Origin of the sequence: Mixta mediterraneensis (genome assembly GCF_014946725.1) — a bacterium.
GTDB lineage: Bacteria > Pseudomonadota > Gammaproteobacteria > Enterobacterales > Enterobacteriaceae > Pantoea > Pantoea mediterraneensis.
On record NZ_JACFXY010000016.1, the window covers coordinates 1 to 57,671 of the forward strand.

52 protein-coding genes and 2 pseudogenes (1 of these 54 running past the window's edge) are annotated in these 57,671 nt (G+C 50.5%); 27 read left to right on the top strand and 27 right to left on the bottom strand.

Annotated elements, in window-relative coordinates:
• From H2P46_RS23125 to H2P46_RS20185, 3 genes and pseudogenes are all read right to left on the bottom strand, one after another.
• A partial coding sequence (locus H2P46_RS23125) for a hypothetical protein (RefSeq protein ID WP_238939003.1) occupies positions 1-95 on the bottom strand: 95 nt, incomplete at its 3' end.
• A gap of 25 nt (positions 96-120) precedes the next feature.
• Positions 121-525: pseudogene (locus H2P46_RS20180) on the bottom strand (aldo/keto reductase); the annotation flags it as partial.
• 71 nt (positions 526-596) lie between these two features.
• Complete coding sequence (locus H2P46_RS20185; protein ID WP_193406610.1) at positions 597-1,346, bottom strand: MipA/OmpV family protein; 750 nt, start codon at positions 1,344-1,346, stop codon at positions 597-599.
• Between the two features lie 416 nt (positions 1,347-1,762).
• Here H2P46_RS20185 and yeaG point away from each other — a divergent pair, with 416 nt between their 5' ends.
• The 6 genes from yeaG (at position 1,763) to H2P46_RS20215 (ending at position 10,518) form a co-directional block, all read left to right on the top strand.
• Positions 1,763-3,697, top strand: a complete 1,935-nt coding sequence (gene yeaG / locus H2P46_RS20190; RefSeq protein ID WP_193406611.1) for a protein kinase YeaG — start codon at positions 1,763-1,765, stop codon at positions 3,695-3,697.
• A gap of 86 nt (positions 3,698-3,783) precedes the next feature.
• A complete protein-coding gene (locus tag H2P46_RS20195) occupies positions 3,784-5,061 on the top strand; it encodes a YeaH/YhbH family protein (protein WP_193406612.1) in 1,278 nt (425 codons plus the stop codon).
• A gap of 250 nt (positions 5,062-5,311) precedes the next feature.
• Positions 5,312-7,039: a potassium/proton antiporter gene (locus tag H2P46_RS20200; RefSeq protein WP_193406613.1), complete on the top strand. Its 1,728-nt coding sequence runs from the start codon at positions 5,312-5,314 to the stop codon at positions 7,037-7,039.
• Positions 7,040-7,116: 77 nt separating this feature from the next.
• Positions 7,117-7,350, top strand: a complete 234-nt coding sequence (locus H2P46_RS20205) for a DUF1480 family protein (protein ID WP_193406614.1) — start codon at positions 7,117-7,119, stop codon at positions 7,348-7,350.
• Between the two features lie 380 nt (positions 7,351-7,730).
• Complete coding sequence (gene wbaP, locus H2P46_RS20210; protein WP_193406615.1) at positions 7,731-9,197, top strand: undecaprenyl-phosphate galactose phosphotransferase WbaP; 1,467 nt, start codon at positions 7,731-7,733, stop codon at positions 9,195-9,197.
• Between the two features lie 127 nt (positions 9,198-9,324).
• The gene (locus H2P46_RS20215) at positions 9,325-10,518 is read left to right on the top strand and encodes a multidrug effflux MFS transporter (protein ID WP_193406616.1); all 1,194 of its coding nucleotides are present in this window, start codon (positions 9,325-9,327) and stop codon (positions 10,516-10,518) included.
• Here H2P46_RS20215 and dadX read toward each other — a convergent pair.
• Together dadX and H2P46_RS20225 are read right to left on the bottom strand one after the other, a co-directional pair.
• Complete coding sequence (dadX, locus tag H2P46_RS20220) at positions 10,511-11,581, bottom strand: catabolic alanine racemase DadX (RefSeq protein ID WP_193406617.1); 1,071 nt, start codon at positions 11,579-11,581, stop codon at positions 10,511-10,513. The genes H2P46_RS20215 and dadX overlap by 8 nt on opposite strands.
• A gap of 19 nt (positions 11,582-11,600) precedes the next feature.
• Complete coding sequence (locus tag H2P46_RS20225; RefSeq protein WP_193406654.1) at positions 11,601-12,902, bottom strand: D-amino acid dehydrogenase; 1,302 nt, start codon at positions 12,900-12,902, stop codon at positions 11,601-11,603.
• A gap of 508 nt (positions 12,903-13,410) precedes the next feature.
• Here H2P46_RS20225 and H2P46_RS20230 point away from each other — a divergent pair.
• Positions 13,411-14,946 (top strand): SpoVR family protein, encoded by a 1,536-nt coding sequence (locus tag H2P46_RS20230; protein ID WP_193406618.1) that lies wholly within the window; start codon positions 13,411-13,413, stop codon positions 14,944-14,946.
• A gap of 48 nt (positions 14,947-14,994) precedes the next feature.
• Here H2P46_RS20230 and fadR read toward each other — a convergent pair whose 3' ends face one another.
• Complete coding sequence (gene fadR / locus H2P46_RS20235) at positions 14,995-15,714, bottom strand: fatty acid metabolism transcriptional regulator FadR (RefSeq protein ID WP_193406619.1); 720 nt, start codon at positions 15,712-15,714, stop codon at positions 14,995-14,997.
• A 212-nt stretch (positions 15,715-15,926) separates the two neighbouring features.
• On the opposite strand from fadR, the gene nhaB reads away from it, so the two are divergent.
• Positions 15,927-17,456, top strand: a complete 1,530-nt coding sequence (gene nhaB / locus H2P46_RS20240) for a sodium/proton antiporter NhaB (RefSeq protein ID WP_193406620.1) — start codon at positions 15,927-15,929, stop codon at positions 17,454-17,456.
• A gap of 120 nt (positions 17,457-17,576) precedes the next feature.
• Positions 17,577-18,107, top strand: a complete 531-nt coding sequence (dsbB, locus tag H2P46_RS20245) for a disulfide bond formation protein DsbB (protein ID WP_193406621.1) — start codon at positions 17,577-17,579, stop codon at positions 18,105-18,107.
• A 48-nt stretch (positions 18,108-18,155) separates the two neighbouring features.
• Here the strand turns inward: dsbB and H2P46_RS20250 are convergent, their stop codons facing one another.
• The 3 genes from H2P46_RS20250 to H2P46_RS20260 form a co-directional block, all read right to left on the bottom strand.
• Entirely contained in the window at positions 18,156-18,602 is a 447-nt protein-coding gene (locus H2P46_RS20250; RefSeq protein ID WP_193406622.1) for a YcgN family cysteine cluster protein, read from the bottom strand.
• A 63-nt stretch (positions 18,603-18,665) separates the two neighbouring features.
• Positions 18,666-19,325: a fumarylacetoacetate hydrolase family protein gene (locus H2P46_RS20255; RefSeq protein WP_193406623.1), complete on the bottom strand. Its 660-nt coding sequence runs from the start codon at positions 19,323-19,325 to the stop codon at positions 18,666-18,668.
• A gap of 312 nt (positions 19,326-19,637) precedes the next feature.
• Positions 19,638-19,913 carry a YcgL domain-containing protein gene (locus H2P46_RS20260; protein ID WP_193406624.1) on the bottom strand — a complete coding sequence of 92 codons (276 nt, stop codon included), beginning with the start codon at positions 19,911-19,913 and terminating at the stop codon, positions 19,638-19,640.
• A gap of 154 nt (positions 19,914-20,067) precedes the next feature.
• Between H2P46_RS20260 and minC the strand changes: the two genes are divergently transcribed.
• From minC to minE, 3 genes are read left to right on the top strand one after another with little or no spacing between them, the layout of a single operon-like run.
• The gene (minC, locus tag H2P46_RS20265) at positions 20,068-20,769 is read left to right on the top strand and encodes a septum site-determining protein MinC (protein WP_193406625.1); all 702 of its coding nucleotides are present in this window, start codon (positions 20,068-20,070) and stop codon (positions 20,767-20,769) included.
• Between the two features lie 33 nt (positions 20,770-20,802).
• Positions 20,803-21,615 (top strand): septum site-determining protein MinD, encoded by an 813-nt coding sequence (gene minD, locus H2P46_RS20270; RefSeq protein ID WP_193406626.1) that lies wholly within the window; start codon positions 20,803-20,805, stop codon positions 21,613-21,615.
• Positions 21,616-21,618: 3 nt separating this feature from the next.
• Positions 21,619-21,888: a cell division topological specificity factor MinE gene (gene minE, locus H2P46_RS20275; RefSeq protein ID WP_193406627.1), complete on the top strand. Its 270-nt coding sequence runs from the start codon at positions 21,619-21,621 to the stop codon at positions 21,886-21,888.
• 53 nt (positions 21,889-21,941) lie between these two features.
• Here the strand turns inward: minE and rnd are convergent, their stop codons facing one another.
• From rnd to H2P46_RS20300, 5 genes are all read right to left on the bottom strand, one after another.
• Positions 21,942-23,063 (bottom strand): ribonuclease D, encoded by a 1,122-nt coding sequence (rnd, locus tag H2P46_RS20280; protein WP_193406655.1) that lies wholly within the window; start codon positions 23,061-23,063, stop codon positions 21,942-21,944.
• Positions 23,064-23,166: 103 nt separating this feature from the next.
• Positions 23,167-24,843 carry a long-chain-fatty-acid--CoA ligase FadD gene (gene fadD / locus H2P46_RS20285; RefSeq protein WP_193406628.1) on the bottom strand — a complete coding sequence of 559 codons (1,677 nt, stop codon included), beginning with the start codon at positions 24,841-24,843 and terminating at the stop codon, positions 23,167-23,169.
• A 203-nt stretch (positions 24,844-25,046) separates the two neighbouring features.
• On the bottom strand, positions 25,047-25,640 hold the full coding sequence (locus H2P46_RS20290) for a Slp/YeaY family lipoprotein (RefSeq protein ID WP_193406629.1): 594 nt from the start codon (positions 25,638-25,640) through the stop codon (positions 25,047-25,049).
• Between the two features lie 59 nt (positions 25,641-25,699).
• Positions 25,700-26,398 (bottom strand): tRNA (adenosine(37)-N6)-threonylcarbamoyltransferase complex dimerization subunit type 1 TsaB, encoded by a 699-nt coding sequence (gene tsaB, locus H2P46_RS20295; protein ID WP_193406630.1) that lies wholly within the window; start codon positions 26,396-26,398, stop codon positions 25,700-25,702.
• Positions 26,399-26,443: 45 nt separating this feature from the next.
• Positions 26,444-28,354, bottom strand: coding sequence for a DNA repair helicase YoaA (locus tag H2P46_RS20300; RefSeq protein ID WP_193406631.1), 1,911 nt, complete (start codon positions 28,352-28,354; stop codon positions 26,444-26,446).
• A 648-nt stretch (positions 28,355-29,002) separates the two neighbouring features.
• Here H2P46_RS20300 and H2P46_RS20305 point away from each other — a divergent pair.
• Positions 29,003-29,356, top strand: a complete 354-nt coding sequence (locus H2P46_RS20305; RefSeq protein ID WP_193406632.1) for a RidA family protein — start codon at positions 29,003-29,005, stop codon at positions 29,354-29,356.
• A 15-nt stretch (positions 29,357-29,371) separates the two neighbouring features.
• On the opposite strand, the gene H2P46_RS20310 is transcribed toward H2P46_RS20305, so the two are convergent.
• Complete coding sequence (locus tag H2P46_RS20310; RefSeq protein WP_193406633.1) at positions 29,372-29,560, bottom strand: YoaH family protein; 189 nt, start codon at positions 29,558-29,560, stop codon at positions 29,372-29,374.
• A gap of 109 nt (positions 29,561-29,669) precedes the next feature.
• Here H2P46_RS20310 and pabB point away from each other — a divergent pair, with 109 nt between their 5' ends.
• The 4 genes from pabB to H2P46_RS20330 all read left to right on the top strand — a co-directional run bounded on the left by pabB (position 29,670) and on the right by H2P46_RS20330 (position 34,939).
• Entirely contained in the window at positions 29,670-31,028 is a 1,359-nt protein-coding gene (pabB, locus tag H2P46_RS20315; protein WP_193406634.1) for an aminodeoxychorismate synthase component 1, read from the top strand.
• Positions 31,029-31,598, top strand: coding sequence for a CoA pyrophosphatase (locus H2P46_RS20320; protein WP_193406635.1), 570 nt, complete (start codon positions 31,029-31,031; stop codon positions 31,596-31,598).
• A 185-nt stretch (positions 31,599-31,783) separates the two neighbouring features.
• Positions 31,784-33,148 (top strand): L-serine ammonia-lyase, encoded by a 1,365-nt coding sequence (locus H2P46_RS20325; protein WP_193406636.1) that lies wholly within the window; start codon positions 31,784-31,786, stop codon positions 33,146-33,148.
• A 228-nt stretch (positions 33,149-33,376) separates the two neighbouring features.
• On the top strand, positions 33,377-34,939 hold the full coding sequence (locus H2P46_RS20330; RefSeq protein WP_193406637.1) for an EAL domain-containing protein: 1,563 nt from the start codon (positions 33,377-33,379) through the stop codon (positions 34,937-34,939).
• Positions 34,940-35,003: 64 nt separating this feature from the next.
• Here H2P46_RS20330 and H2P46_RS20335 read toward each other — a convergent pair whose 3' ends face one another.
• Positions 35,004-36,569, bottom strand: coding sequence for a TerC family protein (locus H2P46_RS20335; protein WP_193406638.1), 1,566 nt, complete (start codon positions 36,567-36,569; stop codon positions 35,004-35,006).
• Positions 36,570-37,077: 508 nt separating this feature from the next.
• On the opposite strand from H2P46_RS20335, the gene manX reads away from it, so the two are divergent.
• The 4 genes from manX (at position 37,078) to H2P46_RS20355 (ending at position 40,310) form a co-directional block, all read left to right on the top strand.
• Positions 37,078-38,043 (top strand): PTS mannose transporter subunit IIAB, encoded by a 966-nt coding sequence (manX, locus tag H2P46_RS20340; protein ID WP_193406639.1) that lies wholly within the window; start codon positions 37,078-37,080, stop codon positions 38,041-38,043.
• Positions 38,044-38,109: 66 nt separating this feature from the next.
• Positions 38,110-38,910 carry a PTS mannose/fructose/sorbose transporter subunit IIC gene (locus H2P46_RS20345; RefSeq protein ID WP_193406656.1) on the top strand — a complete coding sequence of 267 codons (801 nt, stop codon included), beginning with the start codon at positions 38,110-38,112 and terminating at the stop codon, positions 38,908-38,910.
• A gap of 14 nt (positions 38,911-38,924) precedes the next feature.
• A complete protein-coding gene (locus H2P46_RS20350; RefSeq protein WP_193406640.1) occupies positions 38,925-39,770 on the top strand; it encodes a PTS mannose transporter subunit IID in 846 nt (281 codons plus the stop codon).
• 81 nt (positions 39,771-39,851) lie between these two features.
• Positions 39,852-40,310, top strand: a complete 459-nt coding sequence (locus H2P46_RS20355) for a DUF986 family protein (RefSeq protein ID WP_193406641.1) — start codon at positions 39,852-39,854, stop codon at positions 40,308-40,310.
• Here H2P46_RS20355 and rlmA read toward each other — a convergent pair.
• From rlmA to H2P46_RS20380, 5 genes are all read right to left on the bottom strand, one after another.
• Positions 40,307-41,113 (bottom strand): 23S rRNA (guanine(745)-N(1))-methyltransferase, encoded by an 807-nt coding sequence (gene rlmA / locus H2P46_RS20360; RefSeq protein ID WP_193406642.1) that lies wholly within the window; start codon positions 41,111-41,113, stop codon positions 40,307-40,309. The genes H2P46_RS20355 and rlmA overlap by 4 nt on opposite strands.
• Before the next feature lie 138 nt (positions 41,114-41,251).
• Positions 41,252-41,461: a transcription antiterminator/RNA stability regulator CspE gene (gene cspE, locus H2P46_RS20365; protein ID WP_003852684.1), complete on the bottom strand. Its 210-nt coding sequence runs from the start codon at positions 41,459-41,461 to the stop codon at positions 41,252-41,254.
• 82 nt (positions 41,462-41,543) lie between these two features.
• The gene (locus tag H2P46_RS20370) at positions 41,544-41,618 is read right to left on the bottom strand and encodes a DUF2627 domain-containing protein (protein WP_110866451.1); all 75 of its coding nucleotides are present in this window, start codon (positions 41,616-41,618) and stop codon (positions 41,544-41,546) included.
• A gap of 516 nt (positions 41,619-42,134) precedes the next feature.
• Entirely contained in the window at positions 42,135-43,145 is a 1,011-nt protein-coding gene (locus H2P46_RS20375) for an MBL fold metallo-hydrolase (protein ID WP_193406643.1), read from the bottom strand.
• Between the two features lie 17 nt (positions 43,146-43,162).
• Positions 43,163-43,435, bottom strand: coding sequence for a YebO family protein (locus tag H2P46_RS20380; protein ID WP_193406644.1), 273 nt, complete (start codon positions 43,433-43,435; stop codon positions 43,163-43,165).
• Between the two features lie 213 nt (positions 43,436-43,648).
• Between H2P46_RS20380 and H2P46_RS20385 the strand changes: the two genes are divergently transcribed.
• On the top strand, positions 43,649-43,885 hold the full coding sequence (locus H2P46_RS20385) for a YobH family protein (protein ID WP_193406645.1): 237 nt from the start codon (positions 43,649-43,651) through the stop codon (positions 43,883-43,885).
• A 32-nt stretch (positions 43,886-43,917) separates the two neighbouring features.
• Here the strand turns inward: H2P46_RS20385 and kdgR are convergent, their stop codons facing one another.
• A complete protein-coding gene (gene kdgR, locus H2P46_RS20390) occupies positions 43,918-44,709 on the bottom strand; it encodes a DNA-binding transcriptional regulator KdgR (RefSeq protein ID WP_193406646.1) in 792 nt (263 codons plus the stop codon).
• Between the two features lie 197 nt (positions 44,710-44,906).
• Here kdgR and H2P46_RS20395 point away from each other — a divergent pair, with 197 nt between their 5' ends.
• Complete coding sequence (locus H2P46_RS20395; RefSeq protein WP_193406647.1) at positions 44,907-46,280, top strand: MFS transporter; 1,374 nt, start codon at positions 44,907-44,909, stop codon at positions 46,278-46,280.
• Between the two features lie 54 nt (positions 46,281-46,334).
• Here the strand turns inward: H2P46_RS20395 and htpX are convergent, their stop codons facing one another.
• The 4 genes from htpX to H2P46_RS20415 all read right to left on the bottom strand — a co-directional run bounded on the left by htpX (position 46,335) and on the right by H2P46_RS20415 (position 50,815).
• Complete coding sequence (gene htpX / locus H2P46_RS20400) at positions 46,335-47,216, bottom strand: protease HtpX (RefSeq protein WP_193406648.1); 882 nt, start codon at positions 47,214-47,216, stop codon at positions 46,335-46,337.
• A 244-nt stretch (positions 47,217-47,460) separates the two neighbouring features.
• Positions 47,461-49,506 carry a carboxy terminal-processing peptidase gene (gene prc, locus H2P46_RS20405; RefSeq protein ID WP_193406649.1) on the bottom strand — a complete coding sequence of 682 codons (2,046 nt, stop codon included), beginning with the start codon at positions 49,504-49,506 and terminating at the stop codon, positions 47,461-47,463.
• Between the two features lie 19 nt (positions 49,507-49,525).
• A complete protein-coding gene (gene proQ / locus H2P46_RS20410; RefSeq protein ID WP_193406650.1) occupies positions 49,526-50,218 on the bottom strand; it encodes an RNA chaperone ProQ in 693 nt (230 codons plus the stop codon).
• A gap of 96 nt (positions 50,219-50,314) precedes the next feature.
• Positions 50,315-50,815 carry a GAF domain-containing protein gene (locus H2P46_RS20415; protein ID WP_193406651.1) on the bottom strand — a complete coding sequence of 167 codons (501 nt, stop codon included), beginning with the start codon at positions 50,813-50,815 and terminating at the stop codon, positions 50,315-50,317.
• A gap of 211 nt (positions 50,816-51,026) precedes the next feature.
• Here H2P46_RS20415 and yebS point away from each other — a divergent pair, with 211 nt between their 5' ends.
• The 3 genes and pseudogenes from yebS (at position 51,027) to rsmF (ending at position 56,381) form a co-directional block, all read left to right on the top strand.
• Positions 51,027-52,271 carry a membrane integrity lipid transport subunit YebS gene (yebS, locus tag H2P46_RS20420; protein WP_193406657.1) on the top strand — a complete coding sequence of 415 codons (1,245 nt, stop codon included), beginning with the start codon at positions 51,027-51,029 and terminating at the stop codon, positions 52,269-52,271.
• Positions 52,240-54,879 (top strand): PqiB family protein, encoded by a 2,640-nt coding sequence (locus H2P46_RS20425; protein WP_193406652.1) that lies wholly within the window; start codon positions 52,240-52,242, stop codon positions 54,877-54,879. The genes yebS and H2P46_RS20425 overlap by 32 nt, the downstream gene beginning before the upstream one ends.
• Positions 54,880-54,956: 77 nt before the next feature.
• Positions 54,957-56,381: pseudogene (rsmF, locus tag H2P46_RS20430) on the top strand (16S rRNA (cytosine(1407)-C(5))-methyltransferase RsmF).
• A 3-nt stretch (positions 56,382-56,384) separates the two neighbouring features.
• Here rsmF and H2P46_RS20435 read toward each other — a convergent pair.
• A complete protein-coding gene (locus H2P46_RS20435; protein WP_193406658.1) occupies positions 56,385-57,032 on the bottom strand; it encodes a metallophosphoesterase in 648 nt (215 codons plus the stop codon).
• 240 nt (positions 57,033-57,272) lie between these two features.
• On the opposite strand from H2P46_RS20435, the gene budC reads away from it, so the two are divergent.
• Positions 57,273-57,671: the 5' portion of a meso-2,3-butanediol dehydrogenase gene (budC, locus tag H2P46_RS20440; RefSeq protein ID WP_193406653.1), read on the top strand. It continues 366 nt past the right edge of the window; only the first 399 of its 765 coding nucleotides appear in the window; the start codon lies at positions 57,273-57,275; the stop codon falls past the right edge of the window.

Consider the following 57,671-nt stretch of genomic DNA (forward strand, 5'->3'; position numbering starts at 1 on the left):
GCTTTGTTGTAGGTGGGCCAGTTGGTGATTTTGAACTTTTGCTTTGCCACGGAACGGTCTGTGTTGTCGGGAGGATGCGTGATCTGATCCTTCAACTCAGCAAAAGTTCGATTTATTCAACAAAGCCCCCTGCTGCTGTAGTGACTCCATCGCGCGGATCGTTTCTTCCAGCGGAATATTGCCGCGCCAGTGCAAGAGATAAAGATCAATGCGATCGGTTTGCAGACGGCTCAGGCTAAGCTCACAGGCTTCTGTCGCATCGTATTCACCTGCATTCCATGGATAAACTTTAGAGACCACCCAGGCGCTGTCGCGCCGCCCTTTCAGTGCCTGGCCAACGACTTCTTCCGCGCCGCCATCTGCATACATCTCGGCAGTGTCAATCAGCGTTAGCCCGCACTCCAGCCCCGCCTGAAGTGCGGCGACTTCCTGCTGCCGGTTGGCTGCATTTTCGCCCATATACCATGTGCCCTGCCCAATAGCCGGCAGGGTTTGTCCATTGGCGAACGTAACGGTTTTTTGCATTTTGCTCTCCCGCATCATCTCAGGGCACCACAACAGCGCAGAGAACATTAAATGCTCTCAATGGGTGCATATCAGAAGGTGTAACTGACTCCAGCCCAGAGTGTAGACTGGCCGCTTTTATCAATCATCGGGCTGTTTTTGATCTCGCTATCGAAACGCGTGTAACGCCCTACTACGCTGGCATTCCATTGCGGCGAAATTTGGTAACTGGCGCTGAGTTCTACATAAGGTGACCAGCTATCGTCCGGGTGATAACGATCAATACCCGTGCGTGCACTTTCATGCCCGGAGACGCCATAATAGTAGCGGTTTTGATTGGCGCTATTCCACATCGCCCCAATACCAGGCGTAAGCGAGAAATCGCCCATTTCAATGCGGTAAAGGTAGGTTAAATCCCAAATAATGCCATCGCTGTTATTTAGCAGATCGCCTAACAGCGCGGTACGAACAATGCCCCAGTCAGCGGTATGGCGATAGGTTGCCCCACCCATTAATGTCATATGCCGCTTATCCAGCCTTTTCATATCACCGGCGTCGTTGTCGTCCGGATCATACTGTTGCGGTGACCCTAACAGCGTTAATGAAAGCTGGTTTTGTGGGTCTTTCCATAAATAGTATCCTCCTTGCAAGCTACGGAACCAGAAGTTCTCCCCTTCGTAATTGATGACCGGAACCGGAAAATAGCGATCCTGACCACCACGATAAGGCGATTCAGCATAAATGACTGATGCGCCAAGGGATAAGGGCGCAGCATGCGCTATATTAACGAGTAAACAGCAAGGGAAAAGTGCAGTAAGGGCTTTAAGTTTGAATTGGTTCACAATTTATTCATTCCATAAATATAACAATCACCCGGTAGTCTAACGGCTTTTTTCCACGGGTTTAACCCTTACCTGAAGCAGCGTAGCAAGCGTCGGAGGCGAGATGAAATGTTAATTCTTCATTCTGCCCGCTACGTTTCAAATCAAAATAGCTTTGCAGATAAATAACTTTGTTATTGATATATCGCTACATAATCAATACACGCGGAGGAAATTTCTTAAATGCCTTCTACAGTTAGAAGTAAGACGAGACTTTTTGTACGAGCAGAGTAACCATAAGAAGTGTGTATCCCGATTAAAAAACGTCAGGTTGGCATAAGGGTTGCTGTACTCAATAGAGAATATTTTCCGGGAGCTGCATGAGCATCTAATTACGCTCCTTTACCTGTGCTAAAAACGAAAGGACGGGCATCGCTATGAATATATTCGATCACTATCGTCAGCGTTATGAAGCTGCCAAGGACGAAGAGTTCACACTGCAGGAATTTCTTGCTATCTGTAAACAAGATCGCAGTGCATACGCCAACGCTGCAGAGCGACTATTAATGGCTATCGGTGAGCCAGTAATGGTCGATACTGCCCAGGAGCCACGCCTTTCCAGAATATTCTCCAATCGTGTGATAGGACGCTACCCTGCGTTTGAAGAGTTCTACGGGATGGAGGAAGCGATTGAGCAGATCGTCTCCTATCTGAAACATGCCGCACAAGGGCTGGAAGAGAAGAAACAGATCCTCTATTTGTTAGGACCCGTCGGTGGCGGTAAATCTTCACTTGCCGAACGCCTGAAATCTTTAATGCAGCGTGTCCCTATCTACGTTTTGAGTGCGGATGGCGAGCGTAGCCCCGTCAATGACCACCCGCTTTGCCTGTTTAATCCGCAGGAGGACGCCAACATTCTTGAGAAAGAGTATGGCGTGCCGCGCCGCTATCTTGGCACCATTATGTCGCCCTGGGCTGCGAAGCGTTTGCATGATTTTGGTGGCGATATCACCCGTTTCAAAGTGGTTAAAGTCTGGCCTTCCATTCTGGAACAGCTGGCGATTGCCAAAACTGAGCCGGGCGATGAAAACAATCAGGATATTTCTGCGCTGGTAGGTAAAGTAGACATTCGTAAACTGGAAAATCACGCGCAAAACGATCCTGATGCTTACGGTTATTCCGGCGCGTTATGCCGGGCGAACCAGGGAATTATGGAATTCGTCGAGATGTTTAAAGCACCCATCAAGGTGCTGCACCCCCTGTTGACCGCGACGCAAGAAGGCAACTACAACGGGACAGAAGGCATCTCCGCCCTGCCGTTCAACGGTATTATTCTGGCGCACTCAAACGAATCAGAGTGGGTCACGTTCCGCAATAACAAGAATAATGAGGCGTTCCTTGACCGTGTTTACATCGTCAAAGTGCCTTACTGCCTGCGCGTGTCCGAAGAGATCAAAATCTACGAAAAACTGCTGGATCACAGTGAGCTGGCAACGTCACCTTGCGCACCAGGCACGCTGGAAACATTGGCTCGCTTCTCCATTCTGTCCCGTTTGAAAGATCCCGAGAACTCCAGCATTTATTCAAAAATGCGCGTTTATGACGGTGAGAGCCTGAAAGATACCGATCCAAAAGCGAAGTCCTGGCAGGAGTACCATGATTACGCGGGCGTTGATGAGGGGATGAACGGCCTTTCAACCCGCTTTGCCTTTAAGATTCTTTCGCGCGTATTTAACTTTGACCACGCTGAAGTGGCCGCCAACCCGGTACATCTGTTCTATGTCCTGGAACAGCAGATTGAACGTGAACAGTTTCCGCAAGATCAGGCAGAAAAGTATCTGGAGCACCTGAAAGGTTACCTGATTCCAAAATATGCTGAGTTCATTGGCAAAGAGATTCAGACCGCTTATCTGGAATCCTATTCCGAATACGGTCAGAACATCTTTGATCGCTATGTTACTTACGCGGATTTCTGGATTCAGGATCAGGAGTATCGCGATCCCGATACGGGCCAGTTATTTGATCGCGAATCACTTAACGCTGAGCTGGAGAAGATTGAGAAGCCAGCCGGGATCAGTAACCCGAAAGACTTCCGTAACGAGATTGTGAACTTTGTCCTGCGTGCACGCGCGCATAATAATGGCCGCAATCCAAACTGGACCAGCTACGAGAAGCTTCGTACCGTGATCGAGAAGAAAATGTTCTCCAATACGGAAGAACTGCTGCCTGTGATCTCGTTCAATACCAAAACTTCGACGGATGAACAGAAAAAACATGATGATTTTGTCGATCGCATGATGGAAAAAGGCTATACCCGCAAGCAGGTCCGTCTGCTGTGTGAATGGTATCTGCGTGTGCGCAAATCGTCCTAATCAAAGCCGGTAAGCACGCGGTGCGGAGCACCGTCATCAAGGTCGGGCATGCCCGACCTGCTTACACTGTAGTTTGGGGGAACAAAATGGCCTATTTCATCGATCGCCGACTGAACGGCAAAAACAAGAGCGCGGTCAACCGCCAGCGTTTCTTGCGCCGCTATAAGTCACAAATCAAGCAGTCGATATCCGAGGCCATCAACAAGCGCTCGGTGACAGACATTGAAAGTGGCGAATCCGTTTCAATTCCTAATGACGATATTAACGAACCGATTTTCCATCAGGGACGCGGCGGTAACCGCCACCGCGTTCATCCCGGCAATGATCATTTTGTACAAAACGATCGCATTGAACGACCGCAAGGCGGGGGCGGCGGTAGCGGTAGCGGCCAGGGCAATGCCAGTCAGGATGGCGAAGGCCAGGACGAATTCGTTTTTCAAATCTCAAAAGATGAATACCTTGATCTACTGTTTGAAGATTTGGCCCTGCCTAACCTGCGTAAAAATCAGCATCGTCAGTTAAATGAATATAAAACCCACCGCGCCGGCTTCACCTCCAACGGTGTGCCAGCCAATATCAGCGTGGTGCGTTCACTGCAAAATTCATTGGCGCGCCGTACAGCGATGACCGCCGGTAAACGTCGTATGTTGCATGAACTGGAAGACTCCCTGATAGCGATGGAAAAAGCGGAACCGGCGCAACTTCTCGAAGAGGAACGGCTCCGTAAAGAGATCGCTGAATTGCGGGCGCGTATTGATCGCGTTCCGTTTATCGATACCTTTGATTTACGCTACAAAAATTTTGAGAAACGTCCTGAGCCTTCCAGCCAGGCCGTAATGTTTTGCCTGATGGACGTGTCTGGCTCAATGGACCAGGCGACTAAGGATATGGCAAAACGTTTCTACATTTTGCTTTATCTGTTCCTGAGTCGAACCTACAAGAATGTAGATGTGGTGTACATTCGCCACCACACCCAGGCTAAAGAAGTTGATGAGCAAGAGTTTTTTTACTCACAGGAAACAGGCGGCACCATCGTTTCCAGTGCCCTCAAGCTGATGAGTGAGGTAGTAGAAGAGCGGTATGACCCGGCACAATGGAACATTTACGTCGCGCAAGCCTCGGATGGCGATAACTGGGCAGATGATTCGCCGCTATGCCATGAGATTTTAGCGAAACATATTCTGCCGGTGGTGCGCTATTACAGCTACATCGAAATAACGCGCCGGGCGCATCAAACGCTGTGGCGTGAGTATGAACACTTACAAACAGCCTTCGATAATTTTGCTATTCAGCATATTCGCGAGCCAGAGGATATTTATCCGGTGTTCCGTGAATTGTTTCACAAACAGGCGGTAGAAGCCTGATGCCACCAGCCGGTCCCTGACCGGCTTCTTTATTTATCCGCCGAATAACCTGTTAAAATAACCCTTTTTCCACCTCTGGCTTGCCAACCCCTTCATTCTTCACGTTAATATCGTTCGGCCAGGGTATTAACTTTTGCTGTAACACGTATATTGTCGATGACAACTCATTGATAAAACATTATCTTTCACAGATAGCATGGAATATTGCCACATTCGCTCATACCGTCCTTATTATCGCAGGAGACCGGGTTTGAACCACAATATTGTTTATAGTCTGTTTATCATTGGTTCTGTGCTGGTTGCATCAAGCATTTTACTCAGTTCATTCTCTTCGCGTTTAGGCATTCCAATTCTGGTTATCTTCCTCGCCCTGGGCATGTTGACAGGTGTTGATGGCATCGGTGGCATTGCCTTTGATAACTACCCGGCGGCGTATCTCATTTCAAACCTGGCGCTGGCGATCATTTTGCTGGATGGCGGGATGCGGACCAAGGCCAGCTCATTCAGAGTCGCGCTCGGTCCTGCGCTTTCGTTAGCCACAGTTGGCGTAATGATTACAGCCGGTTTAACGGGGCTGATTGCGGCATGGTTATTTAAGCTGGATATGATGCAGGGCTTTCTGATTGGCGCGATCATTGGTTCTACCGATGCGGCGGCGGTGTTTTCATTACTGGGCGACAAAGGACTTAACGAACGCGTCAGCTCAACGCTGGAAATTGAGTCAGGCAGTAACGACCCGATGGCGGTATTTCTGACTATCACGCTAATTGAAATGATCCAGCAGGGGCGAACCGGTCTCGACTGGATGTTCGTGGTGCATTTAGTGCAGCAATTTGGTTTAGGTATCGCGCTGGGCCTTGGCGGCGGCTGGGCGCTGCAACAGTTAATAAACCGCATTAATCTGGCCAGTGGTTTGTATCCTTTACTGGCCTTAAGCGGCGGTATTTTAGTTTTTGCGCTGACTACGATGCTGGAAGGTAGCGGCATCCTGGCAGTTTATCTTTGCGGCTTTCTGCTGGGTAACAGCCCTATCCGCAACCGCCACGGTATCTTACAAACCTTCGACGGTATGGCCTGGTTAAGCCAGATCGGTATGTTTATCGTGCTCGGCTTGCTGGTGACCCCTTCCGATCTCTGGCATATCGCCGTTCCTGCCATGATCCTGTCGCTGTGGCTGATTCTGGTGGCCCGCCCTTTGTCTGTCTTTATTGGCCTGCTGCCGTTTCGCAATTTCACCGGGCGCGAACGCATCTTCATCAGTTGGGTGGGGTTACGCGGTGCGGTGCCAATCATTCTGGCGGTGTTCCCAATGATGGCTGGATTAGAGAATGCCTCGCTCTACTTTAATATTGCCTTCTTTGTCGTGCTGGTCTCATTAATGCTGCAAGGTACAACGTTAGGCTTTGCAGCGAAGAAAGCCAGGGTAGTGGTACCGCCAACGGCGTCACCCATCAGCCGTATTGGCCTGGATATTCATCCGGAAAACCCCTGGGAACAGTTTGTTTACCAGCTTAGCGCAGACAAATGGTGCGTTGGTGCAGCCTTGCGTGACTTGCAGATGCCGCGTGAGACGCGTATCGCCGCGTTATTCCGCGATAACGTGCTGATGCAACCTAATGGTGGCACCCGGCTAAAGGAAAACGATGTAATTTGCGTGATCGGCCGTGAACGCGATCTGCCCGCGCTAGGTAAGATGTTCAGTCAGTCGCCGCCGGTTTCCCTGGATCAACGCTTCTTCGGCGACTTCATCCTCGACGCTGACGCACGTTTGCGTGATATTGCCCAAATATATGGCCTTGAGCTGGATGAAGAAACTAACGATCAGCAATCACTGGGACAGTTAATGCTAAGTATGCTTGGCGGCACGCCGGTAGTTGGCGACCATATTGAATGGAATCAGTTAACCTGGACCGTGGCGGAAAAAGAGGACAACCGCATTAGCAGAGTCGGGGTTCGTCCGGCAGAAGACAAGGATTAATCTTAAACAAACCGCCTCGTAATTCGGCGTAAACCCACTAAGCTAAATATTCAACCCAGAACAAACGGGAGAAATAAATGGGACACGTCGTTAAAATTGGCCGTTACGAGATTATTGATGCCGAACTCGACAGCGAAAAACTGGAAACCGTCAGCATTCCTTGTCAGACCAATCCCGGCCTGAGTTATCAGCTTGACGGCTGGGACGTTGAGACCAGTGTTCCTGCATGGATTGATGGTAATCCTGTGGATCTGGAAATAGCGCATTACGATAAAGAAGGCGATCGCTGGATATTAAAGAAACCGGCCTGATTTCGGAATATTTACCGCCAGACTTTTTATTTGGCGGTAATTCTGAAAATGCATCTTAAATTTATTGGTTATAACCGGCAGAAAAATTTTTTATCCTTTACTTTCAAAAGATTACAGCGATAAAACTTAAACGCTTTTTTTCTTTTTCAGAATTGTTCCGTATTAACTCTGTCAAATAACTCCTGCATACTCTTAAACATTGCTGCAGTTTTTCGTGATGGTCATCACGCCTTTTGCCGTCACGCGTATCGCAGCGCAAATGGCGCTATTGACTGTAATTCACTGAAAAAGCTTTTTTTAAAATTTTTCAGTAGCCACTCCTGAGCGCGTACTTGATTCTGGTCAGGCCATCTTTTACTTAAGAAAAGAGAGCAGGTTTTATGGCAAGTACATTAGTAATGAATGATGCGAGCCGCTCATGGAGCGGAACGCGTAAAAATATTATCGTAAAGCTCGCCCTGAGTTTTTCCGATCTGATTGCATTAAATTTGGCGCTGTTTTTATCCGCCGCAACAATCCAGGGGATTTGGGGAGAGCTGGATTCATTTATTCCACCGCATCAAATCGAATACCGTTTTATTGCACAGTTTATTATGTCAGTTATGTGTACTGGCTGGTTCTGGGTTCGGTTGCGCCATTACACTTATCGCAAACCGTTCTGGTTCGAACTGAAAGAGATAATAAAAACCCTGTTTGTCTTTTCTTTATTTGATCTTGCTCTGATAGCTTTTTCTAAATGGGATTTTTCACGCATGGTTTGGGTGTTCAGCTGGACTTACGCCCTGATACTTCTGCCACTGATGCGTGCATTGGTAAAACGCGCCATCAACAAAGCCGGGCAATGGCAAAAAGAGACCATCATTATTGGCTCAGGCAAAAATGCCACCGAAGCTTATGCCGCCTTGCAGAGCGAAGAAATTCTTGGCTATAACGTGCAGGCATTTATTTCAATTGATGACGAGCCACAGCAGAAAAGCGTCAATGACGTTCCGGTCATTACCTGCAAAGATATTAACTGGCAAACCATTGACCGTGACAATATTCAGTTCATCGTGGCGATGGAGTATGAGCAGCAACCGATGCGCGACCAATGGCTGAAGTTTCTCTCTAAAATGAACTGTCGTTCGGTCTCGGTTATTCCTACGTTACGCGGTGTGCCGCTGTACGGCACCGACATGTCGTTTATCTTTAGCCATGAAGTGATGATTTTGCGGGTTAGCAACAACCTGGCCAAACACTCATCACGCTTCCTGAAGCGTGCCTTCGATATAGTGGTTGCCTCTATGCTGCTGGTATTCCTGGCTCCTGTTTTCGCGCTGTTGTGCTCAATGGTGAAACGCGATGGCGGTAACGCGATTTATGGTCATGAACGTATCGGACAGGATGGAAAAAAATTCAAGTGCCTGAAGTTCCGCTCTATGGTCACCAACTCGAAAGAGGTGCTGGAAAATTTACTCGCCACCAGTGAAGAAGCGCGTGCTGAATGGGATAAAGATTTCAAGCTGAAAAACGACCCGCGCATTACCCGTATCGGGAGTTTCCTGCGTAAAACCAGCCTGGATGAGCTACCGCAGTTATGGAACGTAATCCGTGGTGAAATGAGTCTTGTCGGGCCGCGCCCGGTTATTGAAGCTGAACTGGAGCGTTACGCGGGTGATGTTGATTATTACCTGATGGCGAAACCCGGTATGACCGGCTTATGGCAGGTGAGCGGTCGTAACGACATTGATTACGATACGCGCGTCTATTTTGACTCATGGTACGTTAAAAACTGGGCGTTATGGACAGATGTTGCCATCCTGTTCAAAACCGCTGGCGTCGTTATTCGCCGTGACGGGGCTTATTAATAGAATCGCTAAGATGCCTGTTTTGCACAGGCATCGTATTTTATACGCGAGTTCCCCTTCCCTTTTGCTCGTTGAGTTATTACCCTCTCCGCCTCGTTTTTAACAGAACGCTTACCCTCTGGTTACTATGCAAAAATTTACGTTATTGTTATTAAGCCTGGTGCTACTGGCACCTTTAGGCATTGATCTGTACCTGCCCACCTTGCCGCAAATTGCTGAGGGTTTACATACACCCGTCAGCCTGATCCAGACCACCATACCGCTGTTTCTGCTGGTAATGGGGCTAGGTCAGTTGATTACAGGCCCTTTGGTTGACAACTATGGCCGCAAGCCCATTGCGCTGATCGGCCTGGCGCTTTATATCATCGGCAGTGCGATTGCCGCGACGTCAACCTCATGGCCGCTGTTTTTGATTGCACGCGTGGTGCAAGGCTGCGCAGTGTGTTGTAGCGCCGTGGTGGCTTTCAGTGGCGTGCGCGATCGCCTCAGCGGTGATGACGCTGCACGTGCTTATGGCTTTCTGAACGGCGCATTGAATATTGTTCCGGCGCTGGCACCGCTGCTGGGCGGCCTGCTCGCTAGCGCATTTGGCTGGCGTGCGCCCTTTTGGTTCTTGTGTGGATACGCGGCGCTGATCATGCTGTTAGTGATTATCGGCTTGCCCGAAACACGCCCGGCCAATACATTGCGCGTCAAAGGTTTGCCTATCGCGCAATACGCTGAAATTCTACGTCAGCCACGTTTTCTGGCTTTTGCCTTTGCTAACGCGGGCGCGCTCGGTATGGTGTTGACCTATGTTTCGCTGGCACCGCAAGTATTGATGACCGAAGGTGGGTTATCTCCCTTGCAGTTCTCTTTCGCGTTTGGCGCTAACGGCTTTTGGATTATGCTGGTTAGCGTGTTTGTGAATAAAACTATTCGCAAAGCTGGCCGTCCGTTTTGTCTGGCGATGGGGTTTATCACCATGCTACTTGGCGCGCTGCTGTTAATGGCGGGCATGTACCTGCTTCCCGCTTCGATAAAAAACCATTGGGCGCTGTATATGCTGCCGGTGGCGGTTTCAGTTGCCGGTTTAGCCTTTACCGTTGGCCCTGCCACCAGCTACGCTCTGGAGCCGTATCAGCAACAGGCTGGCGTTGCGTCGGCACTGCAAGGGTTTATTCAGATGGCGGGAGGCGCCGCGGGCAGCCTGTTAATTGTTGTCCTGCCGATAGCCGAGAAGCTGTCGCTGGCGTGGATGATGTTGTTAGGTGCAGCGCTGGCGCTGATTGCCTGGCGCTGCAGTAACAATGTGCGTGGTACGCTGACCTCGCTTAAATAATGTCTACCGGAACGCGGGGCGCCAGAGCACACATCAGCTCATAACCCACCGTTCCGGCTGCTTTCGCGACCTGATCAATTTTTACCTGATCGCCCCACAGCTCTACTTTTGAACCGATCCCCGCCTGTGGACAAGGGGTTAAATCGACGGTAATCATATCCATCGAAACGGCACCAACCACCGTTGTCATGATGCCATCGACACAAACAGGGGTGCCGGTTGGTGCATGACGAGGATAGCCATCCGCGTAGCCACACGCCACAACGCCGATGCGCTGGGCCTGTTGAGCATGATAACGGTAGCCGTAGCCCACGCCGTCGCCCGGATTCAATTGCTGTACGCCAATGATTTCACTGTTCAGGGTCATCACTGGCTGTAAGCCACTGCTGGCGACATCCTGCCAGTCTCCACTCGGTGAAGCGCCATACAGCACAATACCGGGACGCACCCAGTCAAAATGCGCTTCAGGGTGCCATAACGTACAGGCAGAATTAGACAGCGAACGTGGGCAGTTAAGCCCTTCAGCGGCACGTTCAATACGCTGCAGCGGGTCAATTAAGCCTTCAGGGTTTTCAGCGTCCGCGAAATGCGCCATCAGCGTCATGTCACCCACATTATTTAATGTACGCAATTTTTGCCAGGCACCGTTAATCTGCTCAGGACGAAAGCCAAGCCGGTTCATTCCGCTGTTTACTTTTACATATATATCAACGGGTGCGGACAGGTTTGCTGTTGCCAGCGCTTTAATCTGCCAGTTGCTATGCACGCTGGTGGTTAAGCGATAACGATCGATTAACGGCAAATCATCTTCATGAAAAAAGCCTTCCAGCAACAGGATCGGTTTATTCCAGCCCTGCTCACGCAGCAAAATGGCTTCTTCGAGATTAAGTAGCGCAAAGCCATCGGTTTCCGCCAGACTCTGCCAGACGCGCATAATGCCGTGGCCATAAGCATTCGCTTTCACTACCGACCAGATGCGCGAATGTGAAGCAGCCTGACGAACGATCGCCAGATTATGCCGCAGCGCCTGTTGATTGACGGTAGCGGCAATAGGACGTGACATATCTCTTCTCCCTGAAGGCTTAACGTGTGGCGTTGGCGTTACGCAGCGGTGATGTCCGCGCGTTGAATCCGGGCAAATAGCGGAATACCGATAAATCATCCGCTGCAATCGCCGGTTTCTTGCCAGAAATAAGATCCGCCAACAGTTGACCAGAACCACAGGCCATCGTCCATCCCAGTGTGCCGTGTCCGGTATTGAGATAAAGATTGGTAAGCGGCGTGGCACCTACGATCGGCGTACCATCTGGCGTCATCGGGCGTAAACCGGTCCAGAAGCTGGCCTGTTCAACATCACCGCCTTCAGGATAAAGATCGCTGACCACCCTCTCCAGCGTTTCACGCCGCGCATTTAACAGTTTGGTGTTAAAACCAACAATTTCCGCCATGCCGCCCACGCGGATACGATCGTCGAAACGCGTCACCGCAACTTTATACGTTTCATCCAGCACGGTTGATACCGGCGCGGCATCAGGGTTTTTAATCGGAATAGTGAGTGAATAGCCTTTAAGCGGATAGACCGGAATATCGACGATATTTTTCAGTAAGGCGGTCGAATAAGAGCCAAACGCGACAACGTAGCTGTCAGCTTTGATCACTTCCTCACCACATTTAATGCCGTAAATGCGATTTCCCTCGCGCAGCAAATGATCGACTGAAGTATTAAAGCGAAACACTACGCCTGCTTCTTCAGCCATTCGGGCCAGACGCTGGGTAAACAGCTGACAATCGCCGGTTTCATCATTCGGCAGGCGCAACCCGCCAGTAAGCTTATGCTGCGTGGTAGCCAGCGCGGGTTCCACCCTGACCAGTTCGTGGGCCTGTAGTAATTCATAAGGCACGCCAGCTTCACGCAATACGTCTATATCTTTGCTGGCGTTATCAAATTGCTGTTGAGTACGAAACAGCTGTAAAGTGCCGCCCTGGCGTCCTTCATAGGCGATACCGGTTTCGGCACGCAGCGCTTTTAAACAATCGCGACTGTATTCAGCAATACGCACCATACGGCTTTTATTCTGCTGATAGTGGTTCATATCGCAGTTACGCAGCATGTTCCACATCCACTCCAGCTGGAAACGACTACCATCCAGACGGATCGCCAGCGGCGCGTGACGCTGGAACATCCATTTTACCGCTTTGAGGGGCACGCCCGGCGCCGCCCACGGTGCGGCATAGCCAGGGGAAATCTGACCGGCATTGCCTGCACTGGTTTCCATTGCTGCCGCAGGCTGGCGATCGATAACCGTTACCTGATGCCCCGCCCGGACCAGATACCAGGCGCTTGCTACACCCACAACGCCACTCCCCAGAATCACTACGTGCATATATCCCCCGCCGCAATATGTAAAAGCATAATCCACTAACCCTAAGCTGATATTCAGCGCAATGGTTTTGTGGGATTCCACCGCTAATTAATACAACTATTTCACATCTTTTTTATCAAACTGGTAACTAAAAACTTGCCAGGCAATGAAAATTAGAGAGTTATGCGCCTTTTAAAATAAAATCAGGGATTAATGACGAGACATCCAGTTAATTCATCTTTTATCAGGAGATTAAGCCAGTCCCATACAATACGCTTATAAACGATATTAAATAATTCGTAATATTTAAAATAAAGAACATAAAACTATTAAAACCCAGCGTATTGCTATTCAGATGATTTTCTTCCAAATAAATTCGTTTGAGTTCCGGTTTCGGATAGGCGACAGTGAACTATCATTGAAATGTTCGCTTAGTGTTTTGGGTTTTCTTTCTCAGGATGAAGCCTTAAATAACCGAAACAGGCTACCCGGCCGGGTAAGCCAGTTTGCTAAAACAGAGAGGTGCGCTATGACGACTATCTTTGACGATCCCATTAAGGACAGCAAACGACTCAGTGATGGACCAGACTGGACATTCGACCTGCTTGATGTTTATCTCGCTGAGATTGACCGCGTGGCTAAACTCTACCGGCTCGATACCTATCCGCATCAGATCGAAGTGATCACTTCCGAGCAAATGATGGACGCCTATTCCAGCGTCGGTATGCCCATTAATTACGCGCACTGGTCATTCGGCAAAAAATTCATCGAAACCGAACAGCGCTATAAACACGGTCAGCAGGGGTTAGCGTATGAAATTGTGATCAATTCCAATCCCTGTATCGCTTACCTGATGGAAGAGAACACCATGACGATGCAGGCGTTGGTGATGGCGCATGCCTGTTACGGCCATAACTCTTTCTTCAAAAATAACTACTTATTCCGTAGCTGGACCGATGCCAGCTCGATTGTCGATTACCTGCTGTTCGCTAAAAACTATATTACTGACTGCGAAGAGCGCTATGGCGTGGAAGAAGTTGAGCGTCTACTCGACTCCTGTCATGCATTGATGAATTACGGTGTTGACCGTTATAAACGCCCGCAAAAAATCTCTTTGCAGGAGGAGAAGGCCCGGCAGCAAAGCCGCGAAGAGTATCTGCAAAGCCAGGTTAATACGCTCTGGCGTACCCTGCCGCGTCGTGAGAAAGAAACGGTGCAGGTCGAAGCGACGCGCTATCCTTCTGAACCCCAGGAAAATCTGCTCTATTTCATGGAAAAAAATGCGCCACTGCTGGAGTCCTGGCAGCGCGAAATCCTGCGTATTGTGCGTAAGGTCAGCCAGTATTTCTATCCACAAAAGCAGACGCAGGTGATGAATGAAGGCTGGGCGACCTTCTGGCATTACACTATCCTCAACCATCTTTATGATGAAGGAAAAGTGTCAGAACGCTTTATGATGGAGTTCCTGCACAGCCATACCAATGTCGTTTTCCAGCCGCCCTATAACAGCCCCTGGTACAACGGTATTAATCCTTATGCGCTGGGCTTTGCCATGTTCCAGGACATCAAGCGTATTTGCCAGTCGCCAACGGAGGAGGATCGTTACTGGTTCCCGGATATTGCCGGTTCTGACTGGCTGGAAACGCTGCATTTTGCGATGAGAGAATTCAAAGACGAGAGTTTTATCAGCCAGTTTTTATCGCCAAAAATTATGCGTGATTTCCGTCTGTTTACCGTGCTGGACGACGATCGCAATAATTATCTGGAGATCGCGGCAATTCATGATGAAGCGGGTTATCGCGCTATCCGCCAACAGCTTTCTGCGCAATACAACCTGAGTAATCTCGAACCTAATATTCAGGTTTATAACGTGGATTTACGTGGCGATCGCTCGCTCACGCTGCGTTATGTGCCGCAGAGCCGTACACCGCTGGATAAGAGCCGCCGTGAGGTGCTCAAACATGTGCATCGCTTATGGGGATTCGATGTGATTCTGGAACAGCAGAATGAAGATGGCAGCGTGGAGTTGCTGGATCGTAATCCTTCACGCGGTAGCCCGCTTTAAACGTTCTGCCCATAAAAAAACCGGACAGGACGTCCGGTTTTTTTATACTTAGCGCTTGCTGCCTAAATCGTCTGGCATACTTTTCTGCATATTGTGCCAGATTTCACCGCTGCGTCGTCCGTACTCGCGCACGGTACTAACAATTTCATCCTGAGCGGGCTGGCCTTCGCACAGCGTTAATAATTTCTGATAGAAATCTCGTGCGGTTTGACGTGCTTCTGGATTAGAGAAGTAATGCCGGCCCACGCGCGTATATAACCCTTTTAAGCCGTTAAGGATCAATCCATAAATCGGATTACCAGAGGCAAAAGCCAGGCCGCGGAATACGCGATAGTCCAGCTCGGTATAGGCTTCTGCCTGATCATCCGTATTAGCCACGGTTTCTAAAACAATACGTGCTTTATCAGGATAATGACGCAATGCGCGGCTGATAAAGATAGACGAGATATTAGTACGCACCGACAGCAAATTATCGATTAACACCGGCACGCTGTCATGATCAAGACGTGCCAGCGTTTCAAGAATATTGAGACCTGACGTTTCCCAAAAATCATTGACGCGAGTCGGTTTACCATGCTGGATTGTTAACCAGCCATCACGCGCCAGACGCTGTAAAACTTCGCGCAATGTAGTGCGCGTAACTCCAATTAATTCAGAAAGCTCACGTTCAGCAGGCAGAATTGACCCTGGCGGAAAGCGGCTATTCCAGATGCTTTCAATAATATACTCTTCAGCAAATCCCGCTGGGCTCTGAGCCTTGATGACCATAGCAGTTTGTTCTCGTTGCTTTCTTTATTGTGATGGGCACTCATCATACCAGACGCCCTATAGCGGATATAGCCTGGAAACTATTAAAAGCGCGCGCTGACGCAAAATCCGACCGCTTTGTTGCATGGCGTTTGACAACGTTTGCACCTTATCCTGCTGAAGATTATCCTTTGCGGCACAAACGCATCCACAACAACAGGATATTTCAGCGGATGGATATAACTTACGCCCAGGCATTTAAAAGGAATTTCCTCGGTCAGTCGCCGGATTGGTATAAAGCATTGATGATTGGCTTTTTGATCCTCAATCCCCTGATGTATTTTTTTGTCAGCCCCTTCGCTGCCGGCTGGCTTTTAGTGATCGAATTTATTTTTACTTTAGGTATGGCGCTTAAATGCCACCCGTTATTACCGGGCGGCTTGCTGGCAGTTGAAGCCATTTTTACTGGCATGGCAAGTGCTGAGCAGGTTAAGGCTGAGTTAGCCAATAATCTGGAGGTCTTACTGTTATTAATCTTTATGGTGGCGGGCATCTTCTTTATGAAGCAGCTGCTGCTGTTTGTTTTCACCCGATTACTGCTGACGCTACGCTCGAAAGTACTGCTGGGCCTGACATTCTGCCTGGTGGCGGGCTTTCTTTCTGCTTTCCTCGATGCGCTAACCGTTTTGGCGGTAGTCATCAGCGTGGCGATAAGTTTCTATGAGATTTATCACCGTGTGGCCTCCGACGCTAAATTCCAGGGACACACCATAGCCCAACGCGAAACGCTGGATCAGTTTCGTGCCTTCTTACGTAGCCTGATGATGCAGGCGGGCGTCGGGACGGCACTGGGCGGCGTAATGACCATGGTCGGTGAGCCGCAAAATCTGATTATTGCTCACGCTGCTGGCTGGGATTTCGTGCAGGTCTTTTTTCGCATGGCACCCGTTACCGTTCCCGTGCTGCTATGTGGTATAGCAACCAGTATCTTTGTCGAGCGCTTTCGCCTTTTTGGTTACGGTGTCACTTTGCCTGATGCTGTGCGCCAGCTTTTAGTTGACAGCGATCGCGAAGCAGCCGAACAACGTACCCGTCAGGATACGCTGAAATTGTTAATCCAGGCTGCAATCGGCATTTGGTTAATTGTCGCGCTGGCTTTTCATCTGGCTGAGGTCGGTTTAATCGGTTTGTCTGTCATCATTCTTGCGACCTCGCTGTGCGGTATCACTGATGAGCACACGCTGGGTCAGGCGTTTACTGAAGCGCTGCCTTTTACCGCGCTGCTGGCAGTGTTTTTTGCCGTTGTGGCGGTGATCGTTGAACAACATCTTTTTAGCCCGCTGATTACTTTTGTCCTCAATGCTGAACCTGGCACGCAGCTTAACTGGTTCTATGTGTTTAACGGCTTGCTTTCTTCCATATCCGATAATGTGTTTGTTGGATCGGTTTATATCAACGAAGCGAAACACGCACTGAAAAGTGGGGCCATCGATTTGCGTCAGTTTGAGCTGTTAGCTGTTGCGACAAATACCGGTACCAATTTACCTTCAGTGGCCACACCAAACGGCCAGGCGGCCTTTTTGTTCCTGCTGACGTCTGCTTTAGCGCCGCTGATTCGCCTCTCGTATGGACGGATGGTGTGGATGGCGTTGCCCTTTACCCTGGTGTTATCGGTTGTGGGTTTCCTCTGCATTCAGTATTTGCTGGTCCCTCTTACCGACAGCATGATAAGCGCAGGCTGGGTTTACTCACCCCACTTTTAATCCCGGCTAATCTGGATCAATTTTACGTCATGTTTGTATACGATTTTAAACGAAACCGGGCTGGCACAGACCTCCTTTTGGTTTACACTGCGGGACATTAACTTTTACAGGGAAGACAATATGTTGCGATATTTGAATCAAAGCTCCCGGGGTCGCGGAGCCTGGTTATTGCTGGCCCTGACGGCACTGGGGCTTGAAGTGGCGGCGTTGGGGTTCCAGCATATTATGGGCTTAGCACCCTGCGTCATGTGTATTTATGAGCGTTGTGCATTATTCGGCATAATGGGCGCGGGGATCGTGGGTGCCATCGCCCCTAAATCACCGTTACGTTTTGTCGCCCTTCTGATTTGGTTGTACAGCGCGTGGGAAGGTTTACGGCTTTCGTGGGCACACACCATGATTCAGTTGCACCCCAATCCTTTCGCAACCTGCGATTTTGCTGCACGCTTTCCAGACTGGTTGCCGTTGAGCAAGTGGCTGCCTTCGGTATTTGTCGCCAGCGGCGATTGCGCAGAACGCAGCTGGTCTTTTCTGACGCTGAGCATGCCTCAATGGATGATAGTGATATTCGCAGCCTATTTGCTGGTTGCGGTATTCGTGCTGGTTGCGCAACCTTTCAAAGCCCGGCGTCGCGATCTGTTTAGCCACTAACAGAATAAAGGCTGCCATTGGCAGCCTTTATATCTGATGAGATGGTATCTAGCCGTTGCGATCGGGCCGATCAATGATGTGATCCTCCCAGTCGCGCACTTCACTTTCCCGTACCGCGATATATCGCACCGAAATACGCTGGGCATGCATCTCTTTTTTCGATCCTGCACGCAGCGGATGCCAGGCGGGTAACGTTTTGCCTTCGCCCAGTAAACGATAGGCGCAGGTACGCGGGAGCCAGTTAAACGTGGTGAGATTTTCACGCGTCAGCTTGATGCAATCCTCTTCCAGTTCAAAACGTCGATCATAGTGACGACACTGGCAGGTTTTTATGTTCAGCTGATTACAGGCAACATTGGTGAAATAGATTTCATCAGTATCGGCGTCCTGCAGCTTGTTCAGACAGCACTGACCACAACCATCACATAAGGATTCCCATTCCTCATCGCTCATTTGTGCCAGGCGCTTACGTTGCCAGAAAGGGGTGTCAGTCATGATCAGTGTCCTGCTTTAAATCAAACCGCACCTTATAAAGCCTCCGGTGCGGCGATGCAAGTTTTACAATACCCGGGTGCTGATACCGTGACCCGCCAATGTCACTTCCAACTTATCGCCGGAACGCATTGGGCCGACACCTTCCGGCGTACCCGTTAGCACAACATCACCCGCGCGCAGGGTAAAATACTGGCTCATATGAGCAATCAGCGGCAGGATTTTATGGATCATGTCCGAAGTATTCCCCTGCTGTCGCACTTCACCATTGATCACCAGCTTCAGCTCAATATTTTGCGGATCGCCACTGAATTCGGCTACCGGGATAAAACCTGACAACGGGCAGGCATTATCAAAACCCTTGGATTTTTCCCAGGGCTGACCGGCTTTTTTTAATCCAGCCTGCAGGTCACGCAGCGTGAGATCCAACGCTACACCATAGCCCGCAATCGCTTTAGCAACATGTTCTTCGCTTGCCTGCCTGAGCGTGGAGCCAACCAGCACCGCCAGTTCGATTTCATGATGTACTTCGCCAAAGGCACTGGGAATAGACAGCGGCTGGCGTAAATCGCACAGCGCCGTTTCCGGCTTGATAAATACCACCGGCTCGGCTGGCGTTGCACTGCCCATTTCCTTAATGTGTTTTGCATAGTTGCTGCCGACGCAAACCACTTTGTTGGCCGGATAATCCAACAGAGCGCCTTGCCAGTTACGATGCTGATACATGCTAATCCCCTGCTTTTTTAGTTGTGATGCCAGCAATGCTGGCGGGTTGATGTTTGCTCAGGCATTGGTCGCAAAGCCAGCCCTGTTGGCAAATAATAAGATGGATTTACCGATCAGGTATGCTGAAATTGTCAAAAAGCGTGAATTTACCGGCGAGTATGGCGAATAGTTGCGCAGAAAAGGGGCTATCAGTGGCTAAAAATAGTGCGAATAACGGCGTGAAATTTCCGCCGTTAATATTGAATAGCTGAAATGAATATAATTATGCAAAAAATAAGCATGCGAATAATTATATTTACAGATGAATCTGAATTAAACTTTTTTATCTGCTACAAGATGAAGGTTTAACAGGTTTTCGACCGGTGGTGGAAGCTGTAAATAAAACCCCTGTTCGCTTAACCCTTGCTTAACTTTATTGATGTCTGCATTAGCCAGTTTTTCGCGACCTTCCAGCGTTAGTACCATTGCCAGCCGGGGCTTACCAAAGCCTTTCAGCAGCGCGTCAGGCACCTTTGAAAAATCGTCTTTTTTTTCAACATACAGATAAGTCTGGTCACGTAGCGGGCTTCTGTAGATCACACAAAACATATTTTTTACTCGAATTAACCGGGAATGAGGCTTGTCTGAATATAGCTGTAACGATAACATGCTTGCAGAACTTCGAATATTCACCGTTTTCGCAAATTGACAATTTTATCGTCACTTAGCAAACGGTAGTGAAAACAGGACTGAGTCGGGACAGATGTCGCAAACGCCAATCGAATTTAAAGGTAGCAGTTTCACCCTGTCTGTCGTTCATCTGCATCACCACGATTCAGAGGTGATTCGCAAGGCTCTTCAGGACAAGATTGACCAGGCTCCAGATTTCCTGAAAAACGCCCCGGTGGTGTTGAATGTTGCGGCGCTAAATGGCGAGGTAAACTGGAAACAGTTGCAACAGGCGGTGCTGGCGACAGGTTTGCGCATTGTCGGCGTGAGCGGTTGTAAAGATGAAGCGCTAAAGCGCATGATTTCCCGCGCCGGATTACCGGTCCTGGCAGAAGGTAAAGAGGGGAAAAAGCGTAGCGAATCTGCAGAGCCAGAAGCGAAGTCGCTTATTGCCGAGCCGGTAGCGGTCAAGACCCGCATTATTAATACGCCGGTGCGTTCGGGTCAGCAAATCTATGCACGCAATGCCGATCTCATTGTCACCAGCAGCGTCAGCGCGGGGGCTGAACTGGTTGCCGACGGCAACATCCATATTTACGGCATGATGCGGGGTCGTGCGCTGGCGGGTGCCAGTGGCGATCGCGATTGTCAGGTTTTTTGTACCCACCTGGCCGCAGAACTGGTCTCGATTGCTGGCGAATACTGGATTATGGATCAGATCCCGCAAGAATTTTTTGGTAAAGCGGCGCGTCTTAGTCTGCAAGATGGCGCCCTCACAATCCAGACACTTAATTAGGCCCCTTTTCTTTCGTTAAGGAAATCATCATTTATGGCACGCATTATTGTAGTTACATCCGGTAAAGGGGGCGTTGGTAAAACCACGTCAAGCGCGGCCATCGCCACCGGTTTAGCGCAGAAGGGCAAAAAAACGGTTGTTATCGATTTCGATATTGGTCTGCGAAATCTTGATCTGATTATGGGCTGTGAACGCCGCGTAGTGTATGACTTTGTTAACGTCATCCAGGGCGACGCCACGCTGAATCAGGCATTGATTCGGGACAAACGTACCGAGCAACTTTATATTCTGCCCGCTTCACAAACGCGCGATAAAGATGCGTTGACACGTGAAGGTGTGGAAAAGGTTCTGAACGACTTAACCGCGATGGAATTTGATTTCGTCGTCTGTGATTCGCCGGCAGGTATTGAAACGGGAGCGTTAATGGCGCTTTATTTTGCCGATGAAGCGATCATTACCACCAACCCGGAAGTCTCTTCCGTGCGTGACTCCGATCGTATCCTTGGCATTATTTCTTCGAAATCTCGCCGTGCTGAAAACAGTCAGGAGCCGGTAAAAGAACACCTGCTACTGACCCGTTACAATCCTGGCCGCGTCAGTCGTGGCGACATGCTGAGCATGGAAGATGTGCTGGAAATCCTGCGCATTCCGCTGGTGGGTGTCATTCCTGAAGATCAATCTGTTCTGCGCGCCTCTAACCAGGGCGAGCCCGTGATCCTCGACAGCGAATCTGACGCTGGCAAAGCCTATGCCGATACCGTTGAACGGTTACTCGGTGAAGTACGCCCCTTCCGCTTTATTGAAGAAGAGAAGAAGGGTTTCCTGAAACGCCTGTTCGGGGGATAAACCATGGCATTACTTGATTTCTTTTTATCCCGGAAGAAGAACACTGCCAATATAGCCAAGGAAAGGCTGCAAATTATCGTGGCAGAACGCAGAAGGGGCGACAGTGAGCCCCACTATCTTCCGCAACTTAAGCGCGATATTCTGGAAGTGATTTGCAAATATGTGAAGATCGATCTAGAAATGGTAACGGTACAACTCGATCAGAAAGGGGATGACATCTCGATTCTGGAGCTGAACGTCACGTTACCGGAAACGGAAGAAGTGACTAAATGACGCCAACCGTTTCCTGAATTTCCCCTGCGCTGTTGCAGGGGAACTTTTAGGGATTACACCTCAGATAAAATGCTGTCGATCCCCGGTTTCAAAACCTCGCCTCGCCATCCCGTTAACAGTTCGGGGGCGCGATGCTGTGGCTTCAATCCCCAGTGTTGACTCAACACCTGATTAATTTGTCGACGAGATGCTAACAGTTCCTGGCTAAATCCGGTTTGCTCACTCACCTGTTGCACCAACGCTTTTATGGCCTTAAAGACCTGCTTATACTGCGGCTGATCGATAAGATTACCCAGCGGCTGTGGTAACCCCCCTTCATCCACTGCCTGCGCCTCCGCAACCAGTGCAATCAGCCTCTTACCATGAAAACGAATTTCATGGCCGGACAAACCCAGCTGATCCAGTTCGCCTAACGAACCCGGCATAAACCGCGCCACCTTCCACAGGTTCTCTTCGCGCACCACGAAATTCACGGCCATGTCTTTTTCACGCGCGGTTTTCAGACGCCATGCAGCCAGACGTTGTAGGGCCGCCAGCTGGCGTGGTCGCAGTTGCCATGCATTCGTTATATCGCGCCAGGCTTCTTCTGGTGCCAGCGTATCGAGTCGGCGCTGGCAGAGATTTTCACATTCGCTGAGCGCGGCAGCCATGTTTCCGGCTTCGGCGGTCAGCGTCATTAGCTGATGAGCGATGGGCAACAGATAATGCACATCCGCGGCGGCATAGGTGCATTGCCGTTCAGTCAGAGGACGCGCCAGCCAGTCGGTACGGGCTTCGCTCTTATCCAGTTCAACCTGCGTGAAGTGCGCCACCATTGACGCAAAACCCCACGACAGTGGCTGCCCCGAAAAAGCGGCAAGTATTTGCGTATCAATCATTGGCTGTGGCAAGACACCAAAACGATGCAGGAATACTTCAAGATCTTCGCCACCCGCATGCAGAAATTTGATAACCCTGGTGTCGGTGAGCAAATCGATAAAGGCAGACCAGTCACTGATTTTCAGAGGATCGATCAGGATCAGCTGCTCGCCGTCAAACAGCTGAATCAGGCCCAGTTGTGGGTAATAGGTGCGCGTGCGGACAAACTCAGTATCAAGTGCCACAGCGGCGTACTGGCGCGCTTTTTGGCATACTTCAGCCAGTTGATCATCCTGGTCAATCAGGGAATAGTTCACGTTCATTTTTTCACCGCAGCAAACAACGCGCGATGCTCCATGTTAAAAGCAATAAAAACGCCGGACATCATCGCCGGCGTTCAACCTGTAATCTTGTCGAGGCTTAACTGATGCTGGGTTTGGCCTCATCGCGCAGCTCGCGGCGTAGGATTTTGCCAACATTCGTCTTAGGCAACTCTTCACGAAACTCAATAATTTTGGGTACCTTGTAGCCGGTTAGCTGGCGACGACAGTGATCAAGTAGTTCTTCTTTGGTTAAGGAGGGATCCTTTTTCACCACACAGACTTTCACTGCTTCCCCGGATAAATCACTGGGTACACCAATTGCCGCAGCTTCACGCACTTTGGGATGCTGCATCAGTACGTCTTCAATTTCGTTAGGGTAAACGTTAAAACCGGAGACCAGGATCATATCTTTTTTACGATCGACAATGCGGATAAATCCTTCCTGGTCAACGGTAACAATATCACCGCTGCGGAGCCAGCCATTTTTAAGCACTTCGTCGGTGGCTTCAGGATGCCGCCAGTAACCAGACATCACCTGCGGCCCACGAATGCACAGTTCACCCGGCTCTCCCGGCGGGACGTCATTGCCCGCATCATCAATTACCCGCACATCCGTTGAAGGCACCGGCAGTCCAATGCTGCCGGTATGGCAGCTAATATCATAAGGATTCACCGAAACCAGCGGTGAACACTCCGTCAGACCATAACCTTCCAGTAAATAATGGCCGGTAAGTTTCTCCCAGCGTTCGGCCACCGCTTTCTGAACCGCCATGCCGCCGCCCGCAGACAGACGCAGCGTTGAGAAATCGAGTTTGTTGAAGTTGGCATCGTTTAACAGCGCATTAAATAACGTATTGACGCCAGTAATGGCGGTGAAAGGGAATTTAGCCATTTCTTTCACGAAGCCGGGAATATCGCGAGGATTAGTGATTAGCAAGTTTTGGCCGCCCTGTTCAAGGAACAGCAGGCCATTCACAGTCAGGGCGAAGATATGATAAAGCGGCAGCGCGGTTACCACACACTCTTCGCCATCGCGCAGGACTTTACCGTAGGTCGCGCGGGTCTGTTCAAGATTAGCCTGCATATTACGATGCGTCAGCATCGCGCCCTTCGCTACGCCGGTGGTGCCGCCGGTATATTGCAGGAAGGCAATATCATCATTGCTCACCTCGGGACGCTGATAACCCAGCTTAGCGCCCTGCCGCAATACATGACGAAAAGCGCGCGCGCCCGGTAGATGGTAGTCAGGAACCAGGCGCTTAATATATTTAACGACAAGGTTCACCAAGGCGGCTTTTACGGGGGCCAGTTGATCCCCCATACGCGTCAGAATAATGTGTTTAACCGCCGTCTCCGCCACCACTTTTTCCAGCGTATGAGCAAAGTTAGATACGATTACGATAGCGCTGGCTCCGCTATCGTTGAGCTGATGTTTAAGCTCCCGCGGGGTATAAAGTGGATTCACATTAACCACCACCATGCCCGCTCGCAGCACACCAAACAGTGCCACCGGATATTGCAGCAGATTTGGCATCATAAGCGCAACACGGTCGCCGGGCCTGAGGTGCAACGCCTTTTGTAAATAGGCAGCAAACGCACGACTTTTTTGTTCCAGCTGGCGATAGGTCATCTTTTGACCCATATTCCAAAAGGCGGGTTGTTCGGCGTAACGCTTTGCCGCTTGCTCAAACAGATCAACTAATGAGGTATAACGATCTGCACTAATTTCAGCAGGTACATCTGCCGGGTAGCGTTTTAGCCAAACCTTATTCAAGGACTCACCCCGATAATCATATTGTATCTCCATCGCCGCCTCGCCATCTGGTTTGTTAACAATATTTTAACTGATTGTACCAGTTTGCGTATTTTGGCTTTTAGAGGTTGCGAAGTTCATCACTAAATTTCGTGCCGGTAAAAAAGCACAATAAAAAAGCCCGGTTGCGTGCGCCGCGACCGGGCTAACTCGTTAACCAAACCCTATTCTGTCAGAATGGTTTCCACCTGCGCAGGACCACTGTTGTACATGCCCCAGTAAGGGTTCGGCCCCCAGTAGCCGGGGCGATGACGCGTTGGCCCGTACCAAATCCACGGATCAATAAGTTGCGGTGGCGATGTTACCTGTTTAACCAGATGCCAGCGCTGATAACCACGCACATCAATAACCACAAACTTATATTTGGCCTGGCCGATCATTCCCGCTTCGGTGCCTTTAATCGTGCCTAAAACGGTAACGAATTGATTGTTTATGTCAACCGGATCGACGAAGCCATGAATATCGGCGTAGATGCGCCCAACAGATGCGGCGCCAGGTCGTGGCCGCGCACCGTCATCCAGCGGCTGGGTTGCCACCTCAAGACGGGTTTTGCCATTTAAATTAGTGACATTCACTACTTTACCGCCAAAACGCGCCTCCTGACCGGTGTAGATGGCCGGATTGTTCATTACGCGTAGCAAATCTTGCTGCGGCAGCGCCGAACTTCCTTTAATACTGTCCGGTACTGAAACACAACCACTCAAAATCAATGTACAGGTCAGTAATAAACCTGACAGGCTTTTACGACAAATTGACATAGGCGATCTCCAGATAATATTTGATTAGACTGGACGCATAACAATAAGTTGCGTTGCGTTTATCGCCCCGGTAATTTTTTCCAGGCGACTTCATTACGCAAATAGGTCGGTTCAGCCTGTTCCGGTGCGACGGTATTGCCCTGTTCAAACGCCTGTTGCGCGAGTGGCAGCATATCTTGCGCGGCGGGCAGCAATACATCGCTGGCCCTAAGCTGTAAGGCGTGGCCTTGCTGCAATTCAGGATAAGCCTGCCAGCCGGTGCCAGCCATGCTCCACTCCCCTTCCAGCTTCTGCATGCGTGCCAGCACGGCATCCGGTGAAAGTACGCTTTCGCTTGCTTCTCCGTGCCAGTTGCCTTTCTCATCACGCTGATATTCGGCCCAGTAAACTTCACCCATACGCGCATCAATCGCCGCCAGCACACGTCGCGCGCCATGCTGACGCCAGGCACCCTGCGCCAGCGTAGCCAGCGTTGAAATACCAATCATCGGCAACGCGGCTCCCAGCGCTAAACCCTGCGCGATACCAATGCCGATACGCACACCGGTAAAACTGCCCGGACCGCGACCAAAGGCCAGCGCATCAAGTTCGGTCAAATCAAGCTGCTGCGCCAGCAGCAACTCTTCAATCAGCGGTAAAATACGCTGAGTGTGATCGCGTGGCGCGATTTCAAAGCGAGCGTCTATTTGCTGCTGGTTTAGCAAAGCGGCTGAACAGGCTTCCGTTGCTGTGTCCAGCGCTAAAATTCGGGCAGACATAACCACCTCTAAAGATTCAAAAACGGCGCGCATCTTAGCATAAAATTACTCAACCGGTTGCTGGCGAATAAATGTGATAGCACGCTCAATATCACGGGTGCGTGGCGTAGGCGGCAAACTGTTAAGAAACAACGCGCCATAAGGACGCGACACCAGACGTTGATCGCAAATCACTAACACTCCGCGGTCGTCGGTATCACGGATTAAACGCCCTACGCCCTGTTTAAGGGTAATGACCGCATCAGGTAACTGCACATCAACAAATGGATCACCGCCACGGATACGACAATCTTCCATCCGCGCTTTTAGCAGTGGGTCTTCCGGCGAGGTAAACGGTAATTTATCAATAATAACCAACGACAGCGCATCCCCGCGCACATCGACGCCTTCCCAGAAACTGCTGGTCGCCACCAGTAAGGCGTTGCCCTTCTCGATAAATTGTTTTAACAACTGACCTTTACTGGTTTCCCCCTGAAGCAATACCGGCAATGTCATTGAGGCACGAAATTCAGCCGCCAGTTCACGCATCATCAAATGTGACGTACAAAGAAAAAAGCAGCGGCCTTTATTGGCGTCGATCAGGGGTTTCATCATCTGAGCCAGCCGACGGGCGCCCCCAGGGCGATTGGGTTCCGGCAAATTACGCGGCACGCAGAGCAACGCCTGCTGAGAAAAATCAAAGGGGCTGGTGAGGATCAAACTTTTTGCCTGACTCACGCCCAGACGATCGGCAAAGTGATCCATTTTTTCATTTACCGCCAGCGTTGCAGACGTAAAAATCCACGCGGCCTTGCGGTTATCCATCACCTCGCGAAAACGTTCCGCCACCGAAAGAGGCGTGAGCGCCAGGGTAAAATGACGCGAGGTACATTCATACCAGTAGCTGAAGCCCGGTTCGTTGATGGCACGTAAGCGTTTTAACCGACTGCGATACAGCGCCGCCCGTTCAAAAGCGGCATCCAGCAAGGCGGAACGCCCCAGCGACATTTTGCTCACGTCGTAACACAACTCCAGCGCGTCATCCAGTAAGGTAAACATACGCATGATGCTGGTGTCAGTGAGCAGGTCGCGCAGATTGCCGCGATAGCCTGGCTCACCGAGCGATAAACGAAAATCCTGCGCACATTGAGCCAGACGGTCGGCTGATTTTTGCAGTTGCTGCACATCGCGCACTTCGGTGCGATACGCGATGATAATATCTTTGGCAAGGTCTAAAAGCTGGCGGCTGGAAAGTTGTTGACCAAAATACTGACTGGCAATATCGGGAAGCTGATGGGCTTCGTCGAAAATCATGACGTCTGCTTCGGGAATTAACTCAGCGAAACCGCTTTCTTTAACCACTAAGTCGGCGAGAAACAGATGATGGTTTACCACCACCACATCGGCATCCATGGCGCGCTTACGCGCTTTAACGACAAAACAGTCTTTAAACAGCGGGCAATCGCTGCCGAGACAATTGTCGTTAGTGCTGGTGACCAGCGGCCAGATCGGGCTGTCTTCGGTGACGCCGCCGCAGGTACTGATGTCGCCGTCAGCGGTTTGGGATGACCAGCCGCGTAACGTGACAAGATCGCTGAGCGCCTGCGCGGTAAGATCGCCGCCCGCCATTGATTGCTGTTCAAGACGTTCCAGGCATAAATAGTTGGAGCGCCCTTTTAATAAAGCTGTTTTGCCCTTGAACTGAAGCGCTTTCGCAATCGTAGGCAAGTCGCGACCATAAAGTTGATCCTGCAACGCTTTCGAACCGGTTGAAACAATCACTTTTTTCCCGGCCCGTAATGCTGGCGCTAAATAAGCGTAGGTTTTACCCGTACCGGTTCCCGCTTCAACCACCAGTTCGCCATGATATTTTACGGCTTCTGCTACTGCCTGCGCCATTTCACGCTGCGCTTCACGCGGTTTGAAACCGGCTAGCGCCTGCGCCAGCGCACCATCAACTGCAAAATCGTCCGCCACATATCCTCTCAAAGAACGGCAAAAACACTGTAATTATGTCAGTATTGCGCTTACAAAGCAAAACCCTATAAAACAACGCGTTACCTCTTCCTGCTGCATGATTGACAGGCAATAAAATGTGACTTTAATTAACTATGCGCGACATTTAAGTCACTGGCTTACAGGATTATTTCGAACGATTTTACGCTGCATTGCTGGCGGGATTATGTATTAAATCGACGATTATGCCTCTACACATCCGCAATACCTTTACTACCCTGGGCGTTGCGAAAAGAAGTCATTAGTCGCTTTATTGTACCTTCGTGAGTAACCAAAAGCGTGAAATACGATAATGGTAAAATGTCACGTACCTGATTAACAGCAACGCCAATACAGAATGAAAGGCTGCGTTAAGGCGAGCGGGAATTTCAGATTTCACGACCTGCGCCATACGTGGGCAGCGCAGAGGATTAGGGCTGGCGTCCCTCTCTTCCGTCTTCAGAAAACGAGAAAGGGCAGAGTATCAATAGTATGAGGCGATACATCCACTTGTCATCAGGCCATTTGTCACTGCACGCGACGTTATTTGATGATATTTTTACCCCAACTGCCCCAACTATGCTCCACATCGATTTAACGCGTGGAACAAACGATGATTAAGGTATTGAAATGTCCAGTCAAATTATGAGAATTGAACCAGTAGAACACCGCATGTCTGAAGCGGTGATTTACAACGACACCATTTATTACACCAGCGTACCGGAAAATCTTGATGAAGATGCCGAAGCGCAGACCGCAAATGCCTTAGCGGTGATTGACGCGCTGTTAACGCGTGTTGGTAGTGATAAAAGCAAAATCCTTGATGCAACCATTTTTCTGGTCGATAAAGCCGATTTTGCAGCCATGAACCGCGCGTGGGACGCATGGGTTTCTCCTGGTAACGCCCCGGTTCGCTGTACGGTTCAGGCAGGCCTAATGAACCCGAAATACAAAGTGGAAATCAAAATTATCGCAGCTCGCTAAGCCGCGCGCCGGGCGTCAGGCTTCGTCATCTTCATCTTCTTCGAAGCGCGCCCGGATTTGCTCGCCGGTATGGGTTTGACGAATTTCCTGCGCGACCTGAGTAATCGCCTCTCCGCTGGACATGCCGCCCGCCATCAGTTCTTGTATCCGCTCGACAGCCTGCTGTTGCTGTTCATGAGAAAGTGCTGGTAAGCCTGTAAACATCTTCTACTCCTGCTGTTGGGCTGACATTATTCCATGTGGAACAAACAGGTGCCAGTCAGTTAAAAATATGTCAGTCTAATGTCCACTTTGATGTTTGATCTTTTGCCCGATGATTGTTGAAACCCTCAGCTTACACTATACCCCGGATGCATTAACGCAGCGTTTTGCCCGTATCGCGCATCTTCGCTGGGCAATGTTGCTCTCTTCAGGCAACGCCGATCATGCCGATAACCGTTTTGATATTCTTGTTGCTGACCCACGCGTAACATTAGTGACGCATGGCGCACAGACGACGATCCGCCAGGATGATGTCATTACTGAATCCAGTGACGATCCCCTGCTGTTGCTGCAGCAGCAATGCGCTGCGCTGGGGGTTTCACCTGACAGACATCCCGATTTCCCTTTTCAGGGCGGCGCATTAGGTCTGTTTGGCTATGATTTAGGTCGGCGTTTTGAACCTTTACCAGACAACGCCAAGCGCGATCTCAGCACCCCGGATATGGCAGTTGGCATTTATGACTGGGCGTTAATTGCCGACCATCATCGCCAGCGTCTGACGTTGGTTGCGCTGAAAGAGGTGCATTCGCGCTGGGCGTGGCTTGCAGGCTGGCCGGCGCGTATCGCCCCTCCCTTTTCGCTTACCCACGGCTGGCAGTCCAACCTGAGTTTCGATGAATATGCGCAGCGTTTTCATGCCGTACAGGCTTATATCCAGGCGGGAGATTGTTATCAGGTCAATCTGGCTCAACGCTTTCAGGCGGGTTATCAGGGCGATGAATGGCAGGCTTTTTGCGCGCTCAGTGCAGCCAATCGAGCCCCTTTTAGCGCGTTTTTACGCTTACCTGATAGCGTGATCCTTAGCGTGTCGCCTGAACGTTTTCTCGCGCTGGATGAAGGCGTCATTGAGGCACGCCCGATTAAAGGAACGCTTCCCCGTCTTGACGATCCCCAGGCCGATCGCCAGCAAGCGGAAAATTTGGCGGTCTCAGAAAAAGATCGTGCTGAAAATCTGATGATTGTCGATCTGTTACGTAATGATATTGGCCGCGTCGCACTGCCGGGATCGGTCAGCGTGCCCGAACTGTTTGTCGTGGAAGCCTTTCCGGCGGTACATCATCTGGTCAGCACCATCCGGGCCACCTTACCCAGGGCTTTGCATGCCACAGATTTATTACGCGCCTGCTTTCCAGGGGGATCAATTACGGGGGCGCCGAAAATCCGGGCGATGCAAATTATTGATGAACTCGAACCGCAGCGCCGCAATGCCTGGTGCGGGAGTATTGGGTATCTTAGCCTGTGTGGGCGCATGGATACCAGTATCACCATTCGCACGTTGATTGCTGAAAACCAGCAGCTTTATTGCTCCGCAGGCGGCGGCTTAGTGGCGGATAGCGAACTTCACGCGGAATATCAGGAAACTTTTCATAAGGTGAGCCGCATTTTGCCCGCCCTGGACAAAGGTGTGTAAATGACGCCGTCGCTGACGCTTGATGCCTTTCGCAGCCGGTTTCTGTTACACCAGCCGCTACAACACACACAGCCGCTGGCGGGGCGTCATGCCGCAGTGTTAGTGCCGATTATAGCGCGCGATGAACCCGGCCTGTTATTAACGCAGCGATCTCATGCGTTGCGTAAACATGCCGGCCAGGTTGCTTTTCCTGGCGGTATGCAGGACGCCAGCGATCAATCCCTGATCATTACCGCACTGCGCGAAGCGCATGAAGAAGTCGGCATCGATCCACAGCATGTTGAGATCCTTGGTCGTTTGCCTGCGGTAACGAGCAGTACCGGTTTTCAGGTCACGCCTGTTGTGGGCATCATCCCTCCTACCCTACCGCTGCGCCTCAATTTTGATGAGGTGCAAAGCGCCTTTGAAATGCCGCTCGCCGAAGCGCTACAGCTTAGCCGCTATGCTTCTTTAGAGATCCACCGCGCTGGTATCCGGCACCCTGTCTGGTTGTCTTTATACGAAAAATATTTAGTCTGGGGCATGACCGCAGGGATTATCCGCGCGCTCAGTCAGCAGATCGCCTTATAGCGCCCAGTTTTCGTCTCAGTATTTCCTTAACGCGCCTGTAATCTGGCCCCGCGCTATAATTTTTTCTCGTCCTTTTTATTAGTTTATTTCATGCGAAAACATGCTCACTTCCCTTTTGGGATGGTTACTATTAGCGCCATTAACTGCGACGGCAGGCTTAGAATAATTTGTGAGGAGTGTCACTGATGATTAGCGTTTTCGACATGTTTAAAGTGGGCATTGGTCCATCCAGCTCTCACACTGTCGGCCCAATGAAAGCAGGGAAACAGTTCGTGGATCTGTTAGCCGAACAGGGAAAACTGCATCAAGTGACGCGAATTGCGGTTGATGTTTACGGCTCGCTGTCATTGACCGGTAAAGGTCACCATACTGATATTGCCATTATTATGGGACTCGCGGGCGAATCACCGGAAAGCGTGGATATTGACGCTATTCCTGCATTCATCAAAGACGTCGGGCAACGTGAACGTCTGTTGCTGGCTAAAGGCGCGCATGAAGTCGATTTCCCACGTGAAGGCGGCATGGTATTTCGCAGCGATAACCTCTCGCTGCATGAAAATGGTATGCGTTTATTAGCGTTTACGGGCGATTTATTGATTCTGTCTAAAACCTATTATTCGGTGGGCGGCGGCTTCATTGTTGATGAAGAACATTTTGGTCAATCTGCATTAGATGAAGTTTCGGTTCCCTGGCCTTTTCACTCTGCCAAAGATTTGCTCGCGCATTGCCGTGAAACCGGCTTATCACTTTCTGGTTTAGTGATGAAAAATGAGTTGGCTTTGCATTCGCGGGACGAAATCTATGCTTACTTCACAACCATTTGGCAAACGATGCAGGCTTGTATCGACCGGGGTTTAAATACCGAAGGCGTATTGCCCGGTCCGCTGCGGGTACCACGTCGCGCCGCATCGCTGCGTCGCCTTTTAGTTTCCTCAACGAAACATTCTAACGATCCGATGAACGTGATCGACTGGGTGAATATGTTTGCGCTGGCGGTCAATGAAGAGAATGCGGCCGGTGGACGGGTGGTTACCGCGCCAACTAACGGCGCCTGCGGGATTGTGCCTGCCGTGTTAGCCTACTACGACCATTTTATTGAAACCGTCACGCCGGATATTTTTATCCGCTATTTTTTGGCGTCCGGTGCCATTGGCGTGCTGTATAAAATGAACGCGTCTATTTCAGGTGCAGAAGTGGGATGTCAGGGTGAAGTCGGCGTCGCCTGCTCCATGGCGGCAGCGGGTCTGGCAGAACTGTTGGGCGGCAGTCCCGAACAGGTGTGTGTCGCGGCGGAAATTGGCATGGAGCATAACCTGGGTTTAACCTGCGATCCGGTTGCGGGTCAGGTCCAGGTTCCCTGCATTGAGCGCAATGCGATCGCCTCGGTGAAAGCCATTAATGCGGCGCGCATGGCATTACGTCGTACCAGCGAACCGCGCGTCTCGCTCGATAAAGTCATTGAGACGATGTACGAAACCGGTAAAGACATGAACGCGAAGTATCGCGAAACCTCACGCGGCGGCCTGGCAATTAAAGTTCAGTGTGACTAATTTAAGCGCATCGTGAGCTGATCAAATAACGTGCAATCGTATTAAAATCCGCATCCTACGCTATCTCAGCCTCACAGAATTCTGTAGAGTGATTTTCCGCGCGATCTTAGGGTCGCGCTGTTTTTTAGTGCCGCTTTTTTTCAGAAGCACGGCCTAAATCTGGACCGTGTCGTGCCGATAATCACTCGTTACATTGGCTTTTTCTTGTTTTTGGGAAGGTGGTTACTGATGCTTATGGCCCAGCATTTTGTTGGACAGTTCAGACGCAAACGTTTATTTATTGCGTTAGTGATCGCCATTATCGTGCTTATCCTGACGCTGGCTTTCCGTTTTTTTGAAGAAAAGTCACGTATTCAACATCAGGCGCTCAATTTTGCGGATAACGCCATTATGCGTTTTGATCGGATGTTCTCGCCACTGGATGTTTCCGCTAACAATGCCCTGGGCCTGGTGGGCGTTCCCTGCCAGGCGATGCGCTTCCCGCTGATCGAAAAAATTTCAGCCTTACAAACCGTGCGCGCCATGCTGCTGGTAAAAAACGATACCATCTATTGTTCCAGTATTTACGGCCCGCGACATATTTCCTTTAGCCAGACCTATCCTGAAATAGCGCTTAACCATCAGCGCATGATTTTGTCGGTTGATACCTATTTATTGCAAGGCTCGCCGGTTTTGCTGCTCTGGACGCCAAAAAGCCTGGATAACCGTTCGGGCATTTTGCAGGTCGTTAATATAGAGTTGATGAGTAATTATCTGCTTGAACCGCAATTACCCTGGGTTGAACGGGCAATTCTTAATGTAAATGGCGAAAGCCTGGAATATGGCAATCCGCTGATAGAACCCACCGTGCCTTCAGACGACGAGGTGAGTTATAATAAGGCTTCGTTACGTTACCCGTTTACTATCACGCTTTATGGTCCATCACCGTCACGGCTGGCGCTGGCAACGTTGCCCTCCCAGCTGCCGCTGGCACTGTTGTTGAGCCTGCTGATGGGCTATATCGTTTGGCTTGCCACCGCCAACCGCATGAGCCTGAGCTGGCAAATTAGTTACGGCATCACCGCCAATGAATTTATGGTGTATTGCCAGCCGCTGATCAATGCCAAAACCGGTGAATGTGATGGCATTGAGCTGCTGTTACGCTGGCACAATGCACGACAGGGCTGGATTGCCCCAGATGTGTTTATCCCGCTGGCCGAACGCCAAAACTTAATCGCCCCTCTTACCCGCTTTGTGTTTAATCAGGCTGTGGCCCATCTACCCCAGCTTCCGCGCTGCCCGTCATTCCATATTGCGGTTAATGTCGCGGCCAGCCACTTTCGCGATCAGGCTATTTTGGACGATCTCCATAAACTTTGGTGGCCAGCCAATCCGGTTCCTAAGTTAGTGGTGGAATTAACCGAGCGGGATGCTTTACCGGTCGTCGATCAGTCGGTTATTTCTCAGCTACATGAAATTGGCGTCAGACTGGCGATTGATGATTTCGGCACCGGGCACAGTTCATTGTCATATCTGAAAGATTTACAACCAGATGTGCTTAAAATCGATAAAATTTTTACCGCCGCTATTGGCACCGATGCAATTAACGCCACCGTGACGGATATGGTTATTTCACTGGCACAGCGGCTGAATATTAGTTTGGTTGCTGAAGGGGTCGAGACAGCAGAACAGGCGGCTTATCTGCGCGAGCGCGGTGTCGATCATCTGCAAGGCTATTTCTATGCGCGTCCCATGCCGCTGGGAGATTTTCCGGCATGGCTGAATCAGCATAAGACGAATATTGAAGCCTGATTCGCCTTTTTCGACACAAGCAGCGCACCGTTGAAGGGTGCGCTTTCATTCACCTTAGCGCCATTTATGCGCCATCTTCCTCATCTTCATGCGGTTTGTCTTTGGTCACGCGGACCAGGTCAACGCGATAATCAGTTGCTTCGATAATCTGGAAGTGAAGCGGTTCAATATCAATCACTTCTCCCGGTAGCGGCAACTGGCCTTTCTGAGCAATCAATAAACCCGCCAGCGAGGCATGATCCTCTTCTGGATCGACCAGTTCATGAAAATCGAGTAACTGCTGTAACGAATGCAAATCCGTACCGCCCTTTACCAGCCAGCCATCACCATCCGCAATAATATCGGGTGTCTCGTCCTCATCCGGGAATTCCCCGGCAATGGCTTCCAGCACGTCCAGTGGTGTGATTAAGCCCTGAACCACGCCGAACTCATTGGTGATAATGACAAAACTTCCCTTGGCTCGGCGCAACACGCCCAGCAGGTTGATAGGATCCAGCGTTTCTGGCACCACAATGGCAGGCGTGCTGGCAGCAAAGGTGGCAACGTCCATACCATGTTCCAGTGCCACCAACAACTCTTTGGCACGCACCACGCCAACGATTTCATCCAGTTCGCCGCGACATACCGGAAACAGACTGTGAGGCGTATCAAGGAGTTGAATGCGAATTTCATCCAGCGGACGGTTTGCATCAACCCAGGAAATGTCACTGCGTGGCGTCATTATGCTGCGAACTGAGCGTGATGCCAGCGTCAATACGCCGTTAATCATATAACGCTCTTCATCTTTAAACGCTTCCTGCGGCATGGCTTCCATTAAGGATGACTCTTCGCTGGTTGCCGCCTGCGTACGGTTTCGCCCCCCCATCAGACGCAAAATAGCCTCTGCGGTACGCTCACGCAGCGGTCGATGTGACTGATGACGAATGAAATTGCGACGCGCAATCTGGTTAAACAATTCAATCAGAATCGAGAAGCCAATCGCGGCATACAGGTAACCTTTAGGAATATGGAAGCCAAAGCCTTCTGCCACCAGCGACAAACCGATCATCAACAGGAAGCTCAGACACAGCACAACGACGGTGGGATGGGCGTTAACAAAGTTAGTCAGCGGCTTTGACGCCAGCAGCATTATACCCATCGCAATCACGACAGCGGTCATCATCACCGGTAGATGGTTCACCATACCGACAGCCGTAATGACCGCATCAAGTGAGAACACCGCATCCAGCACCACAATTTGCGTCACAACTGCCCAGAAACTGGCGTAGCCACGATTGCCTGACCCATCAAGCGGACGATTTTCTAACCGTTCATGTAACTCCATTGTGGCTTTAAATAACAGGAAGATCCCTCCCGCCAGCAAAATCAAATCTCGCCCGGCAAAGCTGAAGCCACCTACGCTAAACAGAGGACGTGTTAGCGTCACCATCCAGGATATCAGTGAAAGTAGCCCCAGACGCATCACCAGCGCCAGTGACAAACCGATCAGGCGCGCTTTATCACGCTGCTTCGGTGGCAGCTTATCAGCCAGGATGGCGATAAAGACCAGATTATCGATGCCTAAAACAATTTCCAACACGACAAGCGTTAATAAACCCGCCCAGATCGAGGGGTCGAATAGAAGTTCCATTAATGACTCCTGAATAAGGAACAGACTGAACGAAATCGTGCCCGCACCGTGAAGTGTGGCAAAGCAGCATTGGGATAAGCAGTGAAAACACCGTCAGGCGTGAGATGACGCGCCAGCAGGCGCAAAGAACAGGTTAAACGACGTCGATGACGATCCATAAGGGTGGGCTGATGCCCGTTACTCCTGAGTTATAAACAGATCGTTAATGTACCAGTTAGCATAAGGGCGTCAAAAAATTTTCTTACATTTACAATGAGCAACACAGGGGCATAAGCGTACAAAAAAATTAAATCGCTGACGCTACGCACCGAATAGCTGACAAACATCACATAATTTATTTTTTCGATTACTAAAATAAATCGCGAACTTATCGCCCATAAACCGATAACCGATGAATTACCCATCGTATCCAGATGATCTGGCTACGTTAATTTTTTAGTAACCGAAGCGATAACTCTTAACGGTTCATTAACTTCAGATGAACCTCTCTAGCGAACGGAGGTAGCACGTGACCATTGCGATTGTAATTGGTACACACGGCTGGGCAGCCGAACAACTGCTTAAAACCGCAGAAATGCTGTTGGGAGAGCAGGAAAACGTCGGATGGATCGACTTCGTGCCTGGTGAAAATGCAGAAACACTTATTGAGAAATATCAGGCGCGTCTGGCGGAATTAGATACCGCAAAAGGTGTGCTGTTCCTGGTTGATACCTGGGGCGGCAGCCCATTTAATGCCGCCAGCCGCATCGTGGTCGACAAAGAAAATTATGAAGTTATCGCCGGGGTTAATATTCCGATGTTGGTCGAGACGCTTATGGCGCGCGATGATGATCCGGGCTTCGAAGAACTGGTCGCCATCGCAGTTGAAACTGGCCGGGAAGGTGTAAAAGCCCTGAAAACCAAAGAGGAAGAGGCAGCTCCCGCACCCGCTAAGGCCGCCCCTGCTGCTGCACAGGCGCAAAAACCGATGGCACCTGGTGAGCATATGAAGATAGGCCTGGTTCGCATCGATGACCGTTTAATCCATGGTCAGGTTGCTACTCGCTGGACCAAAGAAACCAACGTGTCACGCATTATTGTCGTAAGTGACGAAGTAGCCAACGATCACGTGCGCAAAACCCTGTTGACGCAGGTTGCACCGCCGGGCGTAACGGCCCATGTTGTCGATGTCGATAAAATGGTGCGCGTATGGAATAACCCGAAATACGGGCAGGATCGCGTTATGTTGCTGTTCACCAATCCCACCGATGTGTTGCGCATCGTTGAACAAGGAGTTGATGTTAAATCCGTCAATATTGGTGGTATGGCGTTCCGTCAGGGCAAAACGCAGGTAAATAACGCAGTATCGGTAGATGACAAGGACATCGCTGCTTTTCGAAAACTGAATGAACGCAATATTGAACTCGAAGTGCGTAAAGTCTCCAACGACCCGAAATTGAACATGATGGATTTGATTGCGAAGGTTAATGCGTAATTTACCGCCATCTGTGCCTGCGTAAGCGGGCTCATTTTCGCTATCCTGCTGAGGACAAGAAGTATGATGGAAATATCCACGCTACAAATTGTTTTAATATTTATCGTCGCCTGCATTGCTGGCATGGGATCGATTCTTGATGAATTCCAGTTTCACCGTCCGCTGGTCGCTTGTACCTTAGTTGGTGCGGTACTGGGTGATATGAAAACCGGGATTATCATCGGCGGTACGCTGGAGATGATTGCGCTGGGCTGGATGAATATTGGTGCCGCCGTTGCGCCTGATGCCGCCCTCGCCTCAATTATCTCGACCATTCTGGTTATTGCCGGAGGTCAAAGCGTGGGTGCAGGTATCGCGCTGGCAATCCCACTGGCAGCGGCCGGACAGGTGCTGACAATTATTGTGCGAACGATTACTGTCGCCTTCCAGCATGCTGCCGATAAAGCGGCTGAAAAAGGTAACCTGACTGCTCTTTCCTGGATTCACGTCTCGGCGCTGCTGCTACAAGCGATGCGTATTGCGATCCCTGCGTTGATTGTCGCTATTTCTGTCGGAACCAGCGCGGTTCACTCGCTGCTCAACTCAATCCCTGAAGTGGTTACCAATGGCCTGAACATCGCCGGTGGCATGATCGTAGTAGTCGGTTATGCGATGGTCATCAATATGATGCGCGCAGGCTACCTGATGCCGTTCTTTTATCTGGGCTTCGTTACTGCGGCTTTCACCAACTTCAATCTGGTTGCGCTGGGCGTAATAGGTGTCGTGATGGCAGTGCTGTATATCCAGCTCAGTCCTAAATATAACCGCGTGGCCGGTGCGCCTGCGGCGGGCCCGTCAGCTAACGACCTTGATAACGAACTTGATTAAGAGCAGGTGACAACATGGTAGATATTACAAAGATTGAAAAAAAACTGACGCCAGGTGATGTTCGCGCAGTATTTATGCGCTCAAATCTGTTTCAGGGTTCATGGAATTTCGAACGTATGCAGGCACTTGGCTTCTGTTTTTCAATGGTGCCGGTGATACGTCGTCTTTATCCAGAGAATAATGACGATCGTAAACAAGCGATCAAACGTCACCTTGAGTTTTTTAATACTCATCCTTATGTTGCCGCGCCAGTTTTGGGCGTCACCATGGCGATGGAAGAACAACGCGCTAACGGCGCAGCGATTGATGATGGTGCAATCAACGGCATCAAAGTCGGTTTGATGGGGCCTCTGGCTGGCGTGGGCGATCCGATTTTCTGGGGCACGGTGCGCCCGGTATTCGCCGCCTTAGGCGCCGGTATCGCCATGAGTGGCAGCCTGCTGGGGCCGCTGTTGTTCTTTATACTCTTTAACCTGGTACGCCTGCTGACCCGTTATTACGGCGTGGCCTATGGCTATCGCAAAGGGATTGATATTGTCAGCGATATGGGCGGTGGCTTCCTGCAAAAACTGACGGAGGGCGCGTCGATTCTCGGCCTGTTTGTCATGGGCGCGCTGGTGAATAAGTGGACGCATGTGAATATCCCGCTGGTGGTGTCACGAATTACTGACCAGACCGGGAAAACCACGGTCACTACCGTCCAGTCCATCCTTGATCAGCTGATGCCTGGCGTGGTGCCATTGCTGCTGACCTTCGCCTGTATGTGGCTGTTACGCCGTAAAGTGAACGCGCTGTGGATTATCGTGGGTTTCTTTGTTATCGGTATCCTGGGTTATTGGATCGGTTTCTTAGGTCTGTAAATATTGAAACGTCGGGGGCTTTAGCGCCCGACGTTTTAACGAAACAAAAGGCTGAGATAATGCACCGCCTGAGGAAGAAATATGTCACTGACTGACACCATCATCACGCTGTGTATCGCGGCGCTGGTGGTTTTTGCCATCTATGATGAAGCCATTTTACCCCGTCGTAATGGCCCAACGCGTCTGTGCGTTTCGCTTCGCCGTCGGCACAAAATCGACAGTCTGATTTTTATCGGCTTGCTGTTAATCCTGCTCTGGAATAATGTCTCGCATCAAGGTCCACAGCTGACCACCACGCTGTTGCTGGTGCTGAGCTTCTTAGCCTTGTGGCTATTCTGGCTGCGCAAACCGAAGCTACTGATGAAAAATAACGGGCTGTTTTATGCGGGCGTATGGATTGATTACCGCCGTATTCAGCACATGAATCTTTCTGAAGACGGTATTCTGGTGATGCAACTTGAACAGCGTCGCCTGTTGATTGCCGTGCAGCAGCTTGACGATCTGGAGCGTATTTACAATACGTTAGTCGAGGCGCGCTAGTCACGCTGCCACAGCGTCAGGCTAAAATCAGCGTCACAGGCAAATTGCTGGCTTTGTTTTAATGTCTGCCACACATCTTCCCGCGCGCGCCATGCAAATGGCGTCATTTGCAATAATTTAGCCGCTTCATCTCCGGTTAACGTCATGTCATAACGCAGCGAATGTTGCCCTATTTGCCGGAAGTTCGCATAGACTTTTTCTTCCGGCGCATGCAGCGCCACTTCACGATAAATTAACGCTTTAAGCTGCTGTAAATGATATGCGCCCGGAGTCACCGTGAGGACTATTCCACCGGGTTTTATTACCCTGGCCAGCTCAGCTTCATTACACGGCGCGTAAATTCTGACTACACCCTCTAACGAGGCGTCGGCAAACGGTAAGCGTTGACTGGATGCCACGCAAAAAAGAATATCGCGGTAACGTCTGGCGGCCAGACGAATCGCCATTTTTGCCACGTCGAGACCATAAATCTGCCCCTGGGTAAAATACGCAGCCATCGCCGCCGTGTAATAGCCTTCGCCACAACCTATATCCAGCAGACGCGCATCCTTCTGCACAAGATGCTCAGCAAGCAATTCCACCACCCGATCGCGTAACGGCTGATAATGCCCTGCCTGGAGAAATTCGCGCCGCGCCTGCATCATCTCCGCACTGTCGCCCGGCTCACGTGAATTTTTATGTTGAACGGGCAACAAATTGACGTAGCCTTCTTTCGCCTGATCGAATTGATGATGATTGTCACAACGCCAGCTGCGATCGACAAGCATAAGGGGAAGATGACATAACGGACAAATCAACGACATGAAACACTCCGGAAGAAAATGACGCGCCGAAGTGTACTCTGAACCCTGCCGCATCGAAAGCATAAAGAAAGCCCCGGCCAGATAGCCAGGGCTTTAAGATTCGTGTCAGGGTGCAAGGCACCGAGTCAGTGAACGAAATTAGATAGCAGTTACGTTAACTGCAGCTGGGCCTTTCTGGCCGTCCTGAATTTCGAACTCAACGCTTTGGCCTTCGGCCAGAGTTTTGAAGCCATTGCCCTGGATAGCAGAGAAGTGTACGAACACATCTTTGCTGCCGTCAGCAGGAGTAATGAAACCAAAACCTTTAGACTCGTTGAACCACTTAACCTGACCTTTAATCTTTGCCATTTTGCAAATTCCTTAGAGTGTTTATTTTGCCCGGAGGCCGACCTACAGAGAAACCAGAGACATTACTGAATGAGGCACTTATTTAAGGTTCGGCAAGGAAGCGGTATTCAACGTCAACGTCTTTACTCGTAACTTCTTTACTGAAGATGCCATACATAAACAGAACTGTATCTCGTTTAACCCACGAATTGTTATCACATATCCGTTAATTAATGGCAAGCCATTTTTCAGAGGGAATTGAAGCTTCACGCATAATTGCCAAACAGCTCGCAGAGTTTGTCCTTTTTGGTACAAAACACAGTCAGCGTTTATTACGAAAATTATAAGGATACGCTATTTGCCTGTCCTGCTTAGCACTGACAATCGATCAACCTGGCACTCATCCTGCCCGACCCAATAGATCACCTTATAAAAAATATATTGCATAAATATGGCATCATAAAAGTTAATTAATGTCGCGCTAACACTAAACAAAGATAAGCGAAACGTTAAACCTGTACAGCACAATTTAATCCATACATCCTGCATAAATTATTGCACCACAATCAGGAAACGTTTTTTACCTGCTCCAAATAAAAGCAATGGCGCACATTTTGTTTATTATATTTTTTCCTTTGGATAGGAAAAATCCCTTCTGGAAAAACGCCATTATACGTAACTAATCAGTATAATTTTAGGAATTTTCCTGGTTTATATTCTCCAGACTTCGGCTTTCACCTATTCGCCATGCTGAGAAACGTGCATTCACCTCGCCCGCATTTTGCAATGCACGCATAAGTTCAGCAGGCGGTTCATCAATGGATTCATCAGCCAGCTCAAATACGCCCCAGTGAATCGGGATCGTCATGGGCTTACCTATCGCACGCCATAATGAAACAGATTGTTCAGGGTCCATGTGTTGGCCACCCATGAACCATTTTGGTGCATAAGCGCCGACAGGCAATGCGGCGAGGTTAAAAGGCCCGAGTCGATCAACAATTTCAACCAGCTTTTCTGAATATCCGCTGTCCCCTGAAAACCAGAAACGCAATGTCGGTGTTCTGATCACCCATCCACACCACAAAGAACGGTTCCGGTCGTAAAGCGTTCTCATACTCCAGTGACGAGCAGGAACGGCATCAATGCGAATATCAGCAAACTCGGTATGCTGCCACCAGTCAAGTTGATGCACATGCCGCACGCCATTTTTCTGACACCAGCGGCCCAAACCCAGCGGCACAATAAAGGTAGCCTGTGGGAAATGCCGCATGATTCGTTTTACCGTGGGTTTATCGAGATGATCATAATGATTATACGAGATTAAGACGTAATCCAGGCGTGGTAAATGACGGATGTCCAGCGGCACCGGCGTTTTACGCTGCGGCCCAATAAAAGGCAACGGCGATGCGCGCTTCGACAGAGCAGGATCAATCAACACATAGTGCTTGTTCAGACGTAAAAGCAGCGCGGCATGACCCAGCCACCAGACGCGATCATCCTCTCCGCTCAGGTCTGCGAGATGCCACCAGTGTTTGATAAAAGCAGGATAGCCAGCCTGCGGTGGGTATGGCAGGCCCTGTGCTTTTCGCTCTTTGCGCCAGCGTTGTAAATCACCCTCCTGGCGCGAATCAGGTTCAAGATTGCGGAAGCCTTCAGGCGTATGGTGTCGTTTACTTCCATCAAACCAGGGATTTTTCCAGGCCATCCAGCCTCCATGTATGATTAACGTTCTGGAATCAACCGGATAAAATCGCGCTTATCCGTTCCTTCTCCGCTTTTCTTTCCTTCATAACCCGGCTGGGCATCAACCAGACGGCGTAATAAGGTATTTTGTTTTTTCTGCTCTTCCAGCAAAGATTCCAGCAACTGAATCTGCTCGCTGGCGCGAACGCTGGAGCGGTTAACAAAAAACCAGGCGATAAACGCCACCAGCAGGATGATAACCAGCACGCCGTAACTTACCAGCGGACCAGAATTTGCGGCTACTTCATTCATAACGGCCTCGTCTTATAAAAACGCCTATCAAACAACGGTTCAACCGCACATTCTACGCTGAGCAAGAGAAAATGATAATGGGTCTGGTTGCAATGCAGATTTTCCCGTTTCAGTTATCTCTGATCGCTCCAGCGAGAAAAGCGAGGCATGCTGTTATTATTACGAGTAGCAGCAATAAGTGGATAGCTGCGTTATGTATCACAAGGAGACAAAATGAAATTCTTTATGCGGGCGATCGTCGTGATTGGCATTATCTGGCTGGCAATGCTTTTCACCGGTTACGGTGTGTTAACAGGCAGCAATAAGAACGCTGCGGGATTGGGATTGCAGTGTAGTTACCTTACGGCGCGTGGCGTAATTACAGTCCAATATCTGCGCACTGACAGCGGCGTGGTAGGCGTTACCGATTGCCCGGTACTGAAGAAAAGTGGTGAAGTGGTAAATAATTAGCAAAACAAAGCGGGCTGATTAGCCCGCTTTTTTCAGCATGGATATTGATGATACCCCATTTCAGATGACAGCGTGCGTGCCGCACGGTGCAGCATTGCCACATAATCCTGTTTCGCATCGTCAGAAAAGCGAATGGTTGGGAAAGAGATGCTTAGCCCGGCAATAACCACGCCAAAACGATCAAACACCGGCACCGCGATACAGCGCAACCCTTCCTCCTGCTCTTCGTTGTCCTCACCAAAACCCTGCTCTTTTACCTGATCCAGCACTTCAAGTAAGGCCTCGGCACTGACGAGGGTATTCACAGTGCTGCGCTTAAACTCAACTTCACGCAAAATTTCCTTTACTTCGCTGCGATCGCGCCACGCCAGCAGCACTTTACCGATCGCAGTGGTGTGTAATGGATTACGGCGACCGATACGCGAATACATGCGCAGATTGTATAAAGAATCGATTTTGTGGATGTAGACAATGCTGTCCTCTTCCAGCGCGCCAAGGTGAATTGTCTCTTTGGTCAGCCGCGACAATTCGCGCATCTGCACGTCTGCGCTGCGGATCAGATCAACATTTTGCAGCGCTTTAGCTCCCAGCTCAAACAGTTTAAGCGTCAGCGAATACTTTTCGCTTTCCCCTTTCTGCGTCACGTAGCCGAGTGTTTTCATCGTTTGCAGGAAGCGATAAACGGTACTTTTTGACATCATCACACGCTGCGCGAGCTCTGTAATGCCGTGATCGCGTTCTTCACCGAGCGCCTGCAAAATGCCGAATACTTTCAATACTGAAGAAACCGAATCTGGCTGTTTGTCGTTATCACCTGAGGACATCACGCACCTGTCTAAACCTGTTTCAAAAAAAACGGAACGAGCGGCCAGTATAGTGTGATGCTCAATGCGGCGGCAATCGATTAAGTCATAAGACATATTTGAAGATACATTTCGTCACAAAACGCGGTGCTTTTTCACAGCAAATTCATTAGCATGGTGATATTCACCTACTTCACTTATTGGCACGACTCAGCCCTATGACTCCTCCCCCTGTTCAAGATGGATTACCGGTTCCACAACGTTACGGTGCCATTCTTACTATTGCTTTGGGTATTACAATGGCGGTGCTGGATGGCGCGATTGCTAATGTCGCGTTACCCACCATTTCCCGCGAATTGAATGCCAGCGCGGCTGAGTCGGTATGGATCGTCAATGCCTACCAGATCGCCATTATCGTTTCGCTGCTGTCGCTGTCTTTTCTTGGCGATATGCTGGGCTATCGTCGCGTTTATCAGGCTGGTCTCGCTCTGTTTATCGTGACCTCTCTGTTTTGCGCCCTGTCTTCCACCCTGGATATGCTCACCTTCGCGCGCGTGCTACAAGGTTTTGGTGGCGCTGCGTTGATGAGCGTGAATACCGCACTGATACGTATTATCTATCCCCAACGTCACCTTGGCCGCGGTATGGCGATCAATTCACTGATTGTGGCGGTTTTAACGGCGGCAGGGCCTACTGTTGCCGCCGTAATCCTGTCGGTAGCAAGCTGGAAATGGCTGTTTTTAATCAACGTGCCGCTAGGTGCGATTGCGTTGTGGTTCGCGCTGCGTTATCTGCCGGATAATCAGCAAAAGGCTAAATCGCAAAAATTCGATATTCCCAGCGCTATTATGAATGCCCTGTTCTTCGGTCTACTGATTTCAGCCCTAAGCGGTTTTTCACAGGGGCTGAGCCATTTATTTATATTGAGGGAAGTTATCGCAGTGCTGATTCTCGGCTGGTTCTTTATTCGTCGCCAGCTCAGTATGCCCGTACCACTGCTGCCTGTAGATTTGCTACGTATTCCCATTTTTAGCTTGTCGCTGGGAACGTCAGTATGTTCATTTTGCGCGCAGATGCTGGCAATGGTTTCGCTGCCGTTTTTCCTGCAGGATGTTTTGGGACGTGATGAAGTGGCAACCGGTTTGCTGCTCACGCCATGGCCGCTGGCAACCATGGTTTTTGCCCCGGTTGCAGGACGTCTGATTGGGCGTTTGCATGCCGGTTTATTAGGTGGAATTGGCTTAGCAATGTTCGCGGCTGGCTTGTTTCTTCTGGCAATGCTACCCTCGCAGCCACAGAACGGGGACATCATCTGGCGTATGATGCTGTGCGGCGCGGGTTTCGGTCTGTTTCAGTCACCCAATAATCACACCATCATTACTTCCGCCCCGCCTAATCGCAGCGGTGCCGCCAGCGGGATGCTCGGTACGGCGCGTTTATTTGGCCAAAGCATGGTGGCGGCGTTAGTCGCACTGCTCTTTAACCTGTTTAATAACAATGGTACTCATGCATCGCTGTTGCTCGCAGGGGCATTTTCCAGTGTAGCGGCAGTTAGTCTGACGCGCATGACGCAAAACCGCGTTAACAGCTAATCAACTGGCACAAAAAAGCGACGTTTCCGTCGCTTTTTTACTGCCTGTCACTGCTTACTTCAGATACTGACCGCTACGCAGCGCTTCAATACGCTTATCAAGCGGCGGGTGAGACATAAACAGCTCACTAAATGACTTGCCTTTACCGTTGATGCAGAACGCCATCATGCTGCTGGGTTCCTGCGGTTCATAGCTGGTTTTCAGGCGCTGTAGCGCGGCAATCATCTTCTCACGGCCAACCAGTCTGGCCGAGCCGGCGTCGGCGTGAAATTCACGATGACGTGAGAACCACATAGTAATGATGCTGGCGAGCACACCAAATACCAGTTCCAGTACCATCGAAACGGCAAAATAGACCAGCGGATTGCCATTTCCGCTCTCTTCATCGTCACGGTTACCTGACATAAAACCGGCTGCAATTTGTGCCAAAATACGCGAAACAAAGATGACAAAGGTGTTCACAATGCCCTGGATCAGGGTCATGGTGATCATGTCGCCATTGGCGATATGCGCGACTTCATGGGCTAACACGGCTTCGGCTTCATCGCGGCTCATGTTTTGCAATAAACCGGTGGATACCGCAACCAGCGACGCATCACGACGTGCACCAGTAGCAAATGCGTTGATGTCTGGTGCGTGATAAATGGCAACCTGCGGCATCTTAATACCGACCTGCTGCGCCTGACGTCCAATGGTATTCATTAACCAACGCTCCGTTTCATTGCGCGGTTGCTCAATGACCTCACCGCCGACTGAGCGCAACGCCATCCACTTCGACATCAGCAGTGAAACAAACGCACCGCCGAAGCCAAACAGGCCCGCCATAATCATCAGGCCCTGAACACTGCTTGACTGGATCCCTGTCAGGCTGAGAATCAGCCCGAATACCAACATCACAGCCAGGTTGGTCATCAGGAAAAGAGCAATACGCATCATAACGGTTAATCTTCCTCAGTAGTTCACGCGCTTATGCGCGGATATATATCCTATGAGCATTGCGCGGCTTTTCAAGCAAACTTAACGTTTAAGTGCCTAAAAAGACATAACTTTACATTCAGTCACGCTTTAACCTGTCGGCACTATTTCACTCTGCTTAGCAACATTAATAAATGGCAAAGACCGCCGGATTGCAGGCAAAAAAAAGCACCGCTGAACGGTGCTTTTTACTGACGGTAGCCGCTTATTTAGCGCTGGCCGCTTGCGTTTCTGGCTGGGATTTATCCAGCTGCGCAAGATCATGAGCGATCTTCACGGTTTCATCCAGATAAGGATCAGGCTCTTTATAATCTTTCGGCAAATCATCCAGGTTCTTCAGAGGTTTTTTGCCTTCAGCCTGATAACGCGCATTAATGCGTGCCAGACGTAATGCATCCTCTTCGTGATTCTCTTTCTCGCGTTGAGCAAGATTGAGCGACACCTGGTTGCGCTTGTCTTTCATCGCATTGAAACGCGCAATATCTTTCATGATGTACTGGAATTCACGATCCTGAGCGATACGCGCCGAATGATCTTTCGTCAGCTGCGGAACCAGCGGTTTTACATCGCCGGTTTTCACGTAAGTTGCTGCGTTAATGCTGTCCCACGGCAAGGCGTTATCTTCAAACTTCTCACCGGTTTCCGCTGCCTCGACGCCCGTTGGCATCAGCAGATCGGGCGTCACGCCTTTACGCTGCGTGCTACCACCGTTAATACGATAGAACTTCTGAATGGTGTACTGGACCGAGCCCAGCGCAGGCCATTCCGGCCGCAGCATCTGATCGTAAATGCGGTTCAGCGAACGATACTGTTGCACCGTGCCTTTACCGAAGGTCGGTTCACCAACGATCAATGCACGACCATAATCCTGCATTGCCGCAGCAAAGATCTCCGAGGCGGAGGCGCTAAAACGATCGACTAACACCACCAGCGGACCTTTGTAGTAAACAATGCCGTCGTTATCGCTGTCTTCTCGCACGCGACCATTGTTATCCCGTACCTGCACCACCGGGCCGCCTGGGATGAACAAACCTGATAATGACACCGCTTCGGTCAACGCACCGCCGCCATTGGTCCGCAGATCGATAACGATGCTATCGACGTTCTGCTTCTGCAATTTTTGCAGCTGTACTTTAACGTCGTCCGTCAACCCTACGTAGAAGCCAGGAATATCCAGCACGCCGACTTTGGCTTTACCGACGTTATGCACCGACATCTTCACGGCACGATCCTCAAGGCGGATCTTTTCACGCGTCAGCGTCACGGTGCGCGTTTTCGTGCCTTTACCCGCTGGCAACACTTCCAGGCGAACCTTACTGCCTTTCGGGCCTTTAATTTTTGCTACCACATCATCCAGACGCCAGCCAATCACATCTTCTATCGGCTTGCCCGGTTGACCAACGCCGACGATGCGATCGCCCACGTTAATAGATTTGCTCTTCGCTGCCGGCCCCCCTGCGACCATGGAGTTGATCACGGTATAATCCTCATCCATTTGCAGCACCGCACCGATACCTTCAAGCGACAGGCTCATTTCGGTATTGAATTGCTCGGTGTTACGCGGCGATAAATAGTTAGTATGCGGATCAATTTCGTGGGCAAAAGCGTTCATTGCCAGCTGGAATACATCTTCGCTGTTGCTTTGAGCCAGACGGCGGATGGCAAAGTTATAGCGTTTAGTCAGGACTTCGCGGATCGCTTTTTCGTCTTTACCTGCCAGCTTAAGGCTCAGCTCATCGTATTTAACCTTGGCATCCCACAGCGCGTTCAGCTCAGCCTGGTCTTTTGGCCAGGGCGCTTTAGCGCGGTCAATGTCAATGGTGTCATTACCGGAAAAATCCATCGGGCGATTCAGCACGCTCAGCGCATATTGATAGCGCTCAAAACGGCGTTTTTGCGCCAGATTATAGAGGTGATAAAACACGTCTAGCTTGCCGCTACGCAGTTCATCACCCAGCAGGGTTTTCTTGCTGGCAAACTGGGCAACATCAGACGCCAACAGCACGTTATGGCTGTAATCAAGCATATTCAGATAACGATCAAAAATCCTGGCTGAAAAATCCTGATTCAGATCGAACTGCCGATAGTGCGAGCGGGTAAAACGTGAGGTAACGCGTTCGCTGACAGTCGGGTCTTGTGCATCTTCATGTAGCTGTGGGATTTGATCGGTGCGGGTAATGTTCTCTGCGCCAAAGGAAGGGCCTGACAACAGCAGGCCCGCAATAAGTCCAACTTTAAAAAGGGTGTTCATGCCGGGGTCAGCCTCCGTTTCAGAACTGTAAATGTTCTGCGCGCACAATCATTGCCATGCCGGAAGCGAGCTGCACCCGAACGCCGTCTTTTGATACTTCAAGCACGGTAGCGTCCATTGCACTTTTGCCTGCTTTAACTTTAATACTCTGGCCGGGTTGCAAAGTTGAGGTATCAGTGATGGGTTTAGTCTGTGCCGGGCGGGGCGCTGGTTTGCGGCTCTGTGAGGCGGTAGCACGCTCAGTTTGCGGGCGCGGTTTACGCGCAGCTTCACCTTCTGCTGGCTTGCGAGGCGCGGGTTTCCGTGGACGACGTGGTGCTGCGCCCTCTTCACCTTCACCGGCTTCACGTCGGGCGGCTCGCTGCTGCTCACGCTGCGCCTGAACGCGCGCTTTCGCTTCTTCCAGTTGCTTACGCGCATGCTCTACGTGCTGTTCATCCAGCACGCCACTGGCATTGCCGTCAAGGTCAACACGCGTCGCGCCGGCTTTGATGCCGTACAAATAACGCCAGCTGGAGGTATAAAGACGCAGCGCTGAACGCAACTGAGTTTTGCTCAGGCCCATTTCGCCTTGAACACGCTCGACCAGATCCTGAAAGATGCCGATTTTGAGCGGGCGCGCTTCACCTTCAGCGCTAAAGCAGTGCGGAAAGCGCTCCGCCAGAAAGCTAATGACTTCTTTACTGCTATTCAACTTAGGTTGATTTTCCATGAAATTTCCTGATTACAACGGGTTTGCCGACCAGAGCAGGCATGAACAGGCGACATTATAATGACAACATCGCTAAATGCCATGTGATCCAGCCGATTAGCTGCGCGTCAGATGCAGATATTTTTCTAAATCGCTGCCCGCAAGCACTTCGCAAAGCCCATCAGTAAGGGTGACTAACCCCGCTTCGTCATCGCTATCAAAGCGATCGTATTCAATACTGTCAATATCAAGTACACCAACCACAGTGCCATTCACTTTCAGAGGAATCACAATCTCTGCGTTGCTGGCGGCGTCACAGGCGATATGGCCAGGGAAGGCGTGCACATTATCAATGCGTTGCACTTTATCTTCAGCCAATGCCGTACCACAAACCCCTTTGCCTACGGGAATACGTACGCAGGCAATTTTGCCCTGAAACGGCCCCAGCACTAAGGTATCAGCTTCCGTCAGCAGATAGAAACCTGCCCAGTTGACCCCTTCAAGACGTTCATACAGCAGCGCGCTAAAATTACCCATCGCGGCGAGGAACGCCGTTTCTCCTGCCAGTAAGGCGCGCATATCGCGATTCAAATCGGCGTAAAAGGCACTTTTGTTCATTATTCAACCGTTACCAATGACAACTGAGCAAATTAACGTTCGCTCGTTAAAAATAAGCACTAAATATCCAGAGCGACAAGGTGAATCATAGCGTTAGTTGCTATACCCTTAGCAATCTGTGGATCGAAGCGTGATGCCTGTAACCGGCACACAGGCAACGTCTAAACGACCGATAGGTGTCACGAACGATGAACAAAAATTGTCTCACTCTATGAAAATTCACGCTATCAGCCAGGCATTGCCTCACGCACGTTATCAGCGTTGTCCGCAATGCGATACCCTTTTTTCCTTACCGGATGTGAAATCGCATCAGTCCGCCTATTGTCCCCGTTGTAACGCGCAGATTATAAGCGGACGGGACTGGTCAATGACGCGCTTAATGGCGATGGCCGCCACCATGATGGTGTTAATGCCCATCGCGTTTAGCCTGCCTTTGGTGGATATTCGCCTGCTCGGTATGCGTATTGACGCCAACCTTCTCGAAGGCGTGATCCAAATGACGAAGCAAGGTAACGCGCTGACCGCATCAATGGTCGCCTTTTGCACCATTGGCGCCCCGGTCACGCTGGTTGCCGGCATTTGCTATCTGGGTATCGGACATCGTTTAGGCATGAACCTGCGCCCCGCTTTGCTGATGCTGGAAAAGCTTAAGGAGTGGGTGATGCTGGATATTTATCTGATCGGCATCGCTGTTGCGTCAATTAAAGTTCAGGATTACGCCACGCTTGAGACTGGCTATGGTCTGGTGGCATATATTGCGTTGACGCTATTAAGTTTATTGACGCTGATTCATCTCAATATTGAGCAACTGTGGGATCACTTTTATCCACAGCAGCCTGATAATGCCGCTCGTGATAAACTTCAGGTCTGCCTCAATTGCCACAATACCGGCATGCCAGACGCACGAGGGCGCTGCCCACGCTGCCATACGCCGCTCGACCTCCGGCGTCGTCACAGTTTGCAAAAATCCTGGTCTGCGCTCATTGCCTCAATCGTACTGCTTATTCCGGCTAATTTACTGCCCATTTCCATTGTTTACGTCAATGGCGCACGGCGCGAAGACACCATTTTTTCCGGCATTCTGTCATTAGCCTCTGGCAATATTCCGGTCGCCGCTGTCGTGTTTATTGCCAGTATTCTGGTGCCCTTCACCAAGATATTAGTGATGCTAACGCTGCTGCTCAGCATTCATTTCCGCTGTGAACAGGGTTTAAAAACCCGCATCCGGCTGCTGCGTGTGGTGTCCTGGGTGGGACGCTGGTCGATGCTGGATTTATTCGTCATTTCATTAACCATGTCGTTGGTCAATCGCGATCAACTACTGGCTTTTACCATGGGACCGGCCGCTTTATATTTTGGCGCAGCCGTAATCCTCACCATTATGGCTGTTGAATGTCTAGACAGCCGCCTGCTCTGGGATGCACATGCAACAGGAAACGCCGACTACACCGACTAACGCCACGCTGCGTAATAAGCGTAAGGTTTCGCCCTTTTGGCTGCTGCCCATTATCGCGATGCTGATTGCGAGCTGGCTGCTATGGACAAACTATCAAGAGCGCGGCACCACCATCACGATTAACTTCCAGACGGCGGATGGCATCGTACCGGGGCGTACCCCGATCCGTTATCAGGGCGTTGAAGTCGGCACCGTGCAGAACATTAATCTGAGCGATGACTATCGCAGCATCCAGATCAAAGCCAGTATTAAAAGTGATATGCGCGACGCGCTGCGTGAAAACACCCAGTTTTGGCTGGTAACGCCAAAAGCGTCTCTGGCGGGCGTTTCGGGTTTAGATGCATTAGTAGGCGGCAACTATATCGGCATGATGCCAGGCGATGGCAAGCCGCGCGAGAACTTCACCGCGCTGGATACACAGCCAAAATATCGGGTGAATACCGGCGAGCTGCTGATCCATTTGCATGCGCCTGATCTAGGTTCGTTGAATACCGGTTCGCAGGTGTATTATCGCAAAATCCCGGTGGGACGCGTTTATGATTACAGCCTTAACAGCAACACTGATGGCGTCGCCATTGATGTCCTGATCGATCGCCGCTTTACTAATCTGGTCAAAACAAACAGCCGCTTCTGGAATGTTTCTGGCGTAAAAGCGGATGTCGGCCTGAGCGGGGCCAAAGTACAACTTGAAAGCCTGGGCGCGTTAGTGAACGGCGCGATCGCTTTCGACTCCCCAGAGAGTGCCGAAACCGCTAAAGCCGACCAAAACTATCGGCTCTATCCTGATTTAGCCCAAAGTCAGCGTGGGGTTTCCGTTTCATTAGATTTGCCTGATGGCAAAAATCTGAAAGCGGGCAGCACGCCACTGATGTATCAGGGGCTTGAAGTCGGCACGCTGACCAGGCTGAACCTGAAAGATGGTGGAAAAGTCACGGGCGAGCTGACCATCGACCCTTCCGTGGTTGGTCTGATGCGCACCGGAACGCGCATTGAAATGCGAAGCCCTAAAATCAGCCTGACCGATACCAGCCTCAGCAGCCTGTTAACCGGTAATACTTTCGAGCTGATTCCCGGCGAAGGTCAGCCACAGCAGCATTTCACCGTGCTGCCTTCCAACGAATCGCTATTGCAAAAACCGCATGTGCTGACAGTTAAACTGAGCGCGCCAGAAAGTTACGGCATTGATGCCGGCCAGCCGCTGATGCTGTACGGCATGCAGATTGGTCAGGTAATGTCGCGTAGCCTGGATGAACATGGCGTGAATTTTGTCGTCGCCGTGGCGCCTGAACATCGGCAACTGATCCATGGCGACAGTAAATTTATTGTGAATAGTCACCTTGATGTGAAATTGGGGCTGGATGGTATGCAGGTAATAGGCGCCAGCGCGCGTGAATGGGTGGATGGCGGCATTCGGTTAGAGCCGGGCAAACAAGGAAACGTGAAGCCGAGCTACCCATTATTTGCGGATGCCGATAAAGCCGCTGAAGGCATTATTGGCGACAGCCCTTCAACAACCCTGACACTGACAGCGAACAGTCTGCCAGATGTGCAGTCTGGTTCAGTCGTGCTGTATCGCAAATATCAGGTAGGTGAAATAACCAAAGTGACGCCACATGCCAATGCGTTTGAAATCGCGGTACATATTCAGCCGGAATACCGTAAGTTACTGACAAGTGAAAGTGTGTTCTGGGCGGAGGGTGGCGCACGTGTCCAGCTCAACGGCAGTGGTTTGACGGTACAGGCTTCACCGCTTAATCGCGCATTAAAAGGCGCGATTAGCTTCGATAATCTCAGTGGCGCGGTATCCACGAAAGGTGCCAGACGTGTGCTTTATCCTTCGGAAACGGCGGCAAAAGCGGTGGGGAGTCAAATTACCCTGCATACCTATGACGCCAGCAAGCTGTCTGCAGGAATGCCGATTCGTTATCTTGGCATCAATGTGGGGCAAGTTGAATCTTTATCGCTGAGTAAGGATAACAATCAGGTGCTGGCGAAAGCGGTGCTTTACCCTGAGTACGTTCAGGACTTTGCCCGCAGCGGCAGCCGCTTCTCCGTAGTTTCCCCAGAAATTTCCGCGACCGGCGTGAACCATCTGGAAACGCTGTTGCAGCCTTATGTCAACGTCGATCCGGGCAAAGGCCGCGCGGCACGGACGTTTGAATTGCAGGAAAGCACGATTACTGATTCCCGTTATCTGAACGGGCTAAATATCTACGTGGATGCCGCCGAAGCCGGATCGTTATCGCTGGGTACGCCAGTGCTGTTCCGTGGCGTTGAGGTTGGCACCGTGACCGGGACGTCGCTGGGCAATATGGCCGATCGCGTACAGATTGCCCTGCGCATCAGCAAAAAATATCAGCATCTGGTGCGCAACAACTCCGTGTTCTGGCTGGCGTCGGGTTACAACCTCGACTTTGGCTTAATCGGTGGTGTAGTGAAAACCGGTACCTTCCAGCAGTTTATTCGCGGTGGTATTCAGTTTGCCACGCCACCAACCGTGCCGCTGGCTCCCCAGGCAACGGCCGATAAGCATTTTCTGTTGCAAGATGAAGCGCCGAAAGACTGGCGCAGCTGGGGCACGGCAATACCGGACCCAAATCAACCCTAAGCAAAACGGGCAGCCAGGCTGCCCGTTTCATTTCCGCGTGATACACTTCCCGCCTTTGCTTCTACTGGATATTACCTGTGTCGGACTCTTCTTCGCTTTTCCCAGCCGATTTCCTCACGCTAATGCGTCAAAGCCTGCCAGATGAGGCCACCTTTGCCCGCTTCATCGCCATTTGTCAGCAGCCCCTACGCCGCAGCATTCGCGTTAATACGCTGAAAATCAGCGTTGCCCGTTTTCTGGCGCAAATTGCCGGTTATGGCTGGCAACTGACGCCAGTACCCTGGTGTAACGAAGGTTTCTGGATTACGCGAGAAGACGAAAGCCTGCCTTTGGGCAGCGTGGCTGAGCATCTGAGTGGCCTGTTCTATATCCAGGAAGCCAGCTCCATGTTGCCGGTTACCGCGCTGTTCGACGCCGTAAGCGATGCCAGTGCAATCATGGACATGGCTGCTGCGCCAGGCTCGAAAACCACACAAATCGCGGCGCGAATGAATAATTAGGGCGTCATCCTCGCTAATGAATTTTCCGCCAGCCGGGTGAAAGTTCTGCACGCGAATATTAGCCGCTGCGGTGTCAGTCATACCGCGCTGACGCATTTTGATGCACGCGTGTTTGGTCCCGCGCTACCGGAAATGTTTGACATCCTGTTGGATGCGCCTTGCTCTGGCGAAGGGGTAATCCGTAAAGATGCTGACGCGATGAAAAACCGGACCCTGGAAAGTACCGCCGACATTGCTGCCACCCAAAGAGATTTACTCGACAGCGCTTTCCATGCGCTAAAGCCCGGCGGCACACTGGTGTACTCCACCTGTACCCTCAACCAGATTGAGAATCAGCAGGTGATTGCCTGGCTGCTTAAGCGTTATCCTGGGGCGGTTGAAATTACTCCGCTTAACGATCTTTTCGATGACGCAGCCCAGGCCGCTACACCAGAAGGTTATTTGCACGTTTTCCCGCAGCTTTTTGACAGTGAAGGATTTTTCGTTGCACGTTTGCGCAAGCTCACCTCCGTAGCACCCCTGCCTGAACCGACCTATAAAGTCGGCAAACTGCCATTTGCACCGGTTAGTCGCAAACTGGAAAGTGAAATTGTGCAGGCTGCCGCCGCTGTATCGTTAACGTGGGACCCATCCCTGACGCTATGGCAACGCGATAAAGAAATTTGGTTATTCCCGACCAGCGTCACGCCAATGTTGGGTAAAGTACGATTTTCGCGTATTGGTCTGAAGCTTGCCGAGACCTTTACAAAAGGCTATCGCTGGCAGCACGAAGCGGTGGTAGCGCTGGCCCGGCCCGGCTCCAGTCAGGCTTTTGAACTAACGGCTAATGAAGCGGAAGAGTGGTATCGAGGCAGAGACATCTATCCCGAGTCCGTGCCTGAGCGTGATGAGATGATCGTGACCTATCAGCAGCAACCGCTGGGGTTAGCGAAGAAGGTGGGAAACCGTATTAAAAACAGTTATCCGCGCGAGTTAGTCCGCGACGGGCGCCTGTTCCGTTAATTATCACTGCACACGCACCAGCGTAAGGTGGTTACCAAACACCGCGCCAGTATCGATATAGTGAAGATTCGCTGCATCAAGCGGTTGATGCAGCGGCGTATGACCGAAGTAAAAAGCATCAGCCCCAGAGATGGGATCGTATTTGCCATGTTGCAGGCCATCAATACGTTTGCGGCTCCATACCACGTCGTGCCAGTTAACCGGTTGTTCCCATGCATAATGATCGGCAGGATAATCGGCGTGGGCAACGACAACAATGCGCTCGTCAAGTTGAAGGTGCAGGATTAGTGGTATTTCTTTTAAGCGACTGAGTGCGTGTCGCGCACTGATCAGCGCTGTTCCTTTTAACCGCCAAAACCACTCGCCGCCATTCATTTCCCACAACTTCATTCCGTGACCCTGTAACGCTTCCAGCGCCATCTCCTCATGGTTACCTCGGACACAGCGGAACCACGGCTCTTCCACCAATTGCAGACAGCCTGGGCTGTCAGGGCCACGGTCAATGAGATCGCCGACCGAGATCAATAAATCCTGCTGCTTATCGAAGTCGTGAGCCTGTAACAACGCATCAAGCTGATTACGGCAGCCATGTAAATCCCCCACAATCCAAATTTTTTGCCAGTTTTCACCGTTCAAATATTGATAATTCATCATTAAGCCTTCTTCTGAGAAGCGGTTTGTTGATATTTGAAATTATAGACGTTGTGCTCCCTGCGCTATATCCACGACTCATTCTTGCTTAATGGCCGACGCGCATAATCTGGCTGATTTATTACATATTTTTGTAGGGAATGTGCTTAGCTTTATAAGTGAATAACGTTCAATTTTTGCATCCGTCTCAGCGCTGGAGTCATTTTAGTTTGATACCCAGATGTCAGATAAGGAGAAAATATGTCCCGATTTTCAGGAAAAGTGGTTGTGGTTACCGGTGCAGGTTCAGGCATTGGTGAGGCAACCGCTAAGCGCTTTGCTGATGAAGGTGCGTCGGTAGTGTTAATTGGCCGCACGCAAAAGAAACTGGAAACCACGCTGGCATCACTAACGAAAGGCGATCATCTTGTTGCGCCTTGTGACGTCTCTGACGCCGGACAGGTTAAAGAGCTGGCAGCAAAAGTGCAGGATAAATATGGCCGCACCGACGTTTTAGTCAATAACGCTGGCATAGTGGTACAAGGACGTATACATGAAATAGCGCCTGAAGACTGGAAAAAGTTAATGAAGGTCGATCTTGATGGCGTATTTCACTGCATACACTATTTCATGCCTGCGTTATTAAAAACCAAAGGTAAT

Excerpts from the sequence above, each read along its gene's own strand:
- H2P46_RS20230 (WP_193406618.1), top strand. The coding sequence starts at position 13,411 with ATGACGACTATCTTTGACGATCCCATTAAGGACAGCAAACGACTCAGT.
- yebS (WP_193406657.1), top strand. The coding sequence starts at position 51,027 with ATGAAAATTCACGCTATCAGCCAGGCATTGCCTCACGCACGTTATCAG.
- H2P46_RS20345 (WP_193406656.1), top strand. The coding sequence starts at position 38,110 with ATGGAAATATCCACGCTACAAATTGTTTTAATATTTATCGTCGCCTGC.
- H2P46_RS20415 (WP_193406651.1), bottom strand. The coding sequence starts at position 50,815 with ATGAACAAAAGTGCCTTTTACGCCGATTTGAATCGCGATATGCGCGCC.
- rlmA (WP_193406642.1), bottom strand. The coding sequence starts at position 41,113 with ATGTCGTTGATTTGTCCGTTATGTCATCTTCCCCTTATGCTTGTCGAT.
- H2P46_RS20250 (WP_193406622.1), bottom strand. The coding sequence starts at position 18,602 with ATGACTGACACCCCTTTCTGGCAACGTAAGCGCCTGGCACAAATGAGC.
- tsaB (WP_193406630.1), bottom strand. The coding sequence starts at position 26,398 with ATGTCTGCCCGAATTTTAGCGCTGGACACAGCAACGGAAGCCTGTTCA.
- prc (WP_193406649.1), bottom strand. The coding sequence starts at position 49,506 with ATGAACACCCTTTTTAAAGTTGGACTTATTGCGGGCCTGCTGTTGTCA.
- H2P46_RS20205 (WP_193406614.1), top strand. The coding sequence starts at position 7,117 with ATGGGACACGTCGTTAAAATTGGCCGTTACGAGATTATTGATGCCGAA.
- H2P46_RS20350 (WP_193406640.1), top strand. The coding sequence starts at position 38,925 with ATGGTAGATATTACAAAGATTGAAAAAAAACTGACGCCAGGTGATGTT.
- H2P46_RS20325 (WP_193406636.1), top strand. The coding sequence starts at position 31,784 with ATGATTAGCGTTTTCGACATGTTTAAAGTGGGCATTGGTCCATCCAGC.
- proQ (WP_193406650.1), bottom strand. The coding sequence starts at position 50,218 with ATGGAAAATCAACCTAAGTTGAATAGCAGTAAAGAAGTCATTAGCTTT.
- H2P46_RS20335 (WP_193406638.1), bottom strand. The coding sequence starts at position 36,569 with ATGGAACTTCTATTCGACCCCTCGATCTGGGCGGGTTTATTAACGCTT.
- H2P46_RS20255 (WP_193406623.1), bottom strand. The coding sequence starts at position 19,325 with ATGTATCAGCATCGTAACTGGCAAGGCGCTCTGTTGGATTATCCGGCC.
- kdgR (WP_193406646.1), bottom strand. The coding sequence starts at position 44,709 with ATGTCCTCAGGTGATAACGACAAACAGCCAGATTCGGTTTCTTCAGTA.
- nhaB (WP_193406620.1), top strand. The coding sequence starts at position 15,927 with ATGGATATAACTTACGCCCAGGCATTTAAAAGGAATTTCCTCGGTCAG.
- htpX (WP_193406648.1), bottom strand. The coding sequence starts at position 47,216 with ATGATGCGTATTGCTCTTTTCCTGATGACCAACCTGGCTGTGATGTTG.
- H2P46_RS20395 (WP_193406647.1), top strand. The coding sequence starts at position 44,907 with ATGACTCCTCCCCCTGTTCAAGATGGATTACCGGTTCCACAACGTTAC.
- minC (WP_193406625.1), top strand. The coding sequence starts at position 20,068 with ATGTCGCAAACGCCAATCGAATTTAAAGGTAGCAGTTTCACCCTGTCT.
- pabB (WP_193406634.1), top strand. The coding sequence starts at position 29,670 with ATGATTGTTGAAACCCTCAGCTTACACTATACCCCGGATGCATTAACG.
- dadX (WP_193406617.1), bottom strand. The coding sequence starts at position 11,581 with ATGTCACGTCCTATTGCCGCTACCGTCAATCAACAGGCGCTGCGGCAT.
- H2P46_RS20425 (WP_193406652.1), top strand. The coding sequence starts at position 52,240 with ATGCAACAGGAAACGCCGACTACACCGACTAACGCCACGCTGCGTAAT.
- H2P46_RS20330 (WP_193406637.1), top strand. The coding sequence starts at position 33,377 with ATGCTTATGGCCCAGCATTTTGTTGGACAGTTCAGACGCAAACGTTTA.
- wbaP (WP_193406615.1), top strand. The coding sequence starts at position 7,731 with ATGGCAAGTACATTAGTAATGAATGATGCGAGCCGCTCATGGAGCGGA.
- H2P46_RS20260 (WP_193406624.1), bottom strand. The coding sequence starts at position 19,913 with ATGTTTTGTGTGATCTACAGAAGCCCGCTACGTGACCAGACTTATCTG.
- minE (WP_193406627.1), top strand. The coding sequence starts at position 21,619 with ATGGCATTACTTGATTTCTTTTTATCCCGGAAGAAGAACACTGCCAAT.
- dsbB (WP_193406621.1), top strand. The coding sequence starts at position 17,577 with ATGTTGCGATATTTGAATCAAAGCTCCCGGGGTCGCGGAGCCTGGTTA.
- H2P46_RS20225 (WP_193406654.1), bottom strand. The coding sequence starts at position 12,902 with ATGCACGTAGTGATTCTGGGGAGTGGCGTTGTGGGTGTAGCAAGCGCC.
- H2P46_RS20310 (WP_193406633.1), bottom strand. The coding sequence starts at position 29,560 with ATGTTTACAGGCTTACCAGCACTTTCTCATGAACAGCAACAGCAGGCT.
- cspE (WP_003852684.1), bottom strand. The coding sequence starts at position 41,461 with ATGGCAAAGATTAAAGGTCAGGTTAAGTGGTTCAACGAGTCTAAAGGT.
- yeaG (WP_193406611.1), top strand. The coding sequence starts at position 1,763 with ATGAATATATTCGATCACTATCGTCAGCGTTATGAAGCTGCCAAGGAC.
- H2P46_RS20195 (WP_193406612.1), top strand. The coding sequence starts at position 3,784 with ATGGCCTATTTCATCGATCGCCGACTGAACGGCAAAAACAAGAGCGCG.
- H2P46_RS20385 (WP_193406645.1), top strand. The coding sequence starts at position 43,649 with ATGAAATTCTTTATGCGGGCGATCGTCGTGATTGGCATTATCTGGCTG.
- H2P46_RS20380 (WP_193406644.1), bottom strand. The coding sequence starts at position 43,435 with ATGAATGAAGTAGCCGCAAATTCTGGTCCGCTGGTAAGTTACGGCGTG.
- H2P46_RS20290 (WP_193406629.1), bottom strand. The coding sequence starts at position 25,640 with ATGTCAATTTGTCGTAAAAGCCTGTCAGGTTTATTACTGACCTGTACA.
- H2P46_RS20215 (WP_193406616.1), top strand. The coding sequence starts at position 9,325 with ATGCAAAAATTTACGTTATTGTTATTAAGCCTGGTGCTACTGGCACCT.
- fadR (WP_193406619.1), bottom strand. The coding sequence starts at position 15,714 with ATGGTCATCAAGGCTCAGAGCCCAGCGGGATTTGCTGAAGAGTATATT.
- H2P46_RS20355 (WP_193406641.1), top strand. The coding sequence starts at position 39,852 with ATGTCACTGACTGACACCATCATCACGCTGTGTATCGCGGCGCTGGTG.
- H2P46_RS20375 (WP_193406643.1), bottom strand. The coding sequence starts at position 43,145 with ATGGCCTGGAAAAATCCCTGGTTTGATGGAAGTAAACGACACCATACG.
- H2P46_RS20305 (WP_193406632.1), top strand. The coding sequence starts at position 29,003 with ATGTCCAGTCAAATTATGAGAATTGAACCAGTAGAACACCGCATGTCT.
- H2P46_RS20320 (WP_193406635.1), top strand. The coding sequence starts at position 31,029 with ATGACGCCGTCGCTGACGCTTGATGCCTTTCGCAGCCGGTTTCTGTTA.
- minD (WP_193406626.1), top strand. The coding sequence starts at position 20,803 with ATGGCACGCATTATTGTAGTTACATCCGGTAAAGGGGGCGTTGGTAAA.
- H2P46_RS20435 (WP_193406658.1), bottom strand. The coding sequence starts at position 57,032 with ATGAATTATCAATATTTGAACGGTGAAAACTGGCAAAAAATTTGGATT.